Origin of the sequence: Streptococcus taonis, from assembly GCF_029948085.1 — a bacterium.
Classification (GTDB): domain Bacteria; phylum Bacillota; class Bacilli; order Lactobacillales; family Streptococcaceae; genus Streptococcus; species Streptococcus taonis.
The window spans coordinates 1-57,671 of record NZ_JARZZP010000004.1; the positions used below are offsets into that span (position 1 = coordinate 1).

The window sequence follows — 57,671 nt, forward strand, 5'->3', positions numbered from 1 at the left end:
AAAGTGACAGATTTATTAAGGGAAGTCCCCAATATCTTTGAATCATTAGAGTGCTTTTTTAAAACTAAATAACTATACTTAGTGATTTTCAAATTCCCAACCTTGACGAAAAACGATTATTTATCCAAGAACAAGCAAATAATTTGGTAGATAAGCTTAATTCTATCAAAGAAGGAACCTATGCAATTGATGACGAACTAACGGAAAAAATTATGAGATTCTCAGAAGAAAATAATCTTCGTCACATAAAACGCCTTGTTCAGGATACAATTGCGGAAGATTTCAGAAGAAAATATGAAGGAGAATGAGTTCCGCATTTTTGGGGTGAGTCAAAATAAAAATCACGGTTCTGTGATTTTTTAAGGTTATAGGCTTTTGCTAATTTGAACTGCTGGGTGACTTGATTACTTATCCAGCTTCTTTTTTACGATAACATTTTACATAATTTATATTATGTATTATCAAAGACTGTCCAAGGCATTCTTTTGCTCATCATTGACAATATGGGTATACAAGTCGGTAACTTGTGTGCTAGCATGTCCTAGCTGGTGACTGACCAGAACCTGTGATTTGGTCGCATCATAGAGACGTGTTGCAAGTGTGTGGCGTAGTTTGTGGGGTGTCACTCGGACTTTGAAATCTTCAGAATACTTTGCCACCATCTTTTCGACACTAGAAGCGTCAATACGGTTTGGAACACCTCTATATAAAGTTAGAAAGAGAGCTGTATCAGTCTTTTCTGTCTTATAACGTTTGTCTCGAATAGCGAGATATTGCTCCAGATAAGGCTTAGCAAAGGCAGCAACATTGACCGAATCCCGTTTTCCACCTTTTCGAGTGACATCAATGACCATCATCTTGAGATTAAGGTCTCGAAGGTCCAGATTTACTGCCTCAGAGAGACGAACACCAGAGGCAAGAAGAAGGGCTATAATGGCTAAATCTCGCTCTTTATTCTTATTAAAAGAAGATAGGGCGCGATTTGAGAGAGTTTTGGGGTATTCCTCATCGATATAATTTAAAAATCCCTCTGTTTCATCACCTAAAAAGAGCTTTTGCTTGATATTTTCAGCTCGCGCCGCCAAGGTTTCTTTCTTTTTCTTTGTAGCAACCTTCTTCATGACATTGCGATAGAAATAAGGTTCACCTTGCTCATTTTCAACTTCCTCTGTCAAATACTTGTAAAGACTAGACAGTGCAGATAAAGTACGGTTAATGGTTGATTGAGAAACCCCGTTTTTCGTCGTATTGGCATTGAGCAGAGGACGTTCACGCAAGTAAAGAATAAAAGATTCCATGTCTTTCTTGGTCATGTTCTCAAGAATATCCAAAGGAATATTAGCCATAGTGTCAGCATTCGATATGCCAGATTTTAAAACCCAGGTAAAAAATCGATCGTATTCCTTTAAGTATTCGTACAAGGTCGTAAAACTATAGGGAACAGCCAGTTTCGATTGATAGTATTCTAGAACGTACCAGGGCATGACTTGTTTAAGTTTATCGATACGCTCTAATAAGATCTCGCGTTTCATGTTTTTCTCCAAATCTTTCTATACTAGTAGTATAGCATAAGCAGATATATTTTTCAAGAAAATTATAGTTTTTCGGAAAGATGTTATAGAGGATATTTAGGAATGTTCAAATAAGCTATACAATACTAAAAAACGTCTAGATTCGCTAAGTGAATTATTGATCATTAATTTATTGACTTCAAAAATTTCTAAAGCTTCTACAGTTTAAGTTTATTAGAATAAATTATAAAAACTCGATACCATTATTTAGGAATCGAGTTTTGATTCATATGACTCGGTCTATCATTTTAATTACTAATTTTAGACCAACTATATGCGAGACATAACATAAATTATGTAAACTCGTTTTCCTACAACAATAAATCTTTCACTTTCCCAATTTCACTTTTTGGAATAACTAGGTGAATCATATCACCGAGGTACATTCTGGTTGAACCGTTAACGGTTTGGCTCTTGCCATTATGGACTTGAGTTGTGATGAGGATATTATGTGGTAAGTTGAGTTCATGTACTTGTTTCCCTGCTATTTTATCTGAAACTGGAATTTCAATGAGGGTAACTTCTCCATCATCAGTTACTGATTCAGGTAGCATTTTCTCCAGCATGGCTTCATAGACAGGCGCTCCTTTGAGCAGATCCATGATAATATAGGCAACTAAAGTCACCATGCCTAAAGGCATGAGATTTCGGATGTCACCAACCATTTCAGTTACAAGTATCATAGCTGTCAAAGGTGCTTTTGAGATAGCCCCAAAATAACCACTCATTCCAAGAATCACAAAGATAGGAAATTGCTGCTGGGTAACAAGGCCAAGATTGACACAAATAACCCCCACCAGGGCACCAAGTAAGGAACCTAAAGCTAAAATTGGCAAGAAAATACCACCTGGCAGTCCACTACCATAACTGATCATACTCCAGATAAATCGAATAATAAAGTAAGCCAAGAGAATTTGGAAGTCAAAATCTTGTTCTGTTAAGGATAAGACAACCTGATTGCCTCCACCAAGTATCTGTGGCAGGAAAACTCCTACTGGAATGATAAGAAGAAAGGCTAGAATAGGATAATAGGCCTTATCCAGATGAATCTTTTGGCCAATCCAATCATATACTTTTCCAACGTTAAGAACGGCTTGCTCATATAGATATCCAGAAACTCCAAGAAAAATCCCCATAACCAGATAAATCCAATATTGACTAAGACTCATTTGAGGAATATTATCAGGCATATCAAGCACAGGTGTTAAGCCAAAGATGAGAAGGGAAACAAAGTTTGCTACTAGACTAGCAGCCAAGGTAGAAACCCAAAAGAATCGTGAAAAATGGTGATAGACTTCTTCTACTACAAATAATAACCCCGCAATCGGTGCATTAAAGGCTGCAGCAAGTCCAGCAGCAGCTCCACTAGCAATCAAAGAACGCTCCTCAACAGGGCTAGACTTGAGCCATTTAGCAATTCCTTTTCCTCCAGTGGCACCTAGCTGAATACTGGGACCTTCACGACCGAGCATAAGCCCGCTCGCAATTGCTAATATACCTAAAATGTATTTTTTCCAGAGAACACTCCACCATTTGAGAGACATGAGACCTTTTAACTCTGCCTCAACTTGAGGAATACCAGAACCTTTGATATCTTTTTCTGAGCGTGTTAATTTGGCACTAAGTAAGCAAATGAGGATATAAAACAATAAAATAATCAATAGATTCCGTATCAGATTCTCTTGGTCATGATAAAATCCTTGAACGATATGAAAGCCTTTTTCAATCAAAAAACGAAATGACCCAACAATAAGTCCTACGACTAATCCAACAATAATACCTCGCCCTACTTGAGCTAAGATTGTACTGGACGCGAAGGCAAATTCTTTCTTGGAACTAAGTAATTCCGACTGTTCCTCCATAATTCTCTCCTTTAATTATCTTTTACTAGTTTCTGAAACGATCGTTTTAATCGGTTCAAAACTGGTGCGATGAATAGGTGTGACACCGTGCTTTTCAATTCCTTCTAGATGCTTAGCAGTTCCATAGCCAGCATTTTGAGCAAAATCATAACCTGGAAATTCTTCGTCATAGTTAGCCATGATCTTATCTCTTGTAACCTTCGCAACGATAGATGCTGCTGCAATAGATAAGGAGTTGGCATCCCCTTTGATGATGGATGTCTGAGAAATCGACAAATCCAACTTCATAGCATCAATCAAAAGATGTTCTGGCTGAGGGTCAAGCTGAGAAATAGCTTCTTTCATGGCTAGTTTAGTTGCTTCATAGATATTGACTTGATCAATGACTTGATTGTCCATAATTCCAATACCAATTGCTAGAGCATTGTCCTTAACAGCTTGAAAAATCTCCTCATGTTTTCTCTTAGGGATCTTTTTACTGTCATTTAAGCCTTTAATCTTACAATTTTGGGGAAGAATGACTGCTGCAGCAACAACAGGCCCAGCTAAAGGCCCACGTCCAACTTCATCTACACCTGCAATTAAGCTAAGACCTTGAGCGTAAAACTCTTTTTCATAGCTAAGCATGGCTTCTAAGCGGAGATTTTCATCAATTTCAGCTTGAATAGATTTCTTACGTTTTTCAATTTCCTTTTGTACACCTGAACGAGAATCTTTTTCAAATTCCTTAAACAGAGGACTTTCAAGTTCAGTTATCTTTGCTAATTCTTCTTTTATTTCTTTAATCGTTGCCATTGAGGTCTTCCAATGTATCTAATGTATAGTTGCCTAGTTTTCCATCACGAACTTCCTTGACGAAAAGGTTGTAAAAGCGATCATAATCATCACGGAAACCAAGGATACGAGTCATGTCCATGATAATTTCAGGAGCTTCGTCGTCCAGATTCATCTGTTTAAAACGTTCTTGAAGTTTTTCAGGATAATGCGATTTAAAGTAATTAAGACCGAAAATCGTTACTTCATCCATTGGAAGCAACTGATCCTTGATAGCTCCTGTAAGAGCAAGTTTAAGAGCAACAGTTTCATCTTCAAATTTTGGCCAAAGAATACCTGGAGTATCCAAGATTTCCAAATCCTTATTTGTTTTGAGCCATTGTTGGCCTTTGGTCACACCTGGCTTGTTACCAACTACAGCAATTTTCTTACCAGCCAAACGGTTCATTAGCGTCGATTTACCAGCGTTTGGAATCCCGATTATCATGGTACGTAAGGTTTCGATTTGAATCCCACGTTCCTTTTGACGAGCTATCTTATCTGCCATGAGTTTCTTAGCAGAGTCCGTTACGACTTTTACCGTAATTTGCTCTTTAGAATTGATTGCCAATGTTTGAATGCCTTGTGATTCAAAGTATTGACGCCACTCTTTTGTTAATGCTGGGTCTGCTAGGTCTGCCTTGTTCAAAATCAATAGTCTTGGTTTATCCCCGATGATTTTCGTCAGCATCGGATTTTGACTAGACAAGGGCAATCGTGCATCGACTAAAACTGTTACAAAATCAACGAATTTTAAATTTTCCTGAACCTGACGACGCGCCTTGGACATATGTCCAGGAAACCATTGAATAGTTACCATTCTGTAAAATTCCTTTCTCTTATTGGATTTGTATTTATTTTTCCAGTTTCAAAAATTAAATAGATATTCTTTTTCTAAAATAAATCACTATCTTTTATTATAACATGATTTCTCGTATTTGACGCTTGATTCAATGCCGATTGTAAAATGTTTTCTAAGTAAATCAGTCACAAATGAAATTCCTCATTGTCTAAAACGATTGAAAAATAATAGTGTTCACCATGATTTTTAACATAGTTGCTAATATACTTTTCTGTTTGGAAAATGGATTTACTGCTATCAATAGTTGGATCTTGTTTCTCGTAATACCAATTATCATAAGTATGTGTCAGTTGGCCATTCTTGTAGCAAAAAACATCTCCACCTAGTATAATTTGATTATTGGCTTTGAGAATACCAAGTAAGTCTGGGATTACTGAATAATCATAAGCGTATGCGTCAATTCCTAAGTCACGTAAATCAATTCCTCTTATATTTGTTTTCTCGAAATACTGTTTCATAAAGTTCATTTTTCCAGTTTCTCTTGATAAGCAAAATCGATAACTACCATACAGTCGTTATCGATTTTAATGATTTTTAATCTTTTTCGCCTAGCTGACTATTGATTCTCATCATGATACTTGCAATTTTTTCTCCCCAATATGGATCTGAAGCATAGAGGACATTCATACCTGATCCTTTATTTCCTAGGTATGTTCTGCCATTATCGATGTAATTTTCGCGGATCCACTTGGCTGCACCTAAGATACCCTTATCAACATCGTCAAAGCTTTTTGCTGAATCATATGGTGTTGTATCATAAGCAGCGATACCGAAGAAGTTATTCTTATCCTTAGCGATTTGGCTACGTCCCCATGAACTTTCTAGGGCACTATGGGCGATTAGATAGAGAGCGTTAATCTGATAACGTTTTTCAGCTTCTTTAAAGATTGCTCCTTTACCTGCCAGACGACTTCCTTTGATATTCATAAGAGAATAGACTTTATCTAATTCTTCAGCTGTGTAATTGGTTGGTTTTCTTAAATCTCTAAATAAGAAAGGATTTTCAACTGTAAAGTTGTCAAAGTTAGCTCCATCAGCTGAATAATACTTCTTACCAATGGTCATAGCCGAGCTATGTGGTGCAACTCGAATACTAGCATAAGGTGATAACTCATGGTAGAGATATTTACCATCCGTAGTATAGTGAGGAATGAAGTCACTTGCAGAACTAACTGCTACAAGATCAGTCTTGTTCATATAACCTGAAAGGCCAGAGATTTTGACTGGAAGTCGACCACCTTGAACTTCTGCTCCCGTAACTGAAACAATGCTACCTTGTGAGATATAGCTTAGCCTATCACCAGAAGCACTGTAGACATAAGCTGTAATTGGAACTACCTTATAGTAAGATGATGGATCAGAAATCCATTTTCCATTACTTTGGAAAGAATAGTCTTTACCTCTGATTTTGAAAGTCCCAGTTACATAAACCCCATCTTCTTTGAGGTAATACCAAGCGTCATAGTCCTTATCAAAAATCCATTCATTCTTAGCCATATAGCCACCAGATTTTAGATAGTAAGCACCCTGCCATTGATTTTCAGCATAGGCGCCATCCGACTTGAGGTAGAACCAGCTATTATATTTCTTATCAAAGATCCATTCATTATCAGCCATAGCTCCACTATCTTTTAGATAGTATTTAGATTTCCATTGGCTACTTAGCATGTCACCATCTTTATTAAAATAGTACCATGAACCACTGATTTTCTCCCACTTGTCGCGAATAATTTTTCCTGATGCTGTAGCATAATACCACTTATCCTCAAGTTTTAACCAGGCATTTTCCGCCATAGCACCACTACTTTTGAGAAGATAATCATTATAAATAGTATTGCTTAACATTGTGCCAGATTCATCAAATCGGTACCAAACACCAGCTATCTTTTTCCAACTATTACGAGTAATTTTCCCATCTTCATTGGCATAGTACCATTTATCAGCAATTTTTACCCAAGAATTTTCTGCCATAGCACCACTAGTCTTGAGAAGATAATCATTATAAATAGTATTGCTTAACATTGTGCTAGATTCATCAAATCGGTACCAAACACCAGCTATCTTTTTCCAAGTATTACGAGTAACTTTCCCGTCCTCAGTAGCATAATACCATTGGTCATCAATTTTTACCCAAGCATTTTCTGCCATAGCACCACTACTATTCAATAGGTAATCATTAAAGATAGTGCTACTAAGCATGATACCATCTTGATTGAAATAGTACCAAACACCAGCTATTTTTTTCCAATTCGAAACTGGTTGATTATTCTCATAATAACGCCATTGGTTATTTTCTTTTTGCCAACCTTCTTTGTTAACTACTTCTACTATTGCTTCTTTTGAAGATTGTTCCTGGGTATCAGGAGTTTGAGAGGTTGCTTTTTCAGCCTTGTTTTGATGTTTCTTCTCATTTCCTACTGTATTCGAAGAAGTTCTTTCTGATGATTTAATATTATTGGTAGCTTGAGAATCCTCGGCATAGACGGTTGTTTTTGCAAAACATGCCATAGAGAGGGCAACCGTACTTGCCAGCAATATTTTTTTCATTCTTTTCTCCTAGTAAATACCAAGATTGGGATTTGTTTTTCCTAAATATTGTATTAAAATCGCTAATTATCAATTTTATTATACAATATTCTGTTAAATATAAAAGTAGTATCTTTCAGAAGAAAAGAACTTGTAATATTTTTAAAATATTTTAGAAATAAAAGTAAATAAAAAGTAGTCGAACATCAGCTGAACGACTACTTTTTTAATAACATTATGCCTGACCATAGAACTCTTTGCGTTTCGTTTTAGTTACTTTACTAGTACTCTTCCAAAGATTTGGATTGATGAAGATAGTGACGATTGCTAGTATTGCAAACCCAATCCCAACATACCAGTAGGGTGCATCCAAGGTTGTTGAGCGTCCAGAAAGATTGACAATCCCGCGGAAAAGTGTACCTGCCGTAATAATCGCTACTGCCGAATTCCATAGATTTAGACTAATACGAGAGAAATGTGGGAGAACCTTGAGAAAGATTGCTAGTAGAATTCCTCCAATAAGAGGTACTGCAAATAAATAGTGCATATGAACAGAAGTTTCTCCAAAGCTGAATGCTTCGTAAATTCTAGAAAATGCAAAGAAGAAAATAGTGATTAGTGTATAAGAAATGACCGTTTTTTTTAATCGTTTTTTTCTAAAATTAGTAACCAATGTAGACAATGTCACTCACCGCCCTTTCTGAAATTTTGTTTCCACCAGTCGTTGGTTTATTGATAACCTGACCGTTGAAGTAAAGTGTAGATGATCCACCACCATCAAGGTTGTAGGCTGTTTTTGCTCCATAAGATTTCATGACCTCAGCTAGCTGATAAAGAGATAGACCTTCACTTTCAGAGGTACGTCCATCTGAAACCACGATGATATAGTGGTTTTCATCAATAATACCAATAGCTGTACGAGGATTTGAAGCCATGGCCTGTCCTACTTCTGTATTGGTATCAACTGCAATTTCACCATTTTCGACCAAGGCTGGTCCAAAAGCCAAGAGATTGACGACACCGTCATTTACTAGTTGCTCAGCTGAGATCTGATCTTCGTAAATAACCTTGAAAGAGCCGTCTTTATAAATAGCTAAGTCCCCATTACTAGAATCTTCACGAACAGTATCACGATAAACAACTCCATTACGGATAACATAGCCTGTAGAGTTTGCTCCATAGTAGTCCCCATTTACCGCTAAAATAGCATTGTTGTCAGCTGCGGTAACAGAGGTTTTTGCAGTTACGTTAGTTCCGTAGGCATTTTGAGCAAAGGCAGTTTTCAGATAATCTGATGAGCTCAGAGTAATATCAGCAACGTAGACTTGGGTATTATTGACCGTCGTTTCAGACAAATTGACAGAAATATTGTCATCTTTATAACTAGAGTCAGTGACAGTAGCTGTTTTAGCAGCTTGACTTGCTGCTGCAGCATTGGAACTTGTGCTAGTTGTGGCAACTGTCGAGATAGTTTCAGCGAGGACAAAGGTCTTTAGCATTGAGTAACTAAAGGATCCTGTCAAGAGTAGGCCAAGAACTGAGGCGTAAGCATAGCGTTTCTTTAAAAATTTCATAATACAGTTGATGTCCTTTCTTTAAAGATGAATTTCTTCTGAACTGTCCAAGAAACAGCGAAGAGAAGGATGCCGACGATAACTTTAGCAATCAGAAGGTTGATACCAAAGACTGTAAAGAAGAGACGAATCAGTAGCGTGTCTAAGACAAAGAGTCCAACTGCTAGACCAAAGTATCCCATCCCTGTTTTCACAAGGCTATCGTCATTTTTAAAGACTAGTTTCTTATTTGTAGAATAGTTGAAAATAGAGCTAGTCACACGAGCGACTCCGTTTGCTAGAAAGATTCGTAGACTCGTCGGAACTGTCGGTAAAATCAAGATTGCTAGAGCGTAAACGACATAGTCTACAACAAAGCTACTAAGAGATGATAAGGCAAATTTAAAGATATTTTTATAAATCATGAGCCCATCTTGGATTGGACGGAAGTGTGAAGCCTCATTATCGTTGATATAGACAGTTTCAATAGGTACTTCTAGAATCTCGTATTCTTTTGTTGCTTCGAGCAACATATTCATTTCATATTCGTAACGTTGGCCTTCAATCTTAAGCATAAACGGTATCAAGTTTGTAGTAAAAGCACGAAGACCTGTCTGCGTATCTGTTACTCCTACTCCTGTTTGAAGCTTAAAGAGAGCTTTGGTTAAGCTGTTACCAAAACGGCTACGAAGGGGAACTTTTCCAGAAAAGGCACGTACACCCAAGATTAGCTTGTTTGGATTTTCGGAAGCTTTATTAGCCGTTCGGAAAATATCCCATACCTTGTGCTGTCCATCCGCATCTGCTGTGACAACCGTACCATAAATGTTTTGTTCTTGGATATAAGTAAAGGCTGTTTTTAGAGCCTGCCCTTTACCTTGGTTCACCTGGTGACGAATGACAGTAGCAAATTGTTTTGCTTTATCAAAGATTTTTTGGCACTCTGATGAACTGCCGTCGTCTATGACTAAGATATGAAAATCACTCTTTTCGTGAATTTTTTCGATGAGTTTGATAAGTTTATTATCTGGTTGATAAGCTGAAATGACTATGTAGTTCATATCGATACCTCTTTCTTTGATGATGGTATAACTATACAGAACATCGCTTAAAAATACCTTATATCAGTTTTCTTTAAGAAAAAGTTTAAAAAACTTTAAGCTTAAAAAGTGCTTATCACCTAATGATAAAATTTAGTTTGAATTTTCAGATAAAAATAAATATACAAAAATCCTCAAATAGCAACTGTATTTGAGGATGAATCTTATCATACAATGAGAGTACTTAGTCTATTTTCTCTCTTAATCTTTCTACAAAGAGATAGGCTGCTGGACAAGTTAAGGTATTTTTAATAGTAAGATTATTGATTTGGTAAATCTTCTTACGGTCAGTATGTGGAAATTCACGACAAGCTTTGGGACGGACGTCGTAGATGGAACAAAGATTATCGCCTCCTAAGAAGGGACAAGGCATTGACTTAAAGACTTTATCACCGTCTTCATCTACTTGCAAAAACTCAGCTTCAAAGGCTGGCAATTTCATTTTAAAGTATTTTGCGATACGTGTGATATCTGCTTCTTTGAAGTCTGGACCAAGACTCTTGCAACAGTTAGCGCAGGCTGTACAATCAATTTCAGTAAAAACTTCTTGATGGATTTCAAGGGCAATTTTATCCAAATTTTTAGGTGCTTTCTTTTTCAGATTTCCTAAAAACTTCCGATGCTCTTTTTGTTTTTGCAAGGCTAGTTGGTGATAATATTCGATATCGATTTCTTTTGACATAGTTTCTTTCTATTTTTTTAATGTTGATACAAATATTTTGAGATTTGTACATAAAATAAATTATGTAAAATTACTTTGAGACATAATTTTAACAATAATGAGTCTCTCCATGCAGAACGAAAACTACTGCTATATTATCATTCTTTCTAAAAAAGGTTTGATGCAGTTGGTTAAAATGCCTTCTATCCAAGATTTTTGAGCGGACGATAGGTTCTCTGCCTTTAAAGACTCCTTTAAAAAATCGCGTACTTTGTCGGGTGCTATTTCAAACTCAAAAGCCTTCATTTTGTAGAAAAAATCAAATAGATGATTAGAGAGGTATTCTCTTGAAAATGGGATTTCTCCAGTTTTTCGATATATGGTTAAAAGTCTAGAAAATCGAGCTTTTTCTTCGGGTATATCCTTAAAAAACGAGTTAAGCAACCAGACTTGCTTTTGTTTTCTTTCAAGAGGGTCTTGACTAGCAATTCGTTGATCCTTTTCAAGTTCTCTTTGGTACTGTTTTGATTTTATAGAACGTTCTGTCCGATTTTTACCGAAGAGAATCTTTTCCCACTGGCGCTCCTCTAGTGTCAGTGTTTCGCTCAATCCAAAGTAATCCTGATAGGCACGTTCAGCTGGTCCCATTGCTAGAACCAGGTTATCCGCATATTGTTTAGCAATCTTGTCTCGCTTCTTTCGTTCCTTTTCAGCTTTGATGCGAAGTTCTTGCTCATAGTCAATTTTTTCTTTTCCCAGTTTAACAAGATAGAGTTGATCGTCAGATTTTCCAAGTAGAAAGGGTTTGATAAATTTCTCAAGGACTTCTTCCATACGAGCTTTCTTCAAAGGCTCTGCCTTAGTCCAACTTCCACCTTGAAATACCTCCAAAAAGAGGTGATAATCCTTTTCTGGTGAGAATTGATTACCTCGATTTGACTTAAAAGCTCCCTTTTTCCATAGCCAGTTGATCAGTCGCTCATCAAAATCTGTTTTATTTACTCGAATGACTTCTTTTTTCTGGACTTTTCTGGTCAGATTTTCAAGCTTTCTGAGAAGTTTTTCCTCCTCTTCTAGCTGTTGATCTAGGCTAATTCTTTGGAAATGGCGAACACAGTCACTCCCAATGGGAAAGAGACGTTTGCCGGTAACACCGTTAAAAAGTTCATAAGCATACTTAATAGCATTGCCACAGACACAATTACTCCGACCGATTCCATTAAAAATCAAGGAAACTTCACTCCATTCTTTGGTAGCTTGTTCCCAAGTATCGGCTTTAGAGGCCTCTAAAACTGCATCATATAAGTTTTTTCTAACAGGAATGGACATGATGCCTCCTTTCTTTTTATAGTTTAACGACTTCTACTTGGTCTTTACCAAGTAGAATCAAATATTTCTCAACTGTTTCTATCTGATAAGAGCGAGATAGAGCCTCTGCATAGAGATCTAATTGTCCTCGATAGCGTTCAACAAGCTGACTAGCATGCTCATAACGGTCTGTCTTGTAGTCAAAGAGAACAATTTTATCCTCATAAACTAGATAACCATCTAAAATTCCACGGACAACAAAGTTTTCTTGGCTTTTCTCGTCTCTTTTTAACATTGAGAAAGGTTGTTCTCGATAGAGTTTATCTTGATTTGCAAGAATCTCTTGACCTAGAGCTGTATCAAAGAAAGACAAAATCTTTACTAGATTGATTTTGGATTTGACATCCGAGCTTACTTGAACTTGCTCTAAAGCCTCTGTTAAAGTCTCTAAAGTGGGTTTCTTAGCTAGATTAATTCTCTGCATGAGTTCATGGGTAGCACTACCAATCTCAGCACCAGTAACTTTCTTAGTTTTAGAGAAATCAGGAAGATTGAATTGAACAGTGCTTTCTTTTAGTTGACTTTGACCAGCTACTACTACACCTTCCATATCCATAACTGGTTCATACAACTTCTTAATCTGACTTGGAGTTTGTACACTTGGAAGATTGATTGCTGCACGGTGGATTTGGTTATAGACTTCCACTTCTTTCAGCATTTGTAAAGCTTCCTTGATGGCATCAGATTGACGGTTGTCTGCTTGGGATTGGTCTTGGAGCTGGCTTTTATTTTCCAATTCTCCGATAGCTTCTTGGGTTAGGTCTTCTTCACCCTCAAAGCGCACAGTGAAATGCAAATCCTCCTTAGAAAATGCTTGATAAATGGCCCAAATCCAATCTTGGAAATTAGTAGCGTCTAGTCTAGTTTCTCGAGTCAAAAGACCTTGCCCATTTGTCGGATATTCTTTGGCTTCTAATTTTTCACGAGATCCTTTTCCAACTAAATATAATTTTTTCTCAGCACGTGTCATGGCTACATAAAGCAAACGCATGAGTTCAGAATAACTTGCTAACTGAAGTTCTTCTTCGTTTTGCGTATAGGTCAAGCTAGGGATAGATAATTTAATCGTAGATGGAACGTATTCCTCTTTGGCATCTGTAGCAACTCTAGCAACATACTTGAGACCAAGGCCATTTCTTCGACTTAGGATGACCTCAGACATGGAATCTTGCTTGTTGAATTGCTGATCAATGTTAAGGATAAAGACATAAGGAAACTCTAGGCCCTTACTTTTATGAATACTCATAAGTTCTACAGCATCCTTAGGTGGTGCCACAGCCACATTGGCAAGATCATGCTGGGCTTCCAAGATCTGATCTATCATTCGAATAAAGCGAGATAATCCCTTGAAATTACTCTTTTCAAACTGATCTGCTCTTAGAGCAAGGGCGTAGAGATTTGCCTGTCTGGCTTGACCATTTGGCAACGCACCGACATAGTCATAGTAAAAGCGGTCGCTGTAGATTTTCCAAATGAGATCATAAAGTGAGTGCGTTTTGGAATACAAGCGCCATGCCTGGATTGTTTCCATGAAAAAGTTTAGTTTCTTTTGTAATTCAGCTTTGATTAAATCCTTTTGAAGACCAATTTTCTTCTGAGCATTGACTAGTTTCTCATAAAAGTTTTCTTGAACCTTATCCTCGGATTTTTGAAGAGCTAGACGAGCTAATTCATCCTCATCAAAGCTAAACATCGGAGACTTCATTAAAGCCACTAAAGCGAAATCTTGAAGAGGGTTGTGGATGACACGAAGAGTATCCAACAGCACCTGGACTTCTAGGGATTGCAAATAGTTTGATTGTGCGCCATCTGTCTTAACTGGAATACCATACTCAGACAAGGCAAGTAGGACCTGGTCATTGCGACTTCTGCTGGCAGTTAAGAGAGCCATATCCTTGAAAGGGACACCTTTATCATTGTGGAGAAGCAGTATCTCCTTAAGCACCATGCGCATTTCACCAGTTAATTTGTTGCTTGCAAGTTCCTCCTCATCATCAGAATCGCTATCATCATCCTTATCGTACAAGAGAAGTTCTGCCTTGTTTTCAGGATTTACTTGAATATCAGAATTCCCAAAAACAAGCTGGTGCATACCATCATAAGAAATCTCTCCAACTTCCTCGTCCATAAGATGTTTAAAGACATCATTAGTAGCATCTAGAACTTCTGAACTGCTCCGGAAATTTTCCTTAAGCAGAATTAGCTGACCTTCTTCACTTTCCTGAGTAAATCTATGAAATTTTTCGTTGAAGATTTGGGGATCTGCCTGTCTAAAACGATAAATAGACTGCTTAATATCTCCTACCATAAAACGGTTATGCCCGTTAGAGAGAAGTTCTAACATTCTTTCCTGGATATGGTTGGTATCTTGGTACTCATCGACCATGACTTCGTGGAAGCGTTCCTGGTATTCTCGACGAACCTGAGGGAAGTTTTCCAATATCTCAATGGTGTAATGGCTAATATCCGCAAATTCGAAAGCATTCTCTTCGCGTTTTCGTTGTCGATAGGCATCAACAAAATCTCTCATGAAGACTTGGAATGTCTTTGCCAAGTCCCAAGAATCTTGATGATAATCTTCTTGAAATTTCAATAAAGTGATTTGATCATTTAGTGCAATCAACTTTTCAATTTTTGCTTTTCTCTCTTGGTTGTAGGTTTCTTTCAAGTCTTGCAGTTCGGCCTTACGACTGGCATTTGTAAGAGCACGACCTCCCTTATCCTTAGAGATACTAACAACTCGGTCTAAAACTTCTTGATATTGATTAAAAGTTGATTCGTTGGTTAAAGCTCCGATTTCATCTAGAACTTGTTGGACAGATTCTAAATAAGCTGCTTTGCCAAATTCCTTGGCATCATTATCCAAATGATAACGGAAAAAGCTTTCTAAATCCCAAAGTCTTTCTTTTATATCCTCTGCAAGGGTTTCTTTAGCAACCGTAAAATCAGCCTTTTCAAAACCTTTTAGGAAAGATTCCTGTAGCCAAGCCTGAGGATTACTAGTGGATTGCAAAAAGTCATAAATCATATAGACCTGTTTACGCAGTCCACGCGCGTCTTTGCTTCTACCTGCAAAGTTCTTGACCAATCGACTAAAATTATCTTTATCCTTGCCTTGGTAGTGATGTTCAAAAACTTGTCGAAAAACCTCATTTTTTAAGAGAAGCTGCTCACTTTCATTCTGAAGAATGCGAAAATTTGGAGAGAGGTCAAGGAGATAACCATGCTTGGTCAGGAATTTTTGGGTAAAAGAGTCCATGGTCCCAATCGCAGCATTGGGTAAATCAGCTAACTGTCTGCCAAGGTGTTTTTTTATTTCCAAATCTTGTGTCTCTTGGATTTGTTGGCTGATTTTCTTTTCCAAGCGTTCTTTTAACTCAGTTGCTGCCTTGACTGTAAAGGTTGAGATAAAGAGTTGGCGAATTTCTACTCCACGCGCTAGTTGGTCAAGAATTCGTTCAGCCATAACAAAGGTTTTCCCTGAACCAGCTGAAGCTGAGACCAGAATATTTTGACCAGAGCTATAAATAGCTTGAATTTGTTCAGCTGTTTTCTTAGGTTTCTTGTTAGACTGAGCTTCTGCTACTTGTAAGGCTGCAATCTCTTCTTGGGTTAAAAATTTCATCGCTCCAACTCCTCTCTGATTTTATTAAACCAAGCTTCCTTGGCATTGCTCTTGGCAACTTTCTCTAAAAATCTCGCCTGATCTAGATGGTAATTGGCTTCAAAACCTGTAATAGCTTGATATTGTTGAACATATGGTGCAATGCTTCTACCGTTTTCTGTATAAGGGTTGATCGCAAATTCACCAGATAAAATCTTCTCTGCCGCTTTTTTGTAGAGAAGGGCATTATAGTCTAACAATAACTGGAATTCCTCATCTGACAACTGATAAGTCTTATTTTTATTGTAAAACTCTCCAAGTTTTTTTATCTCTTTTTCAAGAAAGAGGCCTTGGTATTTCATAGTCTTATTGGTTTCTGCTACTGCCTTTGAAAGAGTTTTTGCAGTTTGCAATGACTGAATTGGTTCAGCCATTTCTAGGTACATAGCTCCAAAGAAATCCGTATTCCCTTCTTGCTTGAGGGCAGCTAGATAGGTTGGTAATTGCGAGTTAAGACCATTATAAAACATAGGGAACTTGAACTGAGTCAAAGAAGACTTATAATCTACAACACCGATAGCTCCATCTGATTTTAGACGGTCAATTCGGTCAACCTTACCACGGACATAGACATTTCGTCCATTATCTAGCTGAATAAAGGCTTGTTCCTTGCCACCAAAGACTGCCTCTTCCTGAATCGTTTCAACATCCGCATTATGTCGAAGAATGTGTCCTGTAGCGCGTGCGACATCTAAGAGAACTTCCTTAGTAAATTGAGCCTCCAAACTCTCCTGATAAATAGCTTGAAACTCACGTTCTTGACTGGTTTCAGAGATAGCTTGTTCTAAACGACGATCAAAGGATTCATCGCTCGGCATTTTCAATGCCCGCTCAAAGATACGATGCAAGAAATTCCCATGACTTCTTGCATCAGGACGGAGACGCAATTCTTCCTGCAAACCTAGAACATAACGGAGATAGTAACTGTATTCATTACGGTAAAATTCTGTTAATCCAGAAGTAGATAGATAGAAATCTTGTTCCTGTGGATATAAAGCTTCCAGTGTATCATTAGCTAAGGCCTTGCTTTTCGGACTTGTTGGTAGGACGGGATTTTCTAAACCTTTGTCTTCCAACTTTTTCCCCATCACACGAACTAAAACCTTGACAAAGGTTAAGTCTTGGTCGCTTGTCTCACTCTCACCTTGCTGATGATAGGCAACCAGACTAGACAAAAGACTGTGATAAGAACCAATGTCATCTTTCGATAGATTTTTTCGATCAATTCTCTTTTCAATCTTGCTAAAACCAAAGTCCTGCAATTCTTTCAGATAAACTGACTCTTTACTCTCGTTTTCATTGAGTAAGCTTGGCGCTGATAAGACCAATTGCTTCCTAGCAGAGTTGACCAACGAAAGCATAGTATAGCGATTCTTCTTGAGGTTTTCTTGACTTGCAATCAGTAATTGAGAACCTTCTTGAGTCATTTGATTCAAGGATTCTCTTTCTTCATCGCTCAACAAACTGGTGTTTTGAACAATTTTGGGCAAATGATCTTGAGTTAAACCAATTGCATAGATGTAATCAGCTGTCAAGGGTGCAATCAAATCATAACTCTGAACCAGGACAGTATCGACTGTTGCTGGAATTGTACGATAATTGGACAAGCTCATACCTGAATGAAGAAGAGCTAAGAAATCATCCAAATTGACCTGAGAACCTTCAAATACAGTTGCAAATTGCTCCATTACGTGGCAAAATGCTTTCCAGACCTCCTCTTGTCTTTCTTGCTCTGCTACTTCCATCGTTGCAGATAAGGTTTGTAATTGCTTGGTCAAATAAGCATCTTTCAAAAAGTTGCTCCATCTTGCAAGAAGATTCTCAGCTTTTTGCTTACGACTAGATAATAAAGTTTCTAGTGGATTTAGAACACGAACACGAAGCTTATTTAATTTTTCTAAATCAAATTTCCCATGATGATTTTTTGTGAATTCTTGTTTAAAACTAGAAAGACCATCAATACCTAGATAACGAAGATATTGCTCAAAGCTATCGATTTCCTCTTGACTAAGGTCAGTATACAAGCCAGTGCGTAAGAGATTAATCAAATCTTCTTGACGGAAATTGTATCGTTTCAAACGTCCGATGGATTCTACAAATTGCGTTAATGGATGATGAGCCATAGACTCACTCTTACCTAGATAAAAAGGAATTTGATATTGATTAAAAATTGTCTGCAGAGACAGTTTATAAGACTCTACATCTCCGAGTAAGATACGAAAATTCTTATAGCTAAGTTCTGGCTCTTGGTGCAATTTCTGACGAATACTACGAGCAACTAACTCCAACTCTTCTTTTTGGGTCAGACAAGACCAGATTTGCAAGTCTTTTCTATCTTCGTCATTCACATCTAAACTAATTTCGGAATAATCATAAGCACTTTCGAGTAGTCTTGAGGCTTTGGCGAAGGCATCAAGTTTCTCATGCTCTCGACATGCATTCTCTGCCTTGGTCTGATATTTAAAGGCCAAATGACGTAGAAACTCAACACTGGCTTGATAGATGTTGCCTTCACTAAAAGGGCTAGTATAGGCTCTCTTAGACGCATATATACCAATGACAATCTCAACACCCTTACGGTGCAACAAATCCACTAGGTGTTCTTCTTCTGAAGAGAAACGGGTAAAACTATCTATGACTAGGGCAATCTGACTAAAATCACTACTTACTTTATTTTCTTCGATAGCATTGATCAGATATGATAATTGACTCCCTTGTGAAACTTGACCTTGATTCAGATAAGCTGTTACCTTTTCAAAAATCAAGAGTAAATCAGAACGTTTATCAGCGTCAGATAGACTTTCTAAATCCAAAAAGCTCATCTTCGCAGTTGTCATTTCATGATAAATCTCAATCAGTTGTTGGATGAATTGCGGATCTTGCTTAATAGCCCCGTAAACACGCAAATCCTTAGCGTCTATCTCAGATAAACATTTATAAAAAACCATACCCAGACCAATATCATCGAGACTTGACTTCGCGGGTATATCGTTTAAAACCAGATAACGAGCCATCTGAGCGAAGCGCGTGACTGTGATCGCAAAAGAAGCCTGCTGACTCAAGCACTCCAGCACGGCACGTTCCTTTTCAAAAGAAAGAGAGTTAGGAGCTATGTAAAAGACTCGTTTGCCTTGGGCAACCAGTCCTTGAGCCTCCTTGGTCAGGATTTCTGTCAAAGAAGTCCGAATATCGGTATAAAGTAGTTTCATCTCAGCCTCGTCTGTTTTTTCATTACCTTTCATTATACCATTTTTTGACTGCTAATCCTATAAATAGAGAGTTCTTAAACTACTGATAAAAAGTAAAATACCGGAAATTTCCGGCATTGATTGATAAGCACTAGCTTCCTGAAAATACGAGAATCCATAATTCCCAAAATGCTGTAATGTTAATCATGATATGGAGCAAAATAGGATAATAGAGAGAATGAGTTTTTCGGTAGAGGAATGCATAAATTGCTCCACCACTTGCATAGGTGAAAAAGGCGAGCGGTGTTATACCATCAGCAACATGCACATAGCCAAAGACACAGGCTGATAGTAAAACATCTCCATACCAAGGTGAATCTTTAAAAAATGTATTCATCAGAACTCCTCGGTAAACCAATTCTTCTGAAATTGGTCCTAGCAGACAAGTAATAAGCAAAAAATACAGCAACTCTTGTCGCCCTGTCATCTCAATCATTTCATTTAAAGCCATTTGATTGGACGTGGCTGGGGTTAAAAAGGAAAACACAATACCTGAAAGATGATTGACTCCATAAGCAAGAAGCAAATAAACTGGATATCTCCATTTCCACTTCAACTCAAGAATTTTCCTACCTTCGAATACTAGTAAATAAAGAATAGCTATAAAAGTAACGATGAGCTCTAAAAAAGCAAGAATCAAGAAATACTCTCGACTAGCAACTACAAATCTAGCTGAAAAGTGATTAAAAATCCACCAAAACCAAGTCTTCCTATAAATGATTACCAATAAGGCTAGTAAAATCTGTACTACTCTTTTTTTCATGCCAAGTCCTCTGCTTTTTTATCCATTATCAGTATATTGCAAATTTAGTATAGCATATATTTGCCAAAAAGCTTCTTCCAATCATGAATTGTAATTGAAACGTCCTAAATTGACATAGTAATCCTTATTTCCACTAAATTATGCTATAATATAGACAAAACACGTGAAAAGGAACTACTATGATTAAACTACTTGCCCTTGATATGGACGGAACTCTGCTCAACGAAGCCAAAGAAATTCCTCAGGCTCATATTGATGCCATTCATAAGGCTATCGAAAAAGGCGTCAAACTGGTTCTCTGTACTGGTCGTCCTCTCTTTGGGGTTCTTCCCTACTACAAGAAACTAGGACTAGATTTGCAGAATGAATACGTCATCGTCAACAATGGTTGTTCTACCCACCAAACTAGTGACTGGGGCCTTGTTGACTGGCGAGAACTTAGCAAATCAGACATTGAATACCTAAATGAACTTGCAGAAAAAAGTGAGGTTCAATTGACTCTCTTTGACGAGGAACACTACTTCGTTCTCGGAGGCGAACCAAATCCTGTCGTAAAATACGATGCGACACTCGTCTTTGCTGATCTGACTGAAATCTCACTGGAAGAAGCTACTAGTGGTAAGTACCGTATGTTCCAAGGCATGTTCTTAGGTACAAAAGAACAAACAGATGATTTTGAACAACGATTTGCTGATGAACTTTGTCAGAGATTTAGCGGAGTTCGTTCACAACCAGTTATCTATGAAGCAATGCCACTCGGTACCACAAAAGCTTCTGCTCTTTCTCGTTTGGCAGAGATTTTGGATATCCAAGCTTCTGAAATCATGGCCATGGGTGATGCCAACAACGATATTGAGATGTTAGAATTTGCAGGGCTTGGGATTGCCATGGGAAATGCTAGCGACTATGTCAAATCTCTCGCGGATGCCGTAACTGCTAGCAATGAAGAAGACGGTGTTGCACGCGCTATTGAGAAATATATTTTGTAGAAAATAAGCCCAGTCAACTAGCATTTCTAGCCAACTGGGCTTTTTATTTTTTAGAAACTTAAAAACTTTAGAAACTCTTTAGAAATGCTTGACGATTCTTTGATATCTATGCTTTATACTAGAATTATAAAAATAAAACATCTTAAAGGCTAAAGGAGAAAACTATGAAAACAGTCCTCGAAATCCATGGCTTGTCCAAACAATTTGGCAAACAACCTATTCTACAAGATCTTAATCTCTCAGTAAAAGAAGGAGATATCTATGGGCTTATCGGAAAGAATGGTGCTGGTAAAACTACTCTGATTAAAATCATTACCCAATTATTATCTGCTGACTATGGAACCATTTCCCTCTTTTCCAGTCAAGGTTATAAGGAATGCACCAAAGCCCTATCCCGAGTAGGTTCAGTCATTGAATCCCCAGTAGCACACAATCATTTAACAGCCTATCAAAATCTTAAATATTATTGTACTATTCGACATATCCCAAATGCTGATCAAGTCATTCAGGAAACGTTAAAATATGTAGGGTTATCAGATACAGGTAGAAAAGTTTTTCGAGATTTCTCTCTTGGGATGAAACAACGTCTGGGCATTGCTATTGCTCTCCTATCAAAACCAGACTTTCTCATCCTTGATGAACCCATCAATGGACTTGACCCAATCGGTATCAAAGAGTTTCGTCAAATGATTCAACGTCTGAATCAAGAACTAGGAATGACCATTCTCATCTCTAGTCATATCTTGTCAGAACTCTATCTCGTTGCCAATCGATTTGGAATCCTTGACCAAGGGAAGATCATTCGAGAAATCAGTAAGGCCGAATTTGAGACACTTAATGAAGACTATATCGTTCTGAAAACAAGTGAAAAAGAAAAAGCTAGTCAAATCTTAAAAGACAAAGTGCGTCTTGAGTTTAAGGTCGTTAATTCAGATAATGAGATTCATATTTTTAGTCATGAACAAGATGTCAAACGAATTCTCAAAGAACTTACTCTAGCAGATGTCGCTGTTGATGAGATTTACTATGCTCGTCAAAATCTTGAAGAATACTTCACACAATTAGTAAAATAGGAGGAAGATCATGATTCATACAATTCAAGCAGACTTTTACCGTCTTTTCCGTTCCAAAGGTTTTTGGATTACAGAGATTGTTCTCTTTGCACTCATGTTAATGGGAGCTACTATTGGGGCTACAGGACATCTAATGTCAGTTAATACAACGCCCCCAGAATCAGAAATTCCAACCCAAGGTTGGAATGGTGTGCAAGCCCTGATTAACGCATCGAGTCAAGGTTCAAACCTCGTTTTTCTCTGTATTATCCTTGCTTGCCTCGTTCTGGGAGTTGACCTTATCGGAAAACTCTATAAAAACAGTTTGACAGTAGGGGTTTCTCGTACAGAATTCTTTCTAGCCAAATCTGTTGTATTAGCCAGTATCGCTCTAATGCAAATTCTTATTAGCCTAGTTATTGCTTTCGTACCAGCAACTATCCTAAACGGAGTAGGAACCATGCCAGAAGGATTTATTGGCAATCTCCTTCTAACGATTGGTCTTCAATTCCTCTGCCTTCTTGCTTGGCTTTCCATTATTTCCTTCATTCTCTATGTGACTCATTCTTATCTGGCTGTTTTCATTGGCTATTTAATCAGTTCTATCTTGCTTTCAATGCCGATGCTTATATTCCCAGATATTGAGATTTTACGCCATTTATCCTTAAATGTTGCCTATGCCATGACTGCCTATAGTCAAGCTGTTCTATACACCATTATCGTTACAGTGACTGTTATTCTATTCTTTACCATCAGTGGACTTGCTGTTTTCAAAAAGAAAAGCTTATAAAAATGACCTCCTCTGTTCAAAAAGAGGAGGTTTCTTGTTTTAAAAGAGTATCTTAACTGTAAACCAAGCACCGTCTGTACTTAGTTGTAGTTCTGCTCCAAGGAGATGGGATAGTTCTTCAGTAATATAAAGACCTAAACCAGAGGATTCTTCTGTATCTGAGAGATTTTCAGAGTAAAATCGCTGACTGAGATTTTCAATTTTGCGAATGGGTTGTTTGACCAGATTAGCAATTTCCAAACATATGTGATTGTCCACTTCCTTCAAAGAAAATCTCGCTTCATCTTTACCATGTTTTAGAACATTGCCAAGCAGATTTTGTAACATACGGTCTAATAAATCTGAATCTGTCAGTAAATACAAACCAGGTTCTACTTGCAAATCAAGGTTAATCTTTGCCGTTTGAAAAGAATCATAATAGGTCAGTAATTTTTGAGTTATAAAAGCTGAAACTTCTAACTCAGATAAGTTAGGTTTCACTGCTCCTTCCATTAACCGACGATAGTCCAAAAGAGCCTCTAGGCGTTTTGAAACTTGATTGAGATGATGAGCAATTTTTCTCAAACTCTCAGACTCAGGATTTTCTGTTTTAAGCAATTGCTGAGTATAACCTGACGCAATCGTTAAAGGCGTCCGAATATCATGGGCAATATTGCTGATAGCCATATCCAAGGTCTGCTTTTCACGCTTCATAATCAAGCGTGACTGCTCAACTTCTTGAAAAAGATGATTGATTTGCTGGTAAAGATGTAAAAAATCCTTAGAGAAGGTTGACACTCCTATTCTCTTCATACTTCCAGTATGAATCTTGTCTTCGATTTGTTGGCTTAAGTTCACGAGTGCTAAATGATAACGAATCAACCATATTATCAATACGATAATGACTATCAGTAGCAAAGATAGTAAAATGTAGATCATTGCTCATCTCCTTTAAACCGAACACCAACTCCCCAGATAGTCTCAATATACTCTTGCTCTGGATCCAGTTGGCTTAGTTTTTTACGGAGATTACTTAAATGAGTGTTGAGAGTATTGTCGCCTGGTAAATAAGTGTCCTCCCAAACCAATTCATAAAGTTCTTCTTTCGTAAAAATCTTCTTAGGATGTCTCAGCAAGGTTTGGAGTATCAAACATTCTTTCTTAGCTAGGCGAATAGTTTCCTGGCTATTTTTGATTTCAAAACTGTCTGCATCAAATTGAATATTTTTTAACTGTTGAATCAACTTGTCTGGATGTTCGATTTCAGCTGCTTGCTTGTCACTTTTTTGACGTAATTGTACCGTAACCCTGGCAAAAACTTCATCCAAATCAAAGGGCTTTACAATATAATCATTAGCACCATCTAAGAGATATTGGCTGATGAGCTTTTTATCGCTTAGGGCAGTTAGCATGATGACAGGAACTGAACTATCTTGTCTAATGGCTTTTAAAACCTGATCGCCATTTTTTCCTGGAAGCATAATATCTAACAAGATTAGATCAATGTCACCTTGTTCAAATCGTATCATTCCTTCAGTACCAGAAAAAGCCTGAATCACCTCATGCTCCTCAGAAAGAAGAGTTCTCAAAATTTCTTGAATCTCATTATTATCTTCAACGATAAGTATTCTAGCCATAAACACCAACCTTTCTAATAGTATTATATCATGTTTTTTTAGGAATTTCGGATAAAGAAAAACTCTCCTTCATAACTAGATACGAAGAAGAGTTTACTTTATGTTTTAGAATAAAGCTGTCAATGCGGTAATAATCCCAAAAACGATGCCTGGTGCATTGGCTGCTGCCAAAGGGATATCACGTTCTTTTTTAAAGAGTCCGTAGTATACCCAAAGACTGCAGTTAATTGCAGCTACTGCTGGTTGGATAAAGTTTCCTTTTTGACCCGCAAGGTTGTTCATAATTTGTGGAATATATGAGATATACATCATTACAGACATAAAGGTTGCAATCCAACCTAAAGTTTTCATTTGTTTTTCAGTCATTTTCTTCTCCTTTCAAAAACAGTTTCAATTATACACTATTTGTTTTAATCGTGTAAGCAAAAAACTTTTTTGTTAAGAAAATGTAAATTATCACAAGATTGTGACCAGAGATAACTTTTTGTTCTTATCTTTAGAAAAGGTATGGTGGCTAACAGTTTTATCATACTATTATTATTTAAAAAATCTCGGATGACCATTTACATCCAAATAAAAAACTACCTTCGCCTCCTTATCTGAAATTACTAATGTATAGTCTTCGAATAAAAAATTATTTGGCAGATACTTAACTAACATAAACCATAATGTTGAACCTTTGTAATCCATCTTTTCAAACTCATATGGATAAGAGTGCTCTAATCTTAAAAGGTTAGGATCTAAAACACATTCACCCTCAAGTTTATTATTAGAATGAAAGTTTTTACCAATTTCAATAACCTGTAAAGGTGATAAATTCGTCTTCTTTTTCATAGTCATATACCACTGATTTCCATAGAACAAATGAATCTATTATCATTAACTTCAAAAATTGAAACTATGTACTACTTCTTCTCAATCGGTGCTACACTGGCTAAAAGTTTTTTGAGGCCGACATCTGGGAAATTGATTTTCAATTCCTGTGTTGAGCCGCTACCTGATACTTCAAGAACAGTTCCTTCACCCCATTTCTTATGAAGGGCAATATCACCAATAGACCAGCTTGTCTCACTAGAAGTCGATGTAGAACCAGCTGAAAACTGTCCAAAAGGTAGTCCTTTTGATTCAATTGATCTTGGTGCTGCGTTGCGTTTACGATCTTGTAGAGCTTGAGCTAGGCTCATGCCTTGACCAAAGGCGACACCTCCGCTACTATAGGATGCTTTGAAGCTACTATTAGCAGGACGCGCCAAACCTTGATAAGTTAACAAATCTGAACTAATCTCATTGATAAAGCGTGTTGGGCGATTATAGTTCGTTCGACCAAACAGCAAGCGTGAGTTAGCATTAGTCAAATAGAGAATTTTTTCTGCGCGCGTGATACCGACATAGGCTAGACGGCGTTCTTCTTCTAGTTCATCCATGTCTTCTGCTGCGCGACTAAGTGGAAAGACATTTTCTTCCATCCCAATCAAGAATACAACTGGAAACTCCAGTCCCTTGGCAGCATGGAGCGTCATCAAGGTTACTTCTGATGTCTCTTGACTGCCAGAGTCAGTATCAGCAATCAAGGCCAAGTCATTGAGGAAGCGACTGAGTTTATCCAGTCCCGTTTCTTCTTCCTGATTATCTGAATTATCATCGAAATTCTTGGTAACAGAAAGAAACTCTTCGATATTTTCAACACGAGCCTTACTTTCTAAGGTTGCTTGAGCATTGAGAATATCCACGTAGCCTGTTTTTTCCAAGACTGCTTCCACTAACTCAGTAATGCTTAATTGATCCAGTTGCTCCCGCAAATCAAGAATCATATTGGCAAAATCCCAGATTGACTGGGCTGCCTTACCTTTAATCCCTGATAACATGATGTTAGCTGAAGCATCAAGCATCGACATGTTTTGTAGGTTGGCAAAGCCACGGATTTTCTCTACTGTTCCTGGTCCAATGCCACGTTTTGGTTCATTGATAATCCGCTCAAAACTGATATTATCACTCAAATTGGCAATGAGATTCAGATAAGCGATAATATCACGGATTTCCTTACGGCTATAGAACTTAGTTCCACCGACCATAGTATAAGGAATATTGGACTTGAGCAGAGCTTCTTCAATGGTACGAGACTGGGCATTGGTACGGTAAAGAACTGCAAAGTCCTTGTGAAGGAAGTTTTGGCTTCGACCAAGTTCATCGATGGTTTTAGCAACAAAGACAGCCTCGTCTTGTTCATCATTAGCACGATAGTAGACAATCTGTTCTCCATCCGCATTTTGAGTCCAGAGATTCTTAGGACGGCGATTTTTATTGTTTTTGATAACATCATTAGCAGCTTGGAGGATGGTCTTGGTCGAACGGTAATTTTCCTCCAACAAAACAACCTTGGCTTGAGGATAGTCCTTCTCAAAATCCAAGATATTCTGCATATCAGCACCACGCCAACCGTAGATAGACTGGTCAGCATCCCCAACTACGCAGATATTTTGGAAACGAGAAGCCAAGAGTTTAACGAGTTGATACTGAGCATGGTTGGTATCTTGATACTCATCAACATGAATGTACTGGAACTTTTGCTGGTAGTATGTCAAGACATCGGGATTTTGGTCAAAGAGACGCAGAGTAAACATAATCAAATCATCAAAGTCCACCGACTCTGACTGACGAAGTTCTTTTTGATAGGCTGTATAACACTTTGCTACAATTTGCGTGTACATATCTCCTGCCTGGGCAGCATAAGCAACATCGTCAATCAGATCATTCTTAGCATTGGAAATGGTTCCCAAAATAGTCCGTTCATTCCATTTTTTAGGATCCAAGTTTAACTGCTTGAGGATGCGTTTCATGAGCGTTCGCTGCTCTCCTGGATCTACAATCGTGAAATTGCGATTATAACCAATATGATCCGCATCGCGACGTAGGATACGCACGCACATAGAGTGGAAGGTCGCGATCAAACAATCCTGAGTAGCTGGGTTGAGGTTATAAGCACGCTCCTTCATTTCACGGGCAGCTTTATTGGTAAAGGTAATGGCCAAGATATTCCATGGGTTGACCATCTTTTCATCAATTAAGTAGGCAATACGGTGGGTTAAAACACGAGTCTTACCAGATCCCGCCCCCGCCATGATCAGCAAAGGTCCTTCTGTGGTTTGAACGGCCTCGACTTGACGGTCATTCATTCCCTTTAATAATTCGTTCATTTTCTTTTCCTTATTCTTCAAGTCAATGCTTCTATTATATCAAAAAAGTTTGAAAATAACTTTTCTTAGGAGCCTTCTGATTATTTAAGTTGGCAAGACAAGAAAAGGCTGGGACAAAAGTCCTAGCCTCTCAATTCTCTTTTGATTGTCGAGCAAGGCGCAGTGGTTGAGTGGGCTCTACTACGCTGATTTCATCAGCTTTTACAGCCCTACTCAACTGTGCGGAGGTGGGACGACGAAATCGAATTCTAACGAATTACCGATTTCTGTCCCACTCTCAGTAATTCTTCTATTAGTCCTTTATAGACTGCAAAAGCGTCATTAGGGCTTGGGCAGAACGACGTCCTGCTTCTACGATAAATTCATCAAAGGAAACGGATGCTTCATGGTTGGCATTGTCACTCATGGCACGAACGACTAAGAAAGGAAGGTTCAAAGCCTGAGCTGCTTGAGCAATAGCTGCCCCTTCCATCTCTACAGCAAGAACTTGAGGGAAATGCTCTTTTATCGCTTTGATTTTATCTTCTCCAGCAACAAAACTGTCTCCTGTCGCAATCAAACCTAAATGCCAAGTTTGGTCCAGTTTAGACAAACTCTCTTGAATCAAATTGATAAACTTTTTGTCTGATTCAAAATAGAGAGGCTGTTGAGCCATTTGACCGTAATCATAGCCAAAGGCAGTCACATCAACATCGTGATAGGTAAGCTTGTCTGCAATCACTACATCGCCTACTGCAATCCCATTTGCCACTGCACCAGCAGATCCAGTATTAATCACTGCATCCACCTGAAAGTGATCTGCTAAGATAGCGACACTCATAGCAGACATGACTTTTCCGATTCCACTCTCTACAAGTACAAGCTCGACAGAACCAACTTTTCCTGTGTGATAGCTATTTCCCAGAACCTTTTCTTCGCTGGCATCGTCCAAGTGTTGAATCAAGTAAACTAGCTCTTCTGGCATAGCTGCTATAATTCCAATTTTCATGATAGACCCCTTAAAAAAATCTCATTGCTAAAATTAACAAAATCAAGAGAAGAATAACTGCAAATAGAATCTTATTCAATTTAGAATTAAAGACATTTCTCTTAGTATTTTCAATCCGACGACTTTTGTGAATAGAGGGTTCAACTTCGATAGTCAGTGTATCCTGACTAAAACCATGATCTCTGCTTCGTGAATAGCCAAAATTTTGAGAAGAAGTCGGTAAAATCTTAGTTTCCTCATCATCTAGCAAGGGAGGACCTGAGATGTCCTCTCCTCGATTGGCACGTTCAATCATTTCATCTGTTAATAAAGGTTTACCCATGGGTTCCTCCACTATTTTTTTGTAATTCCCAGTACTGGATAGCCATGATGGTCTTAGCATCACAGATATCTCCTGACTGGATCAGTGCTTTAGCTTGGTCAAGACTGACTTCAAGCAACTCCAAAGTCTCATCTTCATCCTGAGGACGAGGATTTTCAACTTTTGTCAAATCGATTGCCAAGTAAAGTTTTAAGCGCTCGTTACAAAATCCAATCGCTGAGTAAAAATCATAAAGAAGGCTTAATTTACCAGTATAGGCCGCTTCTTCTTCTAATTCACGAAGGGCTGCAGCTTCTGGATCTGCATTCTCCCCAATTTCAAGCTTACCTGCTGGAATTTCATATGAGACTTTTTCAATCGCCTTGCGATATTGTTTAACAAGGACAATCTTATTTTCTGGAGTGACTGCAAGGACACAAACTGCTCCATTGTGGAAAATCAAATCACGTTGCGCTCTACCTTTGCCAGAAGGTAGTTCAACCTGGTCTTGAACCAATTGGAAGATCGGTCCTTTATAGATTTCTTTACGACTTATAGTCTTTTCTTCGAATTCCATCGTTAGCTCCTATTTATTATTAGGATGATGAGGGAGGCGAGTTGCATATTCATCCTTATTGACTTGACGACCTCGTCCAATAGCAATGGCATCAGCTGGGACATCTTTAGTAATGGTTGAACCTGCTCCAACAAGAGAATTATTTCCAAGCTCTACTGGAGCAATGATAGTTGAATTTGAACCAACGAAAACATTGTTACCAATGGTTGTTTTAAACTTGTGTTGACCATCGTAATTTACAGTGATTGTTCCAGCACCAAAGTTGACATCACTACCAACTTCACAGTTACCAATATAAGTCAAATGACCTGCCTTAGTATTCTCCCCAATGCTAGATCCTTTGACTTCAACAAAGTTTCCAATGTGCACATCTTTTGCAAGGCTTGATCCTGGACGGATATGAGCATAAGGACCAACTGTAACACCATCAGCAACTGAGCTTTCCTCAATCATTGAATTGGTAATCACTGCTCCTGCTCCGATACTACTATCAACGATATAAGTTCCGTTGGTCAAAACAGTTCCTGCACCAATCTTACTAGAACCTTTGAGGGTTACATTTGCTTCTATTTGAACTTCTGGAGCGATCTCAACATCAATGTCAATGTAAGTAGCTTCAGGATTCACAAAACTAACTCCATTGATCATATGCGCTTGGTTAATACGGCGACGCATAATGCCTTCAGCTGTCGCAAGGGCAACACGGTCATTAACTCCGAGACTTTCATCAAAGTCTTTTAGAGTATAAGCACCAACTTTTTCCCCTGCTTCACGGAAAATGCCGATGACATCAGTGATGTAGTATTCACCTTGGGCGTTGTTGGTATTGATATTTTTAAGAGCTTCAAAAAGACGAGCATTATCAAATACATAGGTTCCTGTATTGATTTCCTTGATTTGTTTTTCAAAATCAGTCGCATCCTTCTGCTCCACGATACGAAGCACTTCAGCATTCTCATTGCGAACAATACGACCATAACCAAACGGATCTTCCGCTTCTGCAGTTAGGATTGTAGCTACGTTCTTGTGATTAACGTGGAAATCAATCAAGTTCTTTAGACTTTCACCAGTAATGAGTGGTGTATCACCAGCAATAACCAATGTTTGTCCAGAAAGTCCTTCAAGAATTGGCTCAGCCATCATAACCGCATGACCAGTTCCTAATTGCTCAGACTGTCTTACAAAATCAGTTTGACCAGCTAAAACTTGTTCAACTAGCTCTGCCTTATGACCAACAACCGTTACTGTTTTTTCAGGATTGATTGCCCCTACACTACGAAAAACATGCTCCAGCATTGAAATTCCTGCAACCTTGTGCATGACTTTTGGTAGATCTGACTTCATACGAGTACCTTTACCCGCTGCTAAAATAACTGCATAATTTGCCATATTTTTCTCTTTTCTATAGAAATTCCTTTTAATTATATCATATTTTTGCTCTTTCAAACACAAAAGAGGGCAAATGCTTTAAAACATCGCATTCTCTAGATGATTTCGAGTATTTTTTTTTGATTTTTTTCACCATTTACGATACACTATAAAAGTATGAGAAAGAAAATAAATCCTGTTTTTATTTTTACTGTATTAGCTACTCTTGTGGGTATTTTAATCATCAATAGACCCAAGTTTGAAGACCATCCAGTCAAAACAAAGCAAAATCCAGTTCAAGTAGAAACTCAAGCTTTACATAATATCAACAAGCCGATTATTGATGTTTCTGGCTGGCAAAGACCATCAGAGATCAATTATGACACCTTAGCTCAAAATATTTCAGGTGCAATCGTTCGGGTTCATAGTGGAGCTCAAGCTTCTGTTGAAAACGATGCTTCATTTAAAAATGGGGTTGATAAGGCTTATAAAGAACACATCACAGAATTTCAAAAACGGAATATTCCAGTCGCTGTTTATGCCTATGTAGCTGGTAAAAATGTCGAAGAAATGGAAAAAGCTGCCGAAGTTTTTTATAATGCTGCTTCTCCCTATAATCCTAGCTACTATTGGTTGGATGTTGAAGACAAGACTATGTCTGACATGAACAAGGGTGTTGAGGCCTTTCGTGCTAAATTAGCTTCATTGGGAGCTAAAAATATTGGCATCTATGTTGGTGTTTACTTTATGGAGGAGCATAGTATCAGTACGGAAAATTTCTCAGCAATCTGGATACCGTCCTATGGAACCAACTCGGGTTACTACGAGAGTGCTCCAAAAACAGATCTTAACTATGAACTTCACCAATACACCTCTCATGGAAGCCTTGGAGGCTTTGAAAATCATCTGGATTTGAACCTTATTTCTTCATCAAAGAACAAGGAAGAAACCTTTAGAAAATTATTTTTAAATCCTTAATCACTATCACCATAAGCAAGTCAGACATTGCTTTCTGCTTGCTTTTCTTTATTTTTCAGTATTAAATCACTGTTTTATCTTTATAGAATATGAATCTCGGAGGACCTCTATGTTATCATGGCTATCAAAAATTATTAAGGGAATTGTTATTGCTCTCGGTTTCATTCTACCAGGGATTTCTGGTGGCGTCCTTGCTGCTATCTTGGGAATTTACGAAAGAATGATTCGTTTTCTTGCCCATCCTTTTAAGAATTTAAAAGAAGATGTGCTCTTTTTCCTTCCTGTCGGTATTGGGATGCTTCTAGGTATCGGACTTTTCTCCTATCCAATCGAGTATCTTTTAGAAAATTATCAAGTTTATGTATTGTGGAGTTTTGCTGGAGCTATCATTGGTACCATCCCAAGTCTTGTCAAAGAATCAACTCGTGACTCTGATAGAGATAAGGTTGACCACATATGGTTTTGGGTAACCTTCATCATCTCAGGTATCGCCCTCTATGCCTTGAATTTTGTAGTTGGTTCTCTATCTGCAAGCTTCCTAAACTTTACACTGGCTGGATGTTTGTTAGCACTTGGTATTTTGGTTCCAGGGCTTAGTCCTTCCAATCTTCTTTTGATTCTTGGCCTTTATGGCCCTATGTTAACAGGATTTAAGACTTTTGATTTATTCGGAACCTTTCTTCCAATAGGAATTGGAGCACTTGCTACTCTTGTCATTTTTTCAAAATTTATGGACTACGCTCTCCGTGTCTATCAATCTCGTGTTTACCACTTTATCATCGGAATTGTTCTTTCAAGTACAATCTTAATCCTCATTCCAAATGCTGGTAATGCTGAAAGCATCAGCTACAGTGGATTATCTCTTGTGTCTTATGTCATCATTGCCTTTTTCTTCGCTCTAGGTATTTGGTTGGGAATCTGGATGAGTCAATTGGAGGATAAGTATAAATAATGGCAAAAAAAGTAAAAGTCAAGAAAACCTTGGTCCAACAAATTTTAACTAAGGCAGGAATAAACCATACGGGTATTCAAATTAATGCCTTGGAAGGTGAGATGCCTCAAGGTTATGAAAAGAGTCAGATTTTTAAGACTTTAGCCCTTCTGGGAGATAAGACTGGACCCATTATCGGAATCCTTCCTATCACTGAACATCTTTCTGAAAAGAAACTGGCTAAGATTTCTGGTAACAAGAAAGTCAGTATGATTCCACAAAAAGACCTCGAAAAGACAACAGGCTATATCCACGGTGCCAATAATCCAGTTGGGATTCGTCAAAAACATAACTATCCTATCTTTATCGATCAAACTGCGCTTAAATTCAATGAAATGATTGTTTCCGCAGGGGAGATTGGTCATAGTATCATTATCAACCCTAAAGATCTAGCAGCCTTTGTTAAAGCTGAATTTGCTGACATTTTGGAGGCAAGTAACACATGAAATTCTATTTTATTCGTCACGGTAAAACACTTTGGAATCTTGAGGGACGTTTTCAAGGAGCAAGTGGTGACTCTCCACTCCTTGAGGAATCCATTGAGACCTTAAAAAAATTGGGTCAGTATCTCCAAGAAACTCCATTTGATGTGATTTATTCTAGTGATCTTCCTCGGGCTAAAACTTCTGCTCAAATTATCCAAAGTCAACTGAAAGATAGATGTCCTTTAGTAGAAATAGCCTCTCTAAGAGAGTGGCAACTCGGGAAACTTGAAGGAGCAAAATTTGCAACCTTAGAAGCCATCTATCCCGAGCAATTAAAAGCTTTTCGTACCAATCTAGCGAAGTTTGATTCGACTATGTTTGGTGCTGAGTCTGTCTATCAAACAACTCAGCGTACCATTCAATTTATCAAATCATTAGAGTCCAAACCTTTTGAACATGTCATGATTGTCGGTCACGGAGCCAATCTCACAGCCAGTATTCGAACTCTTCTAGGCTATGATACTCCACTACTTAGAAAAAATGGTGGTCTAGCAAATGCCAGTGTTACTATTGTCGAAACAGAAGACTTTAAAAACTTCAACCTTTTGGAATGGAACGACACTTCTTATCAAAATTAGAACTGAACTTAACAATCACTGTTAAGTTCTTTTTAGATTTTATAGAATATCCGTGAATTTATTTGACTTTTATGATAAAATGGGAGTATCGCAAAAAAGACTCATCGTATCAAGAATTGAGTAAAAACTAGGAGGAAACCATGTCAACAGAACATATGGAAGAACTAAATGACCAGCAGATCGTTCGCCGTGAAAAAATGGCTGCGCTCCGCGAACAAGGAATCGATCCATTCGGTAAACGATTTGAACGCACTGCTAACTCTCAAGAACTAAAAGATAAATTTGCTGACCTCGATAAGGAACAACTACATGAATTGAACGAGACTGCTACTATTGCAGGTCGTCTTGTTACCAAACGTGGTAAAGGTAAGGTTGGATTTGCCCACCTTCAAGACCGCGAAGGTCAAATCCAAATCTACGTTCGTAAAGATGCTGTCGGTGAAGAAAACTACGAAATCTTTAAAAAGGCTGACTTAGGAGACTTCCTTGGTGTCGAAGGTGAAGTGATGCGTACGGATATGGGAGAACTCTCAATCAAGGCTACTCACATCACACACTTGTCTAAAGCCCTTCGTCCCCTTCCAGAGAAATTCCATGGACTAACTGACGTTGAAACAATCTACCGTAAACGTTACCTCGATTTGATTTCTAACCGCGAAAGCTTCGAACGTTTTGTTACTCGTTCAAAAATCATCTCTGAAATCCGTCGTTACCTAGACCAAAAAGGATTCCTTGAAGTTGAAACACCAGTTCTTCACAACGAAGCTGGTGGTGCTGCTGCTCGCCCATTCATCACTCATCACAATGCTCAAAACATTGACATGGTGCTTCGTATCGCGACTGAGCTTCACTTGAAACGTCTTATCGTTGGTGGTATGGAGCGTGTGTATGAGATTGGCCGTATCTTCCGTAACGAAGGAATGGATGCTACACACAACCCTGAGTTTACTTCTATCGAGGTTTACCAAGCATACGCAGACTTCCAAGATATCATGGACTTGACGGAAGGCATCATTCAACACACTGCTAAAGCTGTTAAAGGCGATGGTCCGGTTATCTATCAAGGAACTGAAATCAAGATCAATGAACCATTTAAACGTGTACACATGGTTGATGCAATCAAGGAAATTACAGGTGTTGATTTCTGGAAAGATATGACTTTCGAAGAAGCAAAAGCTATCGCAGCTGAAAAGAATGTCCCAGTTGAAAAACACTACACTGAAGTTGGACACATTATCAATGCCTTCTTTGAAGAATTTGTTGAAGAAACATTGATTCAACCAACATTTGTCTATGGGCACCCAGTGGCTGTATCACCACTTGCTAAGAAAAATCCTGAAGATGAGCGCTTTACAGACCGCTTCGAGCTCTTCATCATGACTAAAGAATATGGTAATGCCTTTACTGAGTTGAATGACCCAATCGACCAGCTTAGCCGTTTCGAAGCTCAAGCTAAAGCAAAAGAACTTGGTGATGATGAAGCAACAGGCATTGACTACGACTACATTGAAGCACTTGAATACGGTATGCCACCAACAGGTGGTTTGGGAATCGGTATTGACCGTCTCTGCATGCTACTCACAGATACTACTACTATTCGTGACGTATTGCTCTTCCCAACTATGAAATAAAAACTCAAATCTCCTAGTTATCTCTAGGAGATTTTTTAATAATAACAAAAAGACAAACTCAATATTGAGCTTGTCTTTAAATTTTCTTATTAGAATAATCCAAGAACTGTACCATCACTTTCAACATCCATGTTAAGAGCTGCTGGGCGTTTTGGAAGTCCAGGCATGGTCATAACGTCACCAGTAAGTGCAACGATGAAGCCTGCACCCAATTTTGGTACCAATTCACGAATAGTAATTTCAAAGTTTTCAGGGGCTCCAAGAGCATTTGGGTTATCTGAGAAACTGTATTGAGTTTTAGCCATACAGATTGGCAATTTGTCCCAACCATTTTGTAAGATTTGTGCGATTTGAGTTTGAGCTTTCTTCTCGAAGTTTACTTTGCTTCCACGATAGATTTCAGTGACAATCTTTTCAATCTTCTCTTGTACTGAAAGGTCATTGTCATACAAACGTGTATAGTTAGCTGGGTTTTCGTCAATCGTTTTGACGAGAGTTTCAGCTAGAGCTACTCCACCTTCTGCTCCATCGGCCCATACGCTTGCTAATTCAACTGGAACATCGATTGAAGCACAAAGTTCTTTCAAAGCTGCGATTTCAGCTTCTGTATCAGATACGAACTCGTTAATTGCAACAACTGCTGGAATACCGAACTTACGGATATTCTCAACGTGGCGTTTCAAGTTTGCAAATCCAGCACGTACTGCTTCCACATTTTCCTCTGTCAGAGCATCTTTAGCAACTCCACCATTCATCTTAAGAGCACGAAGGGTTGCAACGATAACTACTGCATCTGGCGCAGTTGGCAAGTTTGGAGTTTTGATATCAAGGAATTTCTCAGCACCAAGGTCTGCACCAAAACCTGCTTCTGTCACTGTGTAATCAGCCAAGTGAAGGGCTGTAGTTGTAGCCAAAACTGAGTTACATCCGTGAGCAATATTGGCAAATGGACCACCATGCACAAAGGCAGGTGTACCATAGATTGTTTGAACCAAGTTTGGTTTGATAGCATCTTTCAAAATCAATGCCAAGGCACCTTCAACCTGTAAATCACCAACTGAAACAGGTGTACGGTCATAGCGGTAACCGATAACGATATTGGCCAAACGACGTTTTAAATCTTCAATATCAGTTGCCAAGCAAAGGATTGCCATGATTTCTGAAGCAACAGTGATATCAAAGCCATCTTCACGTGGAATACCGTTAAGAGGACCACCGAGTCCAACAGTTACGTGACGAAGGGCGCGATCGTTCAAGTCCACCACACGTTTCCAGAGAATACGACGTTGGTCGATTCCAAGTTCATTTCCTTGATGCAAATGATTGTCAATCAAAGCAGAGAGAGCATTATTTGCTGTTGTAATAGCATGCATATCTCCAGTAAAGTGAAGGTTGATGTCTTCCATTGGTAAAACTTGGGCATAACCACCACCGGCAGCTCCACCTTTAATCCCCATGACAGGCCCAAGAGAAGGTTCGCGGATAGCAATCATGGTTTTCTTACCAATCTTATTCAAAGCATCAGCAAGTCCGATAGTGATAGTTGATTTTCCTTCACCAGCAGGTGTTGGATTGATAGCAGTAACTAGAATCAATTTACCGACTGGATTACTTTCCACTTCACGAATCTTATCAAAACTAAGCTTAGCCTTGTATTTTCCATACAACTCCAAATCATCGTAAGAAATATCCAGTTTCTCTACAACATCAACAATAGGCTTCAACTCAATACTCTGTGCGATTTCAATATCTGTTTTCATTCAAAACTCCTCTACCTCAAATGTGTTAATTCATTATATCATAAAATAAGATTTTTAACAGTCATAAAGCTTGGTAACGTTCGTAAATATCACAATACTTCAGGCTTTTTCGTCTTCTATTTTAATTTTTATATGCCTTTATAGGTTTTAACTATAGTTGAAAGCTTTCTACTAACTCAGAAAGTAGCTATCAATTTCGGATAAATCATGTAGAATTTCGTCATTAGAAACTCCTATATACTCAGCTAATTCAATTGAATACTCAAAACGAAGACGTGTATTGATAGATAAATCAAAAGAGTAATCCTGTAATCGTCCTAGTTTATGATATTTATCCATAATATCATTAAAAATAATCTTGTATTTATCATCTAAGTTTTTGATATGATTATCTAAGTTTTCCCTATAATCTTGAATTAATTCCTGTTCCCTATCACTTAAAATCCCTTTGCCTATTTCCCAAATTATTGAAGTAGCTATTGAACCTACTACTGCTCCTAAGACAGGGACAGGAATAAGTGTTTGACCAACACATGAACCAATTGTCGCTAATGTTGTATCCAATGTATTGATAGTTATAAAATTTATAAATTCATCCTCAGTAATCTCATTTGTTCTAAGTTTAGTAATAATATCTACCATGCCGTAACTTGCTGTTACAAACGCACTTGCATTAGGAGCACTCATTTTAAAAACATTAGTGAGACCATAAATCGCGTAACCTGATATACAACCTTTTACCGCACCTTCCACTGTTTCCAGTCCACAGTCTAACCAATCTGATTGTTCAAATTCAAAAATTGTTTTTCCTTCTTTGTATTTCCCATACACAGCTGACATTAATGCTAAACCACCTTGTAAAAAAGCTGCGTTTCTTGCAATCTTGTTAGCTTCTTTTATTCTTGGTAATGAATTTTTTTGTGCTACTAACCGTTTTCTATTTAACTCTTGTTGTTTTAGTCTGACAGTTTTACAAATATTCTTCTCCTCGGAATCTAAAATGGAATTTATTGAATTTCTTTGAGCATCATCATAATTTAGAACAGATGATTTCATCCAAGATTTATATGAAGTAAGTCCCTTGCTTTTGGTAATATCATTGATCATTTGTCGTATATCAGTAATTTGTTTAATAGACAATTTTTTACCATTAAATTCAACTTCTTTGGCCCCAGCCATTATCTTTTCGTATATTAACACATGATCTTTCGGAAACATCATTTTCATTTTTTTACTGTAATGAAACGATTGAGCTAGTTCATCACGTAAATTATTATAAAACTTCATTTGAATGGTATTTCTACCAATTAATAAATCGGCTGGTCCATTATCATTCAATACTTTTACAATAGGATTTAATCCTTCAAAAGCTCTTCTCGCATTCACAATTCCTGCTTCTGCAAATTCAGCAATAAAACCGTGACCGCCGTATTCACCTCCACGATTCTTTAGAATAACGTCTTCAATGTTATCTCTAGCATAGTTTAAGATTTTAGAAGCATTGTCCTTGTTTAAAATGACATGTTGAGCTTCATCCTCAATCATTTTCATAGTAATTTGTAAGTCTTGAATTCTCAAGTTGTTTAAACAATTGACATATGCACCTATCCCTTGATAAAATGCTCTATTAACAGCCTGATTCATCATTTATTCTAATTTCCTTATTAATCATCGAAGTAAGTGAGAGGGTTGAATTTACTAAACTACCTGCTTGATACTTTTCATCATCTGTAAATAAGTTATAATCTTTTCCAATTAAAGAAAGATTAGCTAAATAAATCCCCTCAGTTTGCTTTTCAATTAAATTAATTAATTCGCTAATTTCTATTATTGATTTTTCAGTTTGTCTAATTAATAACTCAATTTTCTTTTGTTCATCAAGCGCTTCTTTAGCTACTTCTTCATTTTTTTTATTAGCAAAAACACCTGCTCCGACAGATGCTGTTAACATTAAGCCAGCAATCCCCCAACCAACAGGGCCCGCCATGGCTAGAAAGGCATTGCCAGCAGCCATACCTCCTCCGCCTGCTGCTAGGCTTCCTCTACCTAACCAAGCTAATGCCGCACTATTTCTTGCTGCACCTGTCAAACTAGAAATTGCTGTTCCTGTTGATGCAACACCAAAAGTAGTGGCAACCCCCATAGCCGCAGTAGGACCTAAAGTTGCGACTGTCACACCTAAAGCACTTAAAGAAGCTGTAGCTGCCGTACTACCGCTGGCTAATTCTGCTTCTTTGATTGCCTGAGTAATAGCTAACTGCTTATCTTCGAAATTCTGTATTTCAACAATTATCTCTTCTAACTTTGTTTCAAATTCTTTCGGTTTATTTGCTAATTTACTAATTCTCTCTTCAACAATTTTTACAACTTTAATCGCCTTGTCTCTAGTTTTATAAAGCTCAGTCGATCTATTCGTTAGATCTGTGGCTTTTTCATTATATGTTTGAATAGATTCATGATAGTTCTCAACAGCTTCGGACCTTAGTTTACCATTAAAAAGATCTATTGAATCAATTTGTGATTTTGCTTCCGTTGCAATTTTTCCAGCTTGATTGATTGTGCCAGTTGTCACCTCTGTTACTTGTTGAACAGTATCATTCGCTACTGTAGCAGCTTGACCTGAAACGTCTGAAACAACATTTCCTATCTTATTTGATACATCTCCTATTACTTTTACAGAATCTGATAATAAATCTCCTGTAACTTTCCCAGCGCTATCTAAAGCTTTTCCAGCTTCATTAAGTACGCTACTGGTTGTCTTACTAGCATCATCAATTACTTTACTAGCTTCTTTAACCATATTATCTGCAAATTTTAAAAAGTCCATAACTGCTTCCCCTTTTCATATATAACTAAAATAATTATCTTATATCTTAAATTAATTGTCAATAATAATATAGTTATAAAGTTTAGTTATATTTTATCGCTTTCATTTTACTTACTGTTCATTTTTTTGTACAATAGTTCTATGAAAATTTTAGTTACATCTGGTGGTACAAGCGAGGCCATTGATCGAGTTCGCTCCATTACCAACCACTCTACTGGTAGACTTGGTAAAGTTATAACTGAGACTTTACTAAAAGCTGGTCACCAAGTTTGCCTGATTACTACGCAACAAGCTCTAAAACCAGCATCACACTCGAATTTATCCGTTATCGAAATCAAAAACACTTCCGATTTACTCCAAGAGATGAAACGGATTGTCCCTGATTATCAAGTCTTGATCCATTCAATAGCTGTTTCTGACTACAGCCCAGTTTACATGACAGGTCTTGATCAAGTTCAAGCAAGTCAAGATTTAAGTGAGTTTTTGCATAAGAAAAATATGGAATCAAAGATCTCCTCTAAGGATGAGGTGCAAGTCCTATTTCTTAAGAAAAATCCAAAGATCATCTCTCTTGTTAAAGAATGGAATCCAAGTATTCATCTCATTGGCTTTAAACTGCTTGTCGATGTTACTAAGGAGCATCTGATTCAAATCGCTAGAGAAAGTCTTGAAAAGAATCAAGCTGATTTGATTGTCGCTAATGACCTCACTCAGATTAATGCTGATCAACATCTGGCTTATCTAGTAGAGGAAAAAGATTATCAGATTGCTGCTAGCAAACAAGAAATTGCTGACTTATTAGTGAAAAAAATTCAGGGATTTGATCGTTAGAAAGGAAAATTATGGCTCGTATTACACTCGCTGTGACAGGCTCTATCGCCTCTTACAAGGCTGCTGATTTGGTTAGTAACTTGAAGAAACAGGGGCATTCTGTTACGGTACTTATGACCCAGGCTGCGACTGCCTTTATCCAACCTTTAACCCTTCAAGTCCTATCTCAAAATACCGTACATCTGGATGTTATGCAGGAACCTTATCCTGACAAAGTCAATCATATCGAACTTGGCAAAGAAACAGATTTATTTATCGTAGTTCCTGCAACGGCCAATACAATCGCTAAACTAGCTCAAGGCCTAGCTGACAACATGGTAACCTCTACTGCTCTTGCCTTGCCCCACTATATTCCAAAACTAGTGGCACCTGCTATGAATACCAAAATGTATGACCATCCAGCAACTCAAACAAACTTAAAAACTTTAGAAACTTATGGTTATTCAATTATTGCTCCAAAAGAGTCCCTACTGGCCTGTGGCGATGTAGGACGTGGTGCTCTTGCTGATCTTGATACTATTTTACAACAGATAAAGGAAAAACTTCATGAACAAACGCTCTAATATTGCTCCTATTGCTATCTTTTTTGCCAGCATGATTGTCATTCATTTGCTGAGCTCTATTGTCTTTAATGTCTTGCCTTTCCCAATTAAACCAACCATTGTCCATATCCCAGTCATCATTGCTAGTATCATCTACGGACCACGAATTGGGGCTATCTTAGGTTTCTTGATGGGAATGATTAGCTTGACTGTCAATACGATCACTATTCTCCCAACTAGCTACCTCTTCTCTCCTTTTGTACCAAATGGGAATCTAGCTTCACTTGCTATTGCTATTATTCCTCGTATCTTAATCGGTTTGACACCATACTTTGTCTATAAACTCCTCAGAAACAAGGCGGGGCTTATCTTTGCGGGAGCTCTCGGTTCACTTACTAATACTGTATTTGTACTAGGCGGTATCTTCTTCCTCTTTGGAAATGTTTTTGATGGAAATATCCAAAAACTATTAGCTACTGTTATCTCAACAAACTCTATCGCAGAACTGATTATCTCAGCAATACTTACCCTAGTTATTGTTCCGAGACTTGAAAAAATCAAAAAATAAGAGGTCGGGAAAATCCCGACCTCGATTTTTATTTGCCCTAAGTCACTGACTCTGTATTTAATTAAGATTACAGACTCCCAAAAGCCTATTTGACGAAACTATCTAAAAGCTTGATTGTAAAGGTTCACGGATATGAGAAAAAGGTTCAATCTTGATAAAATCTTTACTTTCCCACAGCCTTTTTATCTGCTTATTATTGGGCAAGACGTGCTTCTTCTAAAATCTTTTCAATCTTTGTTGTTAGCAAATCAATAGCTACTGTGTTGGTCACTCCTTCTGGAATAACGATATCTGCATAACGCTTTGTTGGCTCGATAAATTGATGATACATGGGTTTTACTACACCAAGATACTGGTCAATGACGCTGTCTAAACTACGACCACGCTCTTCCATATCACGCTTAATACGACGAATAATACGGACATCATCATCTGTATCTACGAAAATCTTGATATCCATCAAATCACGAAGACGTTTGTCCTCCAAAACCAAGATTCCTTCTACGATAAAGACATCTTGGGGTTCTTGACGATAGGTTTTAGAACTTCTGGTATGGGCAGCATAGTCGTAGGTAGGAATATCAACTGGACGTCCTGCCAACAACTCTTTGATTTGCGCAATCATCAAATCAGTATCAAAAGCAAAAGGGTGGTCATAGTTGGTCTTGATACGTTCTTCAAAGGTTAGATGTGATTGATCTTTATAGTAGGAATCATGCTCAATCATAGCTATTTTCTCGTTTGGAAAATGCGATAAGATTGCTTTAGATACGCTTGTCTTTCCTCCTCCAGATCCCCCTGTTACTCCGATAATGATTGGTCTATTTTGCATTGTAGCCTCCTTGTATTTTCCCTTGTCTATTTTACCATATTTTTGATAAATTTTACAGATGGAGTTTTCTACAAAATAGAAGAAAAAATCCTCATAGCTAGAAGCTACAAGGATTTGTAATTGATTAATCGAAGTCAACGTATTCTTTAGAAAGTTCAAGAACTTCTTCCATTGTTGAACATTCTGTAAGAGCGCGGTTAGCGTATTCTTGCATTTTAGCAGTGTCCAATTTCTTCATCAAGCTACGTGTACGAAGTACAGATGTAGCTGACATAGAGAACTCATCCAAGCCCATTCCGACAAGAAGTGGAACAGCTGTTTGGTCACCAGCCATCTCACCACACATACCAGCCCATTTACCTTCAGCGTGAGCTGCTTTGATAACATTATTGATCAAACGAAGGATTGATGGGTTATATGGTTGGTAAAGGTATGAAACTTGCTCGTTCATACGGTCTGCTGCCATTGTGTATTGGATCAAGTCGTTTGTACCAATTGAGAAGAAGTCAACTTCTTTTGCAAATTGGTCTGCAAGCATAGCTGCCGCAGGAATTTCAATCATGATACCAACTTGGATGTCATCCGCAACTGCAACACCTTCAGCAAGAAGGTTTGCTTTTTCTTCATCGAAGACTGCTTTAGCTGCACGGAATTCTTTCAAAAGTGCAACCATTGGGAACATGATACGCAATTGACCGTGTACAGAAGCACGAAGAAGAGCACGGATTTGAGTGCGGAACATTGCATCTCCAGTTTCAGAGATAGAGATACGAAGAGCACGGAATCCAAGGAATGGGTTCATTTCATGAGGCATATCGAAGTAAGGAAGTTCCTTGTCACCACCGATATCCATTGTACGGACAACAACTGGTTTACCGTTCATTCCTTCAAGAACAGCCTTGTATGCTTCGTACTGCTCGTCTTCAGTTGGGAAGTCTTGAGAATCCATGTACAAGAACTCTGTACGGTAAAGACCTACAGCTTCTGCACCGTTGTCATTAACACCTTCAACGTCTTTCGGAGTACCAATGTTTGCTGCCAATTCGAAGTGTTTACCATCAGCAGTAACAGTTTGAGCATCCTTCAAAAGTGCCCATTCAGCTTTTTGTTGAGCGTAATCTTCACCAGCTGCTTTAAATTCAGCTGCTTGTTCTTCAGTAGGGTTGATAATCACTTCACCTGTAATACCATTAACGGCAAGTAGGTCACCATCTTTAACGATTTCAGTGATATTGTTTGTACCCAAAACTGCAGCGATTTCAAGTGTACGAGCCATGATAGCTGAGTGACTTGTACGACCACCAATGTTTGTTACAAAAGCTTTAACAAAGTTTTTGTCCAATTGAGCTGTATCAGATGGAGTCAAGTCGTGAGCAATCACGATTACTTCTTCATTGATAGAAGCTGGGTTTGGCAATTTTTTACCAAGGAGGTTAGCCAATACACGTTTTGTTACGTCGCGGATATCCGCTGCACGTTCTTGCATGTATGGGTTGTCTTCCATGCCTTCAAAGATTGTGATAAACATGTCTGTAACTTCTTTCAGACCCGCTTCTGCATTCACTTTCTTAGCACGGATAGTTTCTTTGATTTGACCGATCAATTCAGGGTCAGCAAGAACCATCAAGTGAGCGTCAAATACTTGTGCCGCTTCTTCACCAAGCGTACCTACAGCCTTCTCGCGGATAAGAGAAAGCTCGTTTTGAGAAGCTTCAAGAGCAACATCCAAACGAGCCTCTTCTGCATTTGTATCTTCGACTGTAACAGTCTCGAATGATAAATCCGGTTGAACGAGTAGATATGCTTTTGCAACTGCAACACCGTCAGATGCTGCGATTCCTTTAAGCATTTCTGTCATTTCCTTATGCCAATCCTTCTTTTTCCATTGTTTCTGAGATTGCAGCGATAGCATCATCAGCGTCTGCACCTTCAGCAGTGATTGTAACGTCAGCACCTTGACCAACACCAAGACTCATTACACCCATGATAGATTTAAGGTTAACTGATTTACCTTTGTACTCAAGAGTGATATCTGAAGCAAATTTGCTAGCTGTTTGTACCAACAATGTTGCTGGACGTGCGTGAATACCTGTTTCTGCCACTACGTGGAAATCTTTAGAAGCCATAGTTTGACTCTCCTTTAATAGTTTTCTTGTTGAGTTACATATCTGATAACCCTTACAATTTAGTATTATATCACCTTCATTGATATTTTTCAAGTATTTTATGGACTTTCTTCAATTTCCTTTCAGATAACTTGCTGAAAATCTTCTATTAAATTTAGCAAAACACAGTATGTAGTTTTTGTTAAGTTGTCTATAATGAAATCATTGATTTTTCTGTCGTTGTTTCTCAATATTACACTATATATTGTGTTTGTTAGTAAAATCAGTAAAATAAGTACACAAGATTTAGTTTTAGAAAGTTGACAAAGTTTTTTTTTCTGATATACTAAGAAAGTAATAAATTTTTAAAGAGGAGTTACAGAAATGGTAACCGTATATTCTAAAAACAACTGTGTCCAATGTAAAATGACGAAACGTTTTTTAGACAGTAATAATGTTGAATATAAAGAAATCAATCTTGATGAACAACCTGAATACATTGATCAAGTAAAAGAGCTTGGCTTTAGTGCTGCTCCTATTATTCAGACACCAACAGAAGTTTTCTCTGGTTTCCAACCAGGTAAACTCAAACAACTTGCTTAAGAATCAGGACAAAAGCTTCTATGTCTACCTTAGAAGCCTTTCTTTTGTAATTAGATAAAGGAATTTTTATGGGATTAAAACAACTTGAAGATGTGACTTACTTCCGTCTTAATAATGAAATTAACCGTCCTGTTAATGGACAAATTATGCTTCACAAGGACAAGGAAGCTTTAGAAGCCTTCTTTAAAGAAAATGTTGTACCAAATACAATGGTTTTTAACTCAATTACGGATAAAATCAACTTCCTCGTTGAGCATAACTACATTGAGACAGCATTTATCAAGAAATACCGTCCAGAATTTTTGGAAGAACTGCATCAATTTATCAAGGATCAGAACTTCCAATTTAAGTCTTTCATGGCTGCCTATAAATTCTATAATCAGTATGCTCTGAAAACTAATGACGGAGAGTACTATCTTGAAAGCATGGAAGACCGTGTCTTCTTTAATGCCCTTTACTTCGCGGATGGTGATGAAGCGATTGCTATTGATATCGCTAATGAAATCATCCACCAACGTTATCAACCTGCTACTCCTTCTTTCTTAAATGCAGGTCGTGCTCGTCGTGGTGAGTTGGTATCTTGCTTCTTGATCCAGGTAACAGATGATATGAACTCTATCGGACGTTCTATCAACTCTGCTCTTCAACTTTCACGTATTGGTGGTGGTGTGGGAATTTCCCTCAGCAACCTTCGTGAAGCTGGAGCTCCTATTAAAGGATATGAGGGTGCTGCTTCTGGTGTTGTACCAGTTATGAAGCTTTTCGAAGACAGCTTCTCTTACTCTAACCAACTCGGTCAACGTCAAGGTGCTGGAGTTGTTTACCTCAATGTCTTCCACCCAGATATCATCGCCTTCCTTTCAACTAAGAAGGAAAATGCGGATGAAAAAGTTCGTGTCAAGACTCTCTCACTTGGTGTTGTGGTACCAGATAAATTCTACGAATTGGCTCGTAAAAATGAAGAAATGTACCTCTTCAGTCCTTACTCTGTAGAGCTTGAATACGGCGTGCCTTTCAACTACATCGATATCACTGAAAAATACGATGAATTAGTAGCAAATCCAAACATCCGTAAGACAAAAATCAAGGCGCGTGATTTGGAAACTGAAATTTCTAAGTTGCAACAAGAATCTGGCTATCCTTATGTAGTCAACATCGATACTGCTAACCGTGCAAATCCAGTCGATGGTAAGATCATCATGAGTAACTTGTGTTCAGAGATTCTTCAAGTCCAAGAACCAAGTCTTATCAACGATGCTCAAGAATTCCTAAAAATGGGTACTGATGTCTCATGTAACCTTGGTTCAACAAACGTGGTCAACATGATGACTTCACCTGACTTTGGTCGCTCCATCCGTGCTATGGTACGTGCCTTGACCTTTGTTACAGATAGTTCTCATATCGTCGCTGTTCCTACTATCGACCACGGAAATAGTCAAGCTCATACCTTCGGTCTTGGAGCAATGGGACTTCACAGCTACCTTGCGCAACAATTGATCGAATACGGATCACCTGAGTCTGTTGAATTTACAAGCATCTACTTCATGCTTATGAACTACTGGACCTTGGTTGAATCAAACAATATCGCACGTGAACGTGGTGTTACCTTCCACAACTTTGACAAATCAGACTATGCTAACGGAAGCTATTTTGATAAGTATTTAACTGGCGAATTCCTTCCGAAATCAGACCGTGTTAAAGAGCTCTTCAAAGATATCTTTATTCCTACTGCTGCTGACTGGGCTGAACTTCGTGATAAAGTTAAAGCAGATGGACTTTACCACCAAAACCGCCTTGCTGTAGCGCCGAATGGTTCTATCAGCTATATCAACGATGTATCTGCTTCTATCCACCCGATCACGCAACGTATCGAAGAACGCCAAGAGAAGAAAATCGGTAAGATTTACTATCCTGCTGCTGGTTTGTCAACAGAAACAATCCCTTACTACACTTCTGCTTATGACATGGATATGCGTAAGGTCATTGATGTTTATGCTGCTGCGACTGAGCACGTGGACCAAGGACTTTCACTCACACTCTTCATGCGTAGTGATATTCCAACAGGCCTTTACGAATGGAAGAAAGAAAACAAACAAACGACACGTGACTTGTCTATCCTTCGTAACTATGCCTTCAACAAAGGTATCAAGTCTATCTACTACGTCCGTACCTTTACCGATGATGGTGGAGAAGTCGGCGCTAACCAATGTGAGAGCTGTGTAATTTAATTCAACTCTCAAAGAAATTACATTTACTTAATCCATTAAACGTATTTTGCTGATAAAATCATGTAAGAATTTAAAAGTCGGGCTTCCGACTTTTTGTTCGATTATAGCATAGAATTATGATAAAATAAGAATGATTACGTTATCGCATTACTACACACAGAAAGAGATTTCAAATGAAAACTTACTACAAAGCCATTAACTGGAATGCCATCGAAGATGTCATCGACAAATCAACCTGGGAAAAACTGACTGAGCAGTTCTGGCTCGATACGCGTATCCCTTTGTCAAACGACTTGGATGACTGGAGAAAGCTTTCTAACAAGGAAAAAGACCTTGTTGGTAAAGTTTTTGGAGGTTTGACCCTTCTTGATACCATGCAATCAGAAACTGGTGTCCAGGCTCTTCGTGCTGATATTCGTACGCCTCACGAGGAAGCTGTTTTTAACAATATCCAATTTATGGAATCTGTTCATGCTAAGTCTTACTCTTCTATCTTTTCTACCTTGAATACTAAGTCAGAAATCGAAGAGATTTTCGAATGGACCAACACCAATCCATATCTTCAGAAAAAAGCTGAGATTATCAATGAAATCTACCTAAACGGAACTCCACTAGAAAAGAAAGTAGCTAGTGTTTTCCTTGAAACCTTCCTTTTCTACTCTGGTTTCTTCACACCACTCTACTATCTTGGAAACAACAAGTTGGCCAACGTGGCAGAAATTATCAAATTGATTATTCGTGATGAGTCAGTTCATGGAACCTACATCGGCTACAAATTCCAACTTGGTTTCAATGAATTGCCAGAAGATGAGCAAGAAAAACTCAAAGAATGGATGTACGACCTTCTCTATACTCTTTATGAGAATGAAGAAGGCTACACAGAGAGCCTCTATGACGAAGTCGGATGGACTGAAGAGGTTAAAACCTTCCTTCGCTACAATGCAAATAAAGCTCTTATGAACTTGGGGCAAGATCCTCTCTTCCCTGATTCAGCTGACGATGTCAACCCGATCGTTATGAACGGGATTTCAACTGGTACATCAAACCACGACTTCTTCTCTCAAGTTGGTAATGGCTATCTACTTGGTGAAGTTGAAGCTATGCAGGATGATGACTATAACTATGGACTAAATTAATACCTAACCTAAAAAAACATCTAAGTTTATTTATAAACTAGATGTTTTTTTTTGTTTATTTTTGTTTTCTTTAAGTTGCTTAGCTGTTTAAAATATGATAAAATAATATTAGATTTGGGGGTGGTTCAATGCTGAAGCAAGAAAAATTAGATACTATTTTAGACATTGTTAATACAAAAGGAACTATCACTGTTAAAGAGATTATGAATCGCCTTGATATTTCCGATATGACAGCTAGACGATATTTACAAGAGTTGGCAGATAAAGATTTACTGGTTCGTGTTCATGGAGGAGCCGAAAAACTTCGAACAGGTTCCTTATTAAATAATGAGCGTTCTAATGTTGAAAAACAAGGACTACAAACAGCAGAAAAACAAGAAATTGCTCGCTTTGCAGGTCACTTAGTTGAAGAAAGAGAAACTATTTTCATTGGTCCAGGTACCACATTAGAATTCTTTGCGCGTGAGCTTCCTATCGATAACATTCGAGTTGTTACCAATAGTTTGCCTGTATTTCTCATTCTAAACGAGCGTAAGCTAACTGATCTCATTCTAATCGGTGGTAATTATCGTTCAATTACTGGAGCATTTGTAGGTACTTTAACCCTTCAAGATATCGCTAGTTTGCAATTTTCAAAAGCTTTCGTTAGTTGTAATGGTATCAAGGATCATGCTATCGCTACTTTTAGTGAAGACGAAGGTGAAGCACAGAAATTAGCACTAGAAAACGCCAATAAAAAATATCTCCTAGCTGACCATAGCAAATTTGATAAATTTGATTTCTTTACATTTTACAATATCTCAGATATCGACACCATTATCACTGATTCAAAATTAAGTGACCAAACACTCCAATCACTGTCTAAACAAACTAAAATTATCAAGTCAAAACCTTAAACTCTACAACTAGTCACAGAATTTAGTAGCTACTACTAATTCCATGGCTAGTTTTTATTTTATATTAAGCGTGCAATCTAAAATATTTCAATTATTTTTCAAATCTATGATTTCTGTATTTTTAATTTAATAGATTTCTCGAATCTGTCTTTTTATATTCCATTTCACGAAATCATCCTTTTTAGTTTATTATAACAGTTACTTGTATTTTCTATCATTTTCCCTTCTTTTTTGATATAATAAATTTAGAATGATTCTTCAAAGGAGGCATCTATGCGTTTTAATCAATTCAGTTACTATCCTGTAAGCCAGCAAGAAGCTTTACAGGAATTATCCAGCCTTGGATTCAAACTTGACCAATCAAATTCTGCAAAAGAACTATTTGAAGCTTTTGTTAGAACTTGTTTTTTCAATTACAAAAATACGGATTATCCCCTCTCAACTTTAGCGGTTGATAAAGAAACTGATCTACTCACTTTCTTCAATTCTGATCGTGAATTAACTGCAGAAATTTTCTATACTGTAGCCTTTCAGTTGCTTGGTTTCAACTACTTAATAGACTTTGAAGATGGTCTAGCTTTTCATAAAGAAACGGCATTCCCTATTGTATACGGAGATTTGATTGACAATCTCTATCACCTCCTTAACACGCGCACTAAAAAGGGAAATACCTTGATTGATCAGCTAGTTAGTGATGGTCTTATCCCTGAGGACAATGATTACCACTACTTCAATGGAAAGAGTTTGGCTACTTTCTCAACTAACAATGTTATTCGGGAAGTTGTTTATGTGGAAAGTCGTATTGATTCTGATAATGATGGACTGCCAGATCTTATCAAGGTAAACATTATCCGTCCATCTTACCACGGCAAAATTCCAGCTGTTATGACGGCAAGTCCTTACCATCAAGGAACCAATGATAAAGCAAGTGATAAAGCTCTTTACAAAATGGAAGCTGAGCTAGAAGTCAAGGAAGCACATGAAATTTCTCTAGAAAAACCAACATTAGACTTGGTTGAACCTGTTGGAGAAGCTGAACTCGTTCCAGAAGCTGAAGAAAAACTCACTCATATCAATAGCAGCTACACACTTAACGACTACTTCCTTCCAAGAGGATTTGCAAATATCTACGTATCTGGTCTTGGAACCAAGGATTCTCAAGGTCAAATGACCAACGGAGATTACCGCCAAGTTGAAGCCTATAAAAATGTTATTGATTGGCTCAATGGTCGTTGTCGTGCCTTCACAGACCACAGTCGTAAACGTCAGGTCAAGGCTGACTGGTCAAATGGAAAAGTTGCCACTACTGGTCTTTCTTATCTAGGAACAATGTCTAATGGTCTTGCAACTACAGGAGTTGATGGTTTAGAAGTCATTATTGCTGAAGCCGGTATTTCTTCTTGGTACAACTATTACCGTGAAAATGGTCTTGTGACAAGCCCAGGTGGCTATCCTGGGGAGGACTTCGATTCATTAGATGAATTAACTTATTCTCGTAATCTCTTAGCTGGTGACTTTATTCGTGGAAACGAAGCTCATAAAGAATCCATAGAAAAACTAAAGAAAAATTTAGACCGTAAAACTGGGGATTACAACCAATTTTGGCATGACAGAAATTACCTCCTTAATGCTGAAAAAGTTAAGGCTGAAGTTGTTTTTACCCATGGTTCGCAAGACTGGAATGTAAAACCACTTCACGTCTATCAAATGTTTAATGCTCTTCCAAGTCATATTAATAAACACCTCTTTTATCATAACGGGGCCCATGTTTATATGAACAACTGGCAGTCTATTGATTTCCGTGAATCCATGAATGCTCTTTTGACACAGAAATTATTGGGGCATGAAACTGATTACCGACTTCCAAGAATCGTTTGGCAAGACAATACAGCTCCTCAAACATGGATGACTCTTGAAGATTTTGGAAATCAAACTGACCACAAAACTTTCACATTAGGTACTGAAGAAGCTGTCATTCAAAACCACTATGAAGACTCAGACTTCGACCGTTTTGGAAAGTCCTACCAAACCTTTAATAATGAACTCTATCAAGGTAAGGTGAATCAGATTACCATTGATCTTCCAGTGACTGAAGATCTTCATATCAACGGTCGTGTTAAACTAAACCTACGACTCAAGTCAAATACCAATAAAGGTCTTCTCTCTGCTCAACTCCTTGAACTGGGGCAAAAGAAATACCTCCAACCATATCCAGGAGTTTTATTTGCTCGTACTATTGATAACGGTCGTTACCACATGCTGGAAAACCTTTGCGAGCTACCATTTAGCTCAAATGCCCAACGTGTTATTACCAAAGGCTACCTCAACCTCCAAAATCGTCATGATTTATTAAAAATTGAAGAAGTTAAACCAGATGAATGGATGGAGTTCCAATTTGAACTGCAACCAACTATCTACAAACTTCAGAAAGATGATACACTTCGTCTGGTGCTCTATACTACAGACTTTGAAATCACTATTCGTGACAATACAAACTATCACTTGACTGTCGATCTCGCACAGTCCAATCTTGAAATACCTTTTCAAAGGGAGGTAACTGTAGATGAACAAGGCCGAACAAAGACACCAGCTCATCCGAGCCCTAATCACTAAGCAAAAGATTCATACCCAAACTGAGCTACAAGAACTACTGATTGAAAATGGAGTCCATGTCACACAAGCAACGCTTTCACGAGACATCAATCTGATGAACCTCTCTAAAATTCGTGAAGGTGAACATTCCTATTATGCAATCAATACTGGTTCCACATCAAAGTGGGAAAAACGCCTAGAAGTGTATATGGAGGAAGCCCTCTACATGATGCATCCTGTTCAACACCAGGTTGTCATCAAAACCTATCCAGGTTTAGCGCAATCCTTTGGATCCATCTTAGATGCCCTAAACTTCCCTGAAATTGTGGCTACTATCTGTGGCAATGATGTCTGTTTGGTTATCTGCGAGGATAAAGAACAAGCTCAATCTTGCTTTGAACGCCTCAAACAATTTGCACCACCTCTATTTTTTGATCGCTAATAAAATCCCGTGATGACTCTCATCACGGGTTTATTTTATGATTTGTTATTTTCAGCTTGCTTTTTAGTTCTTGCTAGTCTCAAAGCACGATTTGGATTGAGGCGATTAAAGAGTTCTTCTAACTTTTTCTCATTCCAGACGTCTGCTGCAGAAACAAAATTTCCATCAGCATCTCGGAAAGATATCGGTTTATCTCCCATAGCTATCTCCTAGTCTACAAACTCAAACTCAAATTTGCCGATACGAACTAGATCTCCATCCTTGGCACCACGGGCACGGAGAGCTTCATCAACTCCCATACCACGCAACTGACGAGCAAACTTCATGACAGACTCATCACGATCAAAGTTAGTCATGTTAAAGAGTTTAATGAGTTTTTCACCTGAAAGTACCCAAGTTGCATCGTCATCACGACTAATTTCAAATGGTTTTTCTTCTTCGTCAAAACCATAATAAACTTCTTCTTCCATTTCTGACTCATCATAAAGAAGAAATTCTGGTGTCTTATCAAGAAGCTCGGCTGTTGCATCTAGTAAAGGTGCAAGACCTTGCTTAGTCAAACCTGAGATTGGGAAGATGGCTGGTAAGTCCTCGAACTCATCATAGTTAGCCGCCAATTTTTTCTTGAATTCTTCAAGATTTTCTTTGCTTTCTGGCATATCCATCTTATTAGCAACAATGATTTGGGGACGTTCCATAAGACGAAGGTTATAAGATTCCAACTCTTTGTTAATAGCAAGATAATCTTCGTAAGGATCACGTCCTTCACTGGCTGACATATCAATGATGTGAAGGATAACGCGAGTACGCTCAATATGGCGAAGGAACTGAGTTCCCAAGCCCACACCTTGACTAGCGCCTTCGATCAAACCAGGAAGGTCTGCCACTGCAAATGACTCACCTGATTGAGTACGGACCATACCAAGATTAGGAACGATTGTTGTAAAGTGGTAGGCACCGATTTTAGGTTTTGCAGAGGTAATTACGCTGAGCAGAGTTGATTTTCCAACTGAAGGGAAGCCAACCAAACCAACATCCGCAAGGATTTTAAGTTCTAACTGTAACTCACGTTCCTGACCAGGTTCTCCATTCTCAGAGATCTCTGGAGCAGGATTTTTTGGTGTCGCAAAACGGATATTCCCACGACCACCTCGACCACCGTGAGCAACGATAAACTCTTGACCGTGTTCAATCAAGTCAGTGATAACTTTTCCAGTCTCAGCATCACGCACAGTTGTCCCTTGAGGTACTCGGACAATCAAGTCTTCTGCACCGCGTCCGTGCATTCCTTTAGTCATTCCTTTTTCACCTGACTGGGCTTTGAAATGACGATTGTAACGGAAGTCCATCAAGGTACGTAAACCTTCATCTACAACGAAAACAACGTTACCACCACGGCCACCGTCACCACCCCATGGTCCTCCATTAGGGACATATTTTTCTCGGCGAAAAGCAACCATGCCATCGCCACCATTTCCAGCCTTGACCTTAATCTTGGCTGTATCTAAAAACATACTCATATTCTTTTCTCACTTTAAAAAGGGCTGGGAAATCCCAGTCACCAACTATTACTACTTGCTAGAAATTCTAGTTTCCTAGAATCTGCTAAATACACCAATGGCTGTAGCAAAGATACCTGCTAAGGTTACAAACAACATAATCAAAACGACGAATAGTGTCAATTTCTCAAAAAATGTTTTTTTACGTTTTCCATTATCACCAAATGCCATTATTTTCTCCTTTTCTATAATTCCCTATTTTTAATATTCTTCCGAAACTGGAGCAATTGCCCACAAGATTAAGTAAGCAATAAGTCCGCTACCATAACAAAAAGCTAGAACTCCCCAGATCACACGTACGATTGTCGGATCAATATCAAAATAATTAGCTAAACCAGCGCATACTCCACCGATTTTTTGATCTCGACTACTTCTCATAAATTTCTTTTTCATTTCTTCATTTCCTTTCTTCGAAGACCTTAGTCATTCCAATAATCTCTCAAGTCATTCAACTGTTTCTTGGATGCTTTTAACATTCGTTTAGAACTTTTGACTGGAACTGAAACTGCCTGTTGTGGCAAGTAAAATACTGTCTTTAAAATCCGTTGTGTCATCGGTTCATCACGAGTTAATTCTTTTTCAAAATTGTTTGAGATGATAGCATCCAAATAAAACTCATGGACTCTCTTAGCAAAATTCTCAGCTGAAATTTCATACAATTTATCAGCCAAAAGTTTTTCATCCATCTTTGGAGTTGCAATTAAAGCTTCTAAAATAGCCCCTGCTAAATCTCTCTCTTCATAATAAAGAGTTCCAAACATCTTATCGCTAATCAAATTATCTAGATAAGGATTTCCATGAGCTATTACCGGAGTCTTACTTGCAAGACTTTCAAGATAGGTCAAGCCTTGCGTCTCACTAGTTGAAGCTGAAATGAAGAAATCAGCCGCCTTATAGTAAAGTGCTGTCTCGCTTGGAGCGATCATACCTGTAAAGATAACAGAATCCTGAATCTGCAAATCTTCTGCTTGCTCCTTGAGGTTTTCCAGATAAGGTCCATCTCCAGCAACGACTAATTTAACATTTTGCTCTTCTTCTAGAACATCTGGAAGTGCTGCCAAAACAGCTTGAATGTTCTTTTCGTAAGACACCCGGGAAAGACTAAGAAGCATCTTTTCGTCTTTCTTAATACCTAGTTTATCTCGTAGATCACTGATGTGCTCTGGTCCAATTTCAGGACGTTCAAACTTGGCAAGCTCAATACCTGTAGGAATGACACGCTTTTCAACTTTGACCTTATAATCAGATAATAAATCACGCACAATCTCACTCGGACAAATCACACCATCCACATCATGAAGAAATCCCCTTACAAGATACTTGACCATGCTCGGACGAATCAACAAACCCTTAGCAATATAGTGAACATAATCCTCGTACTGGGTATGATAGGTATGAATGACTGGGATTTTCAGTTCTCGAGCAATCCAAATTCCCAATAAACCAAGAGAAAACTCAGTCTGCGTATGAATAATATCGAGTTTGTATTGTTTTGCAATCTCAAGAGCTTTCGTAAATCCACGATAGGCGAAACGACGGTCTTTAAAGGCAAAGAAAGGAACACTAGGAATACGAATAATCTGCCAGTCTTCATAACGATTGACATCCTTATCTGTTGTCGTGAAGATAAAGACTGCATGCCCTTGCTTTTCAAGCTCTGTTTTTAAGGTTCGAATACTGGTTGCAACACCCGAAACCTGTGGGAAATAAGTATCTGTAAATAATCCAATTCGCATATACTACCTCATTTTTTTCCTAAAGCTGCTTGCTCCCGATAGAATTTTAGCCAGATTTCAAGAAGATGCTCTTCTGAATATTCTCTTGAAATGGCCTTAGCCTTTTCTTTCAATGCTTTCAACGCTTCTGGATGCTCTCGATATTCCAAGATAGCTTCTTTCATCTCTTCTACATCAGTGGTTGGTCTGTAATTTCCTTCAAGAATGACCTTATAAAGATCTAGATCACGAAGCATAATGGGTGCTTCACAACTCGCAGCTTCTAGAATAGTCATTGGAAAGAGCTCGTTATAACTTGGAAGCAAGAAAAGATCAGCCAAGGCATAGAGTTCTCTCATCCGTTCTGGCTCGACAATTCCAGGGAAAATCAAGTTTTCTGGAGGATTATCCATAATCTTTTTATAGCGTTCATAACCATCCGTTATTCCCCCAAAAGAGAAGCCACCAGCCCAAATAAAAGTGATATCCGGTAATTCCTCAGCTAGAGTGATAAAGTCATCTATTCCTTTACGCTTCTGAACCTGACCAGCACCAACGACTACAAACTGATTCTCATCAATTCCCATATCTTTACGAAGTTGCTCAACTTGCTCTATAGGAAGTGAATGCCATTTTTCTTTATTGACAAAGTTAGGAATATAGGTCACTTTTTCACGTGGAATTCCAGCAGCCACCAAATCCTCAATGAAGGTAGGATTGACCACAACCAGATGCTCCATACGGTCATAAAAAGAAAATACATAGCGTTTGACAATCCCCTTTAAGAAGAATGGAATCTTCAAACTACCTTCCAAGGTATCAGGTAAGAAGTGAACATAGCCAATCTTACGTCCAGAACGTTTTTTCTGAAAGGTCGAGAGATAATAAGGAAAATCAATCGTATGAAAATGAGTAACATCCGCTTCGATTGGAAGATTTTCTGTTACGATCAGTTGGTCTTTCGCATCTCGTTTTAAAAGCTGCACCAGTTCACGGTAAGCACCAGACACACCTTGACCCGCCACTTTTTCACTTGAACTTAGCATATTGATGCGTAATTTCTCTTTTTCCATAGTAACCATTATACCATTTTCTTCAAATAAAATCAGCAAATTAAAAGAGAGATAGTATAAAAGCTGGGAATTTCCTGGCGTCTACACTATTTCTCTTTTTATCATTTACTTACTTGATGCCTAAAGCGATACGAGCGTAACGGCTCATTTTCTCAACTGTCCAAGCTGGATACCAAACTAATTTGACTTCAACATTAGTAACCTCTGGAACATCCGTCATAGCATCATAGATTTGGTCGGTTAAAAGATCTGCCAAGGGACAACCCATGGTTGTTAAGGTCATATCAATTTCAGTCTCACCTGTATCGCCATCAAAACGAATCTCGTAGATCAAGCCTAGATTGACAATATCAATCCCCAACTCTGGGTCAATCACTTCTTCTAGGGCTGTCAAAATACGTGTTTTGATATTTTCGATTTGTTCTTCTGTATA

Annotated in this window: 54 protein-coding genes (1 of these 54 running past the window's edge); 18 read left to right on the top strand and 36 right to left on the bottom strand. The window is 38.1% G+C overall.

What is annotated here, in order from left to right; genetic code table 11:
• Positions 1–143: 143 nt before the first annotated feature.
• On the top strand, positions 144–308 hold the full coding sequence (locus QEZ38_RS02530; RefSeq protein ID WP_281334927.1) for a hypothetical protein: 165 nt from the start codon (positions 144–146) through the stop codon (positions 306–308).
• Positions 309–461: 153 nt separating this feature from the next.
• Here QEZ38_RS02530 and xerS read toward each other — a convergent pair whose 3' ends face one another.
• From xerS to QEZ38_RS02600, 14 genes are all read right to left on the bottom strand, one after another.
• A complete protein-coding gene (xerS, locus tag QEZ38_RS02535; protein WP_281334928.1) occupies positions 462–1,532 on the bottom strand; it encodes a tyrosine recombinase XerS in 1,071 nt (356 codons plus the stop codon).
• A gap of 350 nt (positions 1,533–1,882) precedes the next feature.
• Entirely contained in the window at positions 1,883–3,433 is a 1,551-nt protein-coding gene (locus QEZ38_RS02540; RefSeq protein ID WP_281334929.1) for a ClC family H(+)/Cl(-) exchange transporter, read from the bottom strand.
• Between the two features lie 15 nt (positions 3,434–3,448).
• Positions 3,449–4,228 (bottom strand): ribonuclease HII, encoded by a 780-nt coding sequence (locus QEZ38_RS02545; protein ID WP_281334930.1) that lies wholly within the window; start codon positions 4,226–4,228, stop codon positions 3,449–3,451.
• Positions 4,215–5,066: a ribosome biogenesis GTPase YlqF gene (gene ylqF, locus QEZ38_RS02550; RefSeq protein ID WP_281334931.1), complete on the bottom strand. Its 852-nt coding sequence runs from the start codon at positions 5,064–5,066 to the stop codon at positions 4,215–4,217. Before ylqF ends, QEZ38_RS02545 begins: the two co-directional genes overlap by 14 nt.
• A 167-nt stretch (positions 5,067–5,233) precedes the next feature.
• Positions 5,234–5,566, bottom strand: coding sequence for an Imm40 family immunity protein (gene imm40 / locus QEZ38_RS02555; protein ID WP_281334932.1), 333 nt, complete (start codon positions 5,564–5,566; stop codon positions 5,234–5,236).
• A gap of 76 nt (positions 5,567–5,642) precedes the next feature.
• Positions 5,643–7,655 carry a glucosaminidase domain-containing protein gene (locus tag QEZ38_RS02560; RefSeq protein WP_281334933.1) on the bottom strand — a complete coding sequence of 671 codons (2,013 nt, stop codon included), beginning with the start codon at positions 7,653–7,655 and terminating at the stop codon, positions 5,643–5,645.
• A 214-nt stretch (positions 7,656–7,869) separates the two neighbouring features.
• The gene (locus QEZ38_RS02565) at positions 7,870–8,316 is read right to left on the bottom strand and encodes a hypothetical protein (RefSeq protein WP_281335030.1); all 447 of its coding nucleotides are present in this window, start codon (positions 8,314–8,316) and stop codon (positions 7,870–7,872) included.
• The gene (locus tag QEZ38_RS02570; protein ID WP_049526308.1) at positions 8,297–9,208 is read right to left on the bottom strand and encodes a phosphodiester glycosidase family protein; all 912 of its coding nucleotides are present in this window, start codon (positions 9,206–9,208) and stop codon (positions 8,297–8,299) included. The genes QEZ38_RS02565 and QEZ38_RS02570 overlap by 20 nt, the downstream gene beginning before the upstream one ends.
• On the bottom strand, positions 9,205–10,248 hold the full coding sequence (locus tag QEZ38_RS02575) for a glycosyltransferase (protein ID WP_281334934.1): 1,044 nt from the start codon (positions 10,246–10,248) through the stop codon (positions 9,205–9,207). Before QEZ38_RS02575 ends, QEZ38_RS02570 begins: the two co-directional genes overlap by 4 nt.
• 223 nt (positions 10,249–10,471) lie before the next feature.
• Positions 10,472–10,969 (bottom strand): YkgJ family cysteine cluster protein, encoded by a 498-nt coding sequence (locus QEZ38_RS02580; RefSeq protein ID WP_049509707.1) that lies wholly within the window; start codon positions 10,967–10,969, stop codon positions 10,472–10,474.
• A gap of 129 nt (positions 10,970–11,098) precedes the next feature.
• Complete coding sequence (locus QEZ38_RS02585; protein ID WP_281334935.1) at positions 11,099–12,277, bottom strand: hypothetical protein; 1,179 nt, start codon at positions 12,275–12,277, stop codon at positions 11,099–11,101.
• Positions 12,278–12,293: 16 nt separating this feature from the next.
• On the bottom strand, positions 12,294–15,941 hold the full coding sequence (addA, locus tag QEZ38_RS02590; protein WP_281334936.1) for a helicase-exonuclease AddAB subunit AddA: 3,648 nt from the start codon (positions 15,939–15,941) through the stop codon (positions 12,294–12,296).
• Positions 15,938–19,189 carry an ATP-dependent nuclease subunit B gene (gene rexB / locus QEZ38_RS02595; protein ID WP_281335031.1) on the bottom strand — a complete coding sequence of 1,084 codons (3,252 nt, stop codon included), beginning with the start codon at positions 19,187–19,189 and terminating at the stop codon, positions 15,938–15,940. Before rexB ends, addA begins: the two co-directional genes overlap by 4 nt.
• Before the next feature lie 130 nt (positions 19,190–19,319).
• Positions 19,320–19,991 (bottom strand): CPBP family intramembrane glutamic endopeptidase, encoded by a 672-nt coding sequence (locus QEZ38_RS02600; RefSeq protein ID WP_281334937.1) that lies wholly within the window; start codon positions 19,989–19,991, stop codon positions 19,320–19,322.
• A gap of 179 nt (positions 19,992–20,170) precedes the next feature.
• On the opposite strand from QEZ38_RS02600, the gene QEZ38_RS02605 reads away from it, so the two are divergent.
• The 3 genes from QEZ38_RS02605 (at position 20,171) to QEZ38_RS02615 (ending at position 22,822) form a co-directional block, all read left to right on the top strand.
• Positions 20,171–20,980, top strand: coding sequence for a Cof-type HAD-IIB family hydrolase (locus QEZ38_RS02605; protein WP_281334938.1), 810 nt, complete (start codon positions 20,171–20,173; stop codon positions 20,978–20,980).
• A gap of 164 nt (positions 20,981–21,144) precedes the next feature.
• Positions 21,145–22,053 carry an ATP-binding cassette domain-containing protein gene (locus QEZ38_RS02610; protein WP_281334939.1) on the top strand — a complete coding sequence of 303 codons (909 nt, stop codon included), beginning with the start codon at positions 21,145–21,147 and terminating at the stop codon, positions 22,051–22,053.
• Between the two features lie 10 nt (positions 22,054–22,063).
• On the top strand, positions 22,064–22,822 hold the full coding sequence (locus QEZ38_RS02615) for an ABC transporter permease (protein ID WP_281334940.1): 759 nt from the start codon (positions 22,064–22,066) through the stop codon (positions 22,820–22,822).
• A gap of 39 nt (positions 22,823–22,861) precedes the next feature.
• On the opposite strand, the gene QEZ38_RS02620 is transcribed toward QEZ38_RS02615, so the two are convergent.
• From QEZ38_RS02620 to glmU, 9 genes are all read right to left on the bottom strand, one after another.
• A complete protein-coding gene (locus QEZ38_RS02620; RefSeq protein WP_281334941.1) occupies positions 22,862–23,740 on the bottom strand; it encodes a sensor histidine kinase in 879 nt (292 codons plus the stop codon).
• Entirely contained in the window at positions 23,737–24,438 is a 702-nt protein-coding gene (locus QEZ38_RS02625) for a response regulator transcription factor (RefSeq protein WP_153225356.1), read from the bottom strand. The genes QEZ38_RS02620 and QEZ38_RS02625 overlap by 4 nt, the downstream gene beginning before the upstream one ends.
• Before the next feature lie 105 nt (positions 24,439–24,543).
• Positions 24,544–24,804 carry a SemiSWEET family transporter gene (locus tag QEZ38_RS02630; RefSeq protein ID WP_006150712.1) on the bottom strand — a complete coding sequence of 87 codons (261 nt, stop codon included), beginning with the start codon at positions 24,802–24,804 and terminating at the stop codon, positions 24,544–24,546.
• Positions 24,805–24,975: 171 nt separating this feature from the next.
• On the bottom strand, positions 24,976–25,272 hold the full coding sequence (locus QEZ38_RS02635) for a hypothetical protein (protein ID WP_281334942.1): 297 nt from the start codon (positions 25,270–25,272) through the stop codon (positions 24,976–24,978).
• A gap of 71 nt (positions 25,273–25,343) precedes the next feature.
• The gene (pcrA, locus tag QEZ38_RS02640) at positions 25,344–27,632 is read right to left on the bottom strand and encodes a DNA helicase PcrA (RefSeq protein WP_281334943.1); all 2,289 of its coding nucleotides are present in this window, start codon (positions 27,630–27,632) and stop codon (positions 25,344–25,346) included.
• 292 nt (positions 27,633–27,924) lie between these two features.
• Positions 27,925–28,620, bottom strand: a complete 696-nt coding sequence (locus QEZ38_RS02645) for a 5'-methylthioadenosine/adenosylhomocysteine nucleosidase (RefSeq protein WP_281334944.1) — start codon at positions 28,618–28,620, stop codon at positions 27,925–27,927.
• A 10-nt stretch (positions 28,621–28,630) separates the two neighbouring features.
• Entirely contained in the window at positions 28,631–28,942 is a 312-nt protein-coding gene (macP, locus tag QEZ38_RS02650; RefSeq protein ID WP_281334945.1) for a cell wall synthase accessory phosphoprotein MacP, read from the bottom strand.
• Positions 28,935–29,498 carry an NUDIX hydrolase gene (locus QEZ38_RS02655; RefSeq protein ID WP_153225360.1) on the bottom strand — a complete coding sequence of 188 codons (564 nt, stop codon included), beginning with the start codon at positions 29,496–29,498 and terminating at the stop codon, positions 28,935–28,937. The genes macP and QEZ38_RS02655 overlap by 8 nt, the downstream gene beginning before the upstream one ends.
• A gap of 9 nt (positions 29,499–29,507) precedes the next feature.
• Positions 29,508–30,887: a bifunctional UDP-N-acetylglucosamine diphosphorylase/glucosamine-1-phosphate N-acetyltransferase GlmU gene (gene glmU / locus QEZ38_RS02660; protein ID WP_153225361.1), complete on the bottom strand. Its 1,380-nt coding sequence runs from the start codon at positions 30,885–30,887 to the stop codon at positions 29,508–29,510.
• Between the two features lie 156 nt (positions 30,888–31,043).
• Here glmU and QEZ38_RS02665 point away from each other — a divergent pair, with 156 nt between their 5' ends.
• The 5 genes from QEZ38_RS02665 to lysS all read left to right on the top strand — a co-directional run bounded on the left by QEZ38_RS02665 (position 31,044) and on the right by lysS (position 35,529).
• The gene (locus QEZ38_RS02665) at positions 31,044–31,844 is read left to right on the top strand and encodes a glycoside hydrolase family 25 protein (protein WP_281334946.1); all 801 of its coding nucleotides are present in this window, start codon (positions 31,044–31,046) and stop codon (positions 31,842–31,844) included.
• Positions 31,845–31,953: 109 nt separating this feature from the next.
• The gene (locus QEZ38_RS02670) at positions 31,954–32,796 is read left to right on the top strand and encodes a DUF368 domain-containing protein (RefSeq protein ID WP_281334947.1); all 843 of its coding nucleotides are present in this window, start codon (positions 31,954–31,956) and stop codon (positions 32,794–32,796) included.
• The gene (locus QEZ38_RS02675; RefSeq protein WP_153225364.1) at positions 32,796–33,281 is read left to right on the top strand and encodes an aminoacyl-tRNA deacylase; all 486 of its coding nucleotides are present in this window, start codon (positions 32,796–32,798) and stop codon (positions 33,279–33,281) included. The genes QEZ38_RS02670 and QEZ38_RS02675 overlap by 1 nt, the downstream gene beginning before the upstream one ends.
• Positions 33,278–33,898 (top strand): histidine phosphatase family protein, encoded by a 621-nt coding sequence (locus QEZ38_RS02680; RefSeq protein WP_281334948.1) that lies wholly within the window; start codon positions 33,278–33,280, stop codon positions 33,896–33,898. Before QEZ38_RS02675 ends, QEZ38_RS02680 begins: the two co-directional genes overlap by 4 nt.
• Positions 33,899–34,038: 140 nt before the next feature.
• Positions 34,039–35,529: a lysine--tRNA ligase gene (lysS, locus tag QEZ38_RS02685; RefSeq protein ID WP_281334949.1), complete on the top strand. Its 1,491-nt coding sequence runs from the start codon at positions 34,039–34,041 to the stop codon at positions 35,527–35,529.
• A gap of 89 nt (positions 35,530–35,618) precedes the next feature.
• Here lysS and QEZ38_RS02690 read toward each other — a convergent pair whose 3' ends face one another.
• The 3 genes from QEZ38_RS02690 to QEZ38_RS02700 all read right to left on the bottom strand — a co-directional run bounded on the left by QEZ38_RS02690 (position 35,619) and on the right by QEZ38_RS02700 (position 40,116).
• Positions 35,619–37,289, bottom strand: a complete 1,671-nt coding sequence (locus QEZ38_RS02690) for a formate--tetrahydrofolate ligase (RefSeq protein WP_281334950.1) — start codon at positions 37,287–37,289, stop codon at positions 35,619–35,621.
• 171 nt (positions 37,290–37,460) lie between these two features.
• Complete coding sequence (locus QEZ38_RS02695) at positions 37,461–38,936, bottom strand: hypothetical protein (RefSeq protein WP_281334951.1); 1,476 nt, start codon at positions 38,934–38,936, stop codon at positions 37,461–37,463.
• A complete protein-coding gene (locus QEZ38_RS02700; RefSeq protein WP_281334952.1) occupies positions 38,917–40,116 on the bottom strand; it encodes a hypothetical protein in 1,200 nt (399 codons plus the stop codon). The genes QEZ38_RS02695 and QEZ38_RS02700 overlap by 20 nt, the downstream gene beginning before the upstream one ends.
• Positions 40,117–40,257: 141 nt before the next feature.
• On the opposite strand from QEZ38_RS02700, the gene QEZ38_RS02705 reads away from it, so the two are divergent.
• Genes QEZ38_RS02705 through QEZ38_RS02715 form a run of 3 tightly spaced genes read left to right on the top strand, consistent with a single transcriptional unit; the run spans position 40,258 to position 42,057 of the window.
• Complete coding sequence (locus QEZ38_RS02705; RefSeq protein WP_281334953.1) at positions 40,258–40,947, top strand: phosphopantothenate--cysteine ligase; 690 nt, start codon at positions 40,258–40,260, stop codon at positions 40,945–40,947.
• 11 nt (positions 40,948–40,958) lie between these two features.
• A complete protein-coding gene (gene coaC / locus QEZ38_RS02710) occupies positions 40,959–41,510 on the top strand; it encodes a phosphopantothenoylcysteine decarboxylase (protein WP_281334954.1) in 552 nt (183 codons plus the stop codon).
• On the top strand, positions 41,494–42,057 hold the full coding sequence (locus QEZ38_RS02715; protein WP_049526104.1) for an ECF transporter S component: 564 nt from the start codon (positions 41,494–41,496) through the stop codon (positions 42,055–42,057). Before coaC ends, QEZ38_RS02715 begins: the two co-directional genes overlap by 17 nt.
• Before the next feature lie 193 nt (positions 42,058–42,250).
• Here the strand turns inward: QEZ38_RS02715 and udk are convergent, their stop codons facing one another.
• The 3 genes from udk to QEZ38_RS02730 all read right to left on the bottom strand — a co-directional run bounded on the left by udk (position 42,251) and on the right by QEZ38_RS02730 (position 45,015).
• Entirely contained in the window at positions 42,251–42,889 is a 639-nt protein-coding gene (gene udk, locus QEZ38_RS02720; protein ID WP_004253618.1) for a uridine kinase, read from the bottom strand.
• Positions 42,890–43,013: 124 nt separating this feature from the next.
• The gene (gene ptsP, locus QEZ38_RS02725) at positions 43,014–44,747 is read right to left on the bottom strand and encodes a phosphoenolpyruvate--protein phosphotransferase (protein WP_281334955.1); all 1,734 of its coding nucleotides are present in this window, start codon (positions 44,745–44,747) and stop codon (positions 43,014–43,016) included.
• A gap of 4 nt (positions 44,748–44,751) precedes the next feature.
• Positions 44,752–45,015, bottom strand: a complete 264-nt coding sequence (locus tag QEZ38_RS02730) for a phosphocarrier protein HPr (protein WP_000146952.1) — start codon at positions 45,013–45,015, stop codon at positions 44,752–44,754.
• A 363-nt stretch (positions 45,016–45,378) separates the two neighbouring features.
• Here QEZ38_RS02730 and nrdH point away from each other — a divergent pair, with 363 nt between their 5' ends.
• The 6 genes from nrdH to QEZ38_RS02760 all read left to right on the top strand — a co-directional run bounded on the left by nrdH (position 45,379) and on the right by QEZ38_RS02760 (position 52,891).
• Positions 45,379–45,597 (top strand): glutaredoxin-like protein NrdH, encoded by a 219-nt coding sequence (gene nrdH / locus QEZ38_RS02735; protein ID WP_000259242.1) that lies wholly within the window; start codon positions 45,379–45,381, stop codon positions 45,595–45,597.
• A gap of 68 nt (positions 45,598–45,665) precedes the next feature.
• Positions 45,666–47,825 (top strand): class 1b ribonucleoside-diphosphate reductase subunit alpha, encoded by a 2,160-nt coding sequence (gene nrdE / locus QEZ38_RS02740; RefSeq protein WP_281334956.1) that lies wholly within the window; start codon positions 45,666–45,668, stop codon positions 47,823–47,825.
• 173 nt (positions 47,826–47,998) lie between these two features.
• Positions 47,999–48,961, top strand: coding sequence for a class 1b ribonucleoside-diphosphate reductase subunit beta (nrdF, locus tag QEZ38_RS02745; protein ID WP_049526102.1), 963 nt, complete (start codon positions 47,999–48,001; stop codon positions 48,959–48,961).
• A 128-nt stretch (positions 48,962–49,089) separates the two neighbouring features.
• Positions 49,090–49,857 (top strand): DeoR/GlpR family DNA-binding transcription regulator, encoded by a 768-nt coding sequence (locus QEZ38_RS02750; RefSeq protein ID WP_049526101.1) that lies wholly within the window; start codon positions 49,090–49,092, stop codon positions 49,855–49,857.
• 273 nt (positions 49,858–50,130) lie between these two features.
• Positions 50,131–52,470, top strand: coding sequence for a Xaa-Pro dipeptidyl-peptidase (locus QEZ38_RS02755; protein WP_281334957.1), 2,340 nt, complete (start codon positions 50,131–50,133; stop codon positions 52,468–52,470).
• A complete protein-coding gene (locus QEZ38_RS02760; protein WP_075229474.1) occupies positions 52,421–52,891 on the top strand; it encodes an arginine repressor in 471 nt (156 codons plus the stop codon). The genes QEZ38_RS02755 and QEZ38_RS02760 overlap by 50 nt, the downstream gene beginning before the upstream one ends.
• A gap of 35 nt (positions 52,892–52,926) precedes the next feature.
• On the opposite strand, the gene QEZ38_RS02765 is transcribed toward QEZ38_RS02760, so the two are convergent.
• The 7 genes from QEZ38_RS02765 to QEZ38_RS02795 all read right to left on the bottom strand — a co-directional run.
• A complete protein-coding gene (locus QEZ38_RS02765) occupies positions 52,927–53,091 on the bottom strand; it encodes a hypothetical protein (RefSeq protein ID WP_049502767.1) in 165 nt (54 codons plus the stop codon).
• 9 nt (positions 53,092–53,100) lie between these two features.
• Entirely contained in the window at positions 53,101–54,411 is a 1,311-nt protein-coding gene (obgE, locus tag QEZ38_RS02770; RefSeq protein ID WP_049548930.1) for a GTPase ObgE, read from the bottom strand.
• 75 nt (positions 54,412–54,486) lie between these two features.
• Positions 54,487–54,621: a DUF4044 domain-containing protein gene (locus QEZ38_RS02775; protein WP_049548929.1), complete on the bottom strand. Its 135-nt coding sequence runs from the start codon at positions 54,619–54,621 to the stop codon at positions 54,487–54,489.
• 30 nt (positions 54,622–54,651) lie between these two features.
• Positions 54,652–54,843 (bottom strand): PspC domain-containing protein, encoded by a 192-nt coding sequence (locus QEZ38_RS02780; RefSeq protein WP_075229473.1) that lies wholly within the window; start codon positions 54,841–54,843, stop codon positions 54,652–54,654.
• Positions 54,844–54,869: 26 nt separating this feature from the next.
• Positions 54,870–56,186: a glycosyltransferase family 4 protein gene (locus QEZ38_RS02785; RefSeq protein WP_281334958.1), complete on the bottom strand. Its 1,317-nt coding sequence runs from the start codon at positions 56,184–56,186 to the stop codon at positions 54,870–54,872.
• 8 nt (positions 56,187–56,194) lie between these two features.
• Positions 56,195–57,238, bottom strand: coding sequence for a glycosyltransferase family 4 protein (locus QEZ38_RS02790; RefSeq protein WP_483887398.1), 1,044 nt, complete (start codon positions 57,236–57,238; stop codon positions 56,195–56,197).
• 109 nt (positions 57,239–57,347) lie between these two features.
• Positions 57,348–57,671, bottom strand: the 3' portion of a protein-coding gene (locus QEZ38_RS02795) for a metal-sulfur cluster assembly factor (protein WP_000331926.1). The gene runs 6 nt beyond the window's last position; the window shows 324 of its 330 coding nt (coding positions 7–330); its start codon lies off the right edge, out of view; it ends in the stop codon at positions 57,348–57,350.

What these genes read in the sequence shown, in the direction of transcription:
- xerS (WP_281334928.1), bottom strand. Translation starts at nt 1,532, where the DNA reads ATGAAACGCGAGATCTTATTAGAGCGTATCGATAAACTTAAACAAGTC.
- QEZ38_RS02540 (WP_281334929.1), bottom strand. Translation starts at nt 3,433, where the DNA reads ATGGAGGAACAGTCGGAATTACTTAGTTCCAAGAAAGAATTTGCCTTC.
- QEZ38_RS02545 (WP_281334930.1), bottom strand. Translation starts at nt 4,228, where the DNA reads ATGGCAACGATTAAAGAAATAAAAGAAGAATTAGCAAAGATAACTGAA.
- ylqF (WP_281334931.1), bottom strand. Translation starts at nt 5,066, where the DNA reads ATGGTAACTATTCAATGGTTTCCTGGACATATGTCCAAGGCGCGTCGT.
- imm40 (WP_281334932.1), bottom strand. Translation starts at nt 5,566, where the DNA reads ATGAAACAGTATTTCGAGAAAACAAATATAAGAGGAATTGATTTACGT.
- QEZ38_RS02560 (WP_281334933.1), bottom strand. Translation starts at nt 7,655, where the DNA reads ATGAAAAAAATATTGCTGGCAAGTACGGTTGCCCTCTCTATGGCATGT.
- QEZ38_RS02570 (WP_049526308.1), bottom strand. Translation starts at nt 9,208, where the DNA reads ATGAAATTTTTAAAGAAACGCTATGCTTACGCCTCAGTTCTTGGCCTA.
- QEZ38_RS02575 (WP_281334934.1), bottom strand. Translation starts at nt 10,248, where the DNA reads ATGAACTACATAGTCATTTCAGCTTATCAACCAGATAATAAACTTATC.
- QEZ38_RS02580 (WP_049509707.1), bottom strand. Translation starts at nt 10,969, where the DNA reads ATGTCAAAAGAAATCGATATCGAATATTATCACCAACTAGCCTTGCAA.
- QEZ38_RS02585 (WP_281334935.1), bottom strand. Translation starts at nt 12,277, where the DNA reads ATGTCCATTCCTGTTAGAAAAAACTTATATGATGCAGTTTTAGAGGCC.
- addA (WP_281334936.1), bottom strand. Translation starts at nt 15,941, where the DNA reads ATGAAATTTTTAACCCAAGAAGAGATTGCAGCCTTACAAGTAGCAGAA.
- rexB (WP_281335031.1), bottom strand. Translation starts at nt 19,189, where the DNA reads ATGAAACTACTTTATACCGATATTCGGACTTCTTTGACAGAAATCCTG.
- QEZ38_RS02600 (WP_281334937.1), bottom strand. Translation starts at nt 19,991, where the DNA reads ATGAAAAAAAGAGTAGTACAGATTTTACTAGCCTTATTGGTAATCATT.
- QEZ38_RS02605 (WP_281334938.1), top strand. Translation starts at nt 20,171, where the DNA reads ATGATTAAACTACTTGCCCTTGATATGGACGGAACTCTGCTCAACGAA.
- QEZ38_RS02610 (WP_281334939.1), top strand. Translation starts at nt 21,145, where the DNA reads ATGAAAACAGTCCTCGAAATCCATGGCTTGTCCAAACAATTTGGCAAA.
- QEZ38_RS02615 (WP_281334940.1), top strand. Translation starts at nt 22,064, where the DNA reads ATGATTCATACAATTCAAGCAGACTTTTACCGTCTTTTCCGTTCCAAA.
- QEZ38_RS02620 (WP_281334941.1), bottom strand. Translation starts at nt 23,740, where the DNA reads ATGATCTACATTTTACTATCTTTGCTACTGATAGTCATTATCGTATTG.
- QEZ38_RS02625 (WP_153225356.1), bottom strand. Translation starts at nt 24,438, where the DNA reads ATGGCTAGAATACTTATCGTTGAAGATAATAATGAGATTCAAGAAATT.
- QEZ38_RS02630 (WP_006150712.1), bottom strand. Translation starts at nt 24,804, where the DNA reads ATGACTGAAAAACAAATGAAAACTTTAGGTTGGATTGCAACCTTTATG.
- QEZ38_RS02635 (WP_281334942.1), bottom strand. Translation starts at nt 25,272, where the DNA reads ATGAAAAAGAAGACGAATTTATCACCTTTACAGGTTATTGAAATTGGT.
- pcrA (WP_281334943.1), bottom strand. Translation starts at nt 27,632, where the DNA reads ATGAACGAATTATTAAAGGGAATGAATGACCGTCAAGTCGAGGCCGTT.
- QEZ38_RS02645 (WP_281334944.1), bottom strand. Translation starts at nt 28,620, where the DNA reads ATGAAAATTGGAATTATAGCAGCTATGCCAGAAGAGCTAGTTTACTTG.
- macP (WP_281334945.1), bottom strand. Translation starts at nt 28,942, where the DNA reads ATGGGTAAACCTTTATTAACAGATGAAATGATTGAACGTGCCAATCGA.
- QEZ38_RS02655 (WP_153225360.1), bottom strand. Translation starts at nt 29,498, where the DNA reads ATGGAATTCGAAGAAAAGACTATAAGTCGTAAAGAAATCTATAAAGGA.
- glmU (WP_153225361.1), bottom strand. Translation starts at nt 30,887, where the DNA reads ATGGCAAATTATGCAGTTATTTTAGCAGCGGGTAAAGGTACTCGTATG.
- QEZ38_RS02665 (WP_281334946.1), top strand. Translation starts at nt 31,044, where the DNA reads ATGAGAAAGAAAATAAATCCTGTTTTTATTTTTACTGTATTAGCTACT.
- QEZ38_RS02670 (WP_281334947.1), top strand. Translation starts at nt 31,954, where the DNA reads ATGTTATCATGGCTATCAAAAATTATTAAGGGAATTGTTATTGCTCTC.
- QEZ38_RS02675 (WP_153225364.1), top strand. Translation starts at nt 32,796, where the DNA reads ATGGCAAAAAAAGTAAAAGTCAAGAAAACCTTGGTCCAACAAATTTTA.
- QEZ38_RS02680 (WP_281334948.1), top strand. Translation starts at nt 33,278, where the DNA reads ATGAAATTCTATTTTATTCGTCACGGTAAAACACTTTGGAATCTTGAG.
- lysS (WP_281334949.1), top strand. Translation starts at nt 34,039, where the DNA reads ATGTCAACAGAACATATGGAAGAACTAAATGACCAGCAGATCGTTCGC.
- QEZ38_RS02690 (WP_281334950.1), bottom strand. Translation starts at nt 37,289, where the DNA reads ATGAAAACAGATATTGAAATCGCACAGAGTATTGAGTTGAAGCCTATT.
- QEZ38_RS02695 (WP_281334951.1), bottom strand. Translation starts at nt 38,936, where the DNA reads ATGATGAATCAGGCTGTTAATAGAGCATTTTATCAAGGGATAGGTGCA.
- QEZ38_RS02700 (WP_281334952.1), bottom strand. Translation starts at nt 40,116, where the DNA reads ATGGACTTTTTAAAATTTGCAGATAATATGGTTAAAGAAGCTAGTAAA.
- QEZ38_RS02705 (WP_281334953.1), top strand. Translation starts at nt 40,258, where the DNA reads ATGAAAATTTTAGTTACATCTGGTGGTACAAGCGAGGCCATTGATCGA.
- coaC (WP_281334954.1), top strand. Translation starts at nt 40,959, where the DNA reads ATGGCTCGTATTACACTCGCTGTGACAGGCTCTATCGCCTCTTACAAG.
- QEZ38_RS02715 (WP_049526104.1), top strand. Translation starts at nt 41,494, where the DNA reads ATGAACAAACGCTCTAATATTGCTCCTATTGCTATCTTTTTTGCCAGC.
- udk (WP_004253618.1), bottom strand. Translation starts at nt 42,889, where the DNA reads ATGCAAAATAGACCAATCATTATCGGAGTAACAGGGGGATCTGGAGGA.
- ptsP (WP_281334955.1), bottom strand. Translation starts at nt 44,747, where the DNA reads ATGACAGAAATGCTTAAAGGAATCGCAGCATCTGACGGTGTTGCAGTT.
- QEZ38_RS02730 (WP_000146952.1), bottom strand. Translation starts at nt 45,015, where the DNA reads ATGGCTTCTAAAGATTTCCACGTAGTGGCAGAAACAGGTATTCACGCA.
- nrdH (WP_000259242.1), top strand. Translation starts at nt 45,379, where the DNA reads ATGGTAACCGTATATTCTAAAAACAACTGTGTCCAATGTAAAATGACG.
- nrdE (WP_281334956.1), top strand. Translation starts at nt 45,666, where the DNA reads ATGGGATTAAAACAACTTGAAGATGTGACTTACTTCCGTCTTAATAAT.
- nrdF (WP_049526102.1), top strand. Translation starts at nt 47,999, where the DNA reads ATGAAAACTTACTACAAAGCCATTAACTGGAATGCCATCGAAGATGTC.
- QEZ38_RS02750 (WP_049526101.1), top strand. Translation starts at nt 49,090, where the DNA reads ATGCTGAAGCAAGAAAAATTAGATACTATTTTAGACATTGTTAATACA.
- QEZ38_RS02755 (WP_281334957.1), top strand. Translation starts at nt 50,131, where the DNA reads ATGCGTTTTAATCAATTCAGTTACTATCCTGTAAGCCAGCAAGAAGCT.
- QEZ38_RS02760 (WP_075229474.1), top strand. Translation starts at nt 52,421, where the DNA reads ATGAACAAGGCCGAACAAAGACACCAGCTCATCCGAGCCCTAATCACT.
- QEZ38_RS02765 (WP_049502767.1), bottom strand. Translation starts at nt 53,091, where the DNA reads ATGGGAGATAAACCGATATCTTTCCGAGATGCTGATGGAAATTTTGTT.
- obgE (WP_049548930.1), bottom strand. Translation starts at nt 54,411, where the DNA reads ATGAGTATGTTTTTAGATACAGCCAAGATTAAGGTCAAGGCTGGAAAT.
- QEZ38_RS02775 (WP_049548929.1), bottom strand. Translation starts at nt 54,621, where the DNA reads ATGGCATTTGGTGATAATGGAAAACGTAAAAAAACATTTTTTGAGAAA.
- QEZ38_RS02780 (WP_075229473.1), bottom strand. Translation starts at nt 54,843, where the DNA reads ATGAAAAAGAAATTTATGAGAAGTAGTCGAGATCAAAAAATCGGTGGA.
- QEZ38_RS02785 (WP_281334958.1), bottom strand. Translation starts at nt 56,186, where the DNA reads ATGCGAATTGGATTATTTACAGATACTTATTTCCCACAGGTTTCGGGT.
- QEZ38_RS02790 (WP_483887398.1), bottom strand. Translation starts at nt 57,238, where the DNA reads ATGGAAAAAGAGAAATTACGCATCAATATGCTAAGTTCAAGTGAAAAA.